The 57,391-nt window shown below is 71.1% G+C and carries 51 protein-coding genes and 1 pseudogene (1 of these 52 cut by a window edge); 27 read left to right on the forward strand and 25 right to left on the reverse strand.

The window, feature by feature from the left end; translation table 11 throughout:
• A partial coding sequence (locus N4G66_RS06370; RefSeq protein WP_261702972.1) for an MFS transporter occupies positions 1–1,327 on the forward strand: 1,327 nt, incomplete at its 5' end.
• Between the two features lie 54 nt (positions 1,328–1,381).
• Here N4G66_RS06370 and N4G66_RS06375 read toward each other — a convergent pair.
• The 4 genes from N4G66_RS06375 to lnt form a co-directional block, all read right to left on the reverse strand.
• Positions 1,382–3,307, reverse strand: coding sequence for a helix-turn-helix domain-containing protein (locus N4G66_RS06375; protein WP_261702973.1), 1,926 nt, complete (start codon positions 3,305–3,307; stop codon positions 1,382–1,384).
• A 331-nt stretch (positions 3,308–3,638) separates the two neighbouring features.
• Complete coding sequence (locus tag N4G66_RS06380) at positions 3,639–4,439, reverse strand: 3-hydroxybutyrate dehydrogenase (protein ID WP_261702974.1); 801 nt, start codon at positions 4,437–4,439, stop codon at positions 3,639–3,641.
• Positions 4,440–4,499: 60 nt separating this feature from the next.
• Positions 4,500–4,973, reverse strand: a complete 474-nt coding sequence (locus N4G66_RS06385) for an NUDIX hydrolase (protein WP_261702975.1) — start codon at positions 4,971–4,973, stop codon at positions 4,500–4,502.
• A 56-nt stretch (positions 4,974–5,029) separates the two neighbouring features.
• On the reverse strand, positions 5,030–6,643 hold the full coding sequence (gene lnt / locus N4G66_RS06390) for an apolipoprotein N-acyltransferase (RefSeq protein WP_261702976.1): 1,614 nt from the start codon (positions 6,641–6,643) through the stop codon (positions 5,030–5,032).
• Positions 6,644–6,883: 240 nt separating this feature from the next.
• Here lnt and N4G66_RS06395 point away from each other — a divergent pair, with 240 nt between their 5' ends.
• On the forward strand, positions 6,884–7,939 hold the full coding sequence (locus N4G66_RS06395; RefSeq protein WP_261702977.1) for an O-antigen ligase family protein: 1,056 nt from the start codon (positions 6,884–6,886) through the stop codon (positions 7,937–7,939).
• A gap of 19 nt (positions 7,940–7,958) precedes the next feature.
• Here N4G66_RS06395 and N4G66_RS06400 read toward each other — a convergent pair whose 3' ends face one another.
• Together N4G66_RS06400 and N4G66_RS06405 are read right to left on the reverse strand one after the other, a co-directional pair.
• Positions 7,959–8,504: a hypothetical protein gene (locus N4G66_RS06400; protein WP_261702978.1), complete on the reverse strand. Its 546-nt coding sequence runs from the start codon at positions 8,502–8,504 to the stop codon at positions 7,959–7,961.
• Between the two features lie 208 nt (positions 8,505–8,712).
• A complete protein-coding gene (locus tag N4G66_RS06405) occupies positions 8,713–9,498 on the reverse strand; it encodes a glutamate racemase (protein ID WP_261702979.1) in 786 nt (261 codons plus the stop codon).
• A gap of 58 nt (positions 9,499–9,556) precedes the next feature.
• Here N4G66_RS06405 and N4G66_RS06410 point away from each other — a divergent pair, with 58 nt between their 5' ends.
• On the forward strand, positions 9,557–10,732 hold the full coding sequence (locus N4G66_RS06410; RefSeq protein ID WP_261702980.1) for a glycosyltransferase: 1,176 nt from the start codon (positions 9,557–9,559) through the stop codon (positions 10,730–10,732).
• Between the two features lie 18 nt (positions 10,733–10,750).
• Here N4G66_RS06410 and N4G66_RS06415 read toward each other — a convergent pair whose 3' ends face one another.
• Entirely contained in the window at positions 10,751–12,097 is a 1,347-nt protein-coding gene (locus N4G66_RS06415) for a TerD family protein (RefSeq protein ID WP_261702981.1), read from the reverse strand.
• Positions 12,098–12,376: 279 nt separating this feature from the next.
• On the opposite strand from N4G66_RS06415, the gene N4G66_RS06420 reads away from it, so the two are divergent.
• From N4G66_RS06420 to N4G66_RS06435, 4 genes are all read left to right on the forward strand, one after another.
• Positions 12,377–12,796, forward strand: coding sequence for a DUF6643 family protein (locus N4G66_RS06420; protein ID WP_261702982.1), 420 nt, complete (start codon positions 12,377–12,379; stop codon positions 12,794–12,796).
• Positions 12,797–12,841: 45 nt separating this feature from the next.
• Entirely contained in the window at positions 12,842–13,666 is an 825-nt protein-coding gene (locus tag N4G66_RS06425; protein ID WP_261702983.1) for an MOSC domain-containing protein, read from the forward strand.
• A gap of 184 nt (positions 13,667–13,850) precedes the next feature.
• Positions 13,851–14,456 carry an Rv1733c family protein gene (locus N4G66_RS06430; protein ID WP_261702984.1) on the forward strand — a complete coding sequence of 202 codons (606 nt, stop codon included), beginning with the start codon at positions 13,851–13,853 and terminating at the stop codon, positions 14,454–14,456.
• Positions 14,457–14,627: 171 nt separating this feature from the next.
• On the forward strand, positions 14,628–17,057 hold the full coding sequence (locus N4G66_RS06435; protein ID WP_261702985.1) for a right-handed parallel beta-helix repeat-containing protein: 2,430 nt from the start codon (positions 14,628–14,630) through the stop codon (positions 17,055–17,057).
• A 22-nt stretch (positions 17,058–17,079) separates the two neighbouring features.
• Here the strand turns inward: N4G66_RS06435 and N4G66_RS06440 are convergent, their stop codons facing one another.
• On the reverse strand, positions 17,080–19,461 hold the full coding sequence (locus N4G66_RS06440) for a hypothetical protein (RefSeq protein ID WP_261702986.1): 2,382 nt from the start codon (positions 19,459–19,461) through the stop codon (positions 17,080–17,082).
• A gap of 280 nt (positions 19,462–19,741) precedes the next feature.
• Between N4G66_RS06440 and N4G66_RS06445 the strand changes: the two genes are divergently transcribed.
• Both N4G66_RS06445 and N4G66_RS06450 read left to right on the forward strand, forming a co-directional pair.
• The gene (locus tag N4G66_RS06445) at positions 19,742–20,572 is read left to right on the forward strand and encodes a DeoR/GlpR family DNA-binding transcription regulator (RefSeq protein WP_261702987.1); all 831 of its coding nucleotides are present in this window, start codon (positions 19,742–19,744) and stop codon (positions 20,570–20,572) included.
• 349 nt (positions 20,573–20,921) lie between these two features.
• Positions 20,922–21,401 (forward strand): SRPBCC family protein, encoded by a 480-nt coding sequence (locus N4G66_RS06450; RefSeq protein WP_261702988.1) that lies wholly within the window; start codon positions 20,922–20,924, stop codon positions 21,399–21,401.
• Between the two features lie 270 nt (positions 21,402–21,671).
• Here the strand turns inward: N4G66_RS06450 and N4G66_RS06455 are convergent, their stop codons facing one another.
• Positions 21,672–22,796, reverse strand: coding sequence for a PLP-dependent cysteine synthase family protein (locus N4G66_RS06455; protein ID WP_261702989.1), 1,125 nt, complete (start codon positions 22,794–22,796; stop codon positions 21,672–21,674).
• A gap of 317 nt (positions 22,797–23,113) precedes the next feature.
• Between N4G66_RS06455 and N4G66_RS06460 the strand changes: the two genes are divergently transcribed.
• Positions 23,114–23,437: a hypothetical protein gene (locus N4G66_RS06460; protein ID WP_261703200.1), complete on the forward strand. Its 324-nt coding sequence runs from the start codon at positions 23,114–23,116 to the stop codon at positions 23,435–23,437.
• A gap of 217 nt (positions 23,438–23,654) precedes the next feature.
• The gene (locus tag N4G66_RS06465) at positions 23,655–24,170 is read left to right on the forward strand and encodes an ATP-binding protein (protein WP_261702990.1); all 516 of its coding nucleotides are present in this window, start codon (positions 23,655–23,657) and stop codon (positions 24,168–24,170) included.
• A gap of 62 nt (positions 24,171–24,232) precedes the next feature.
• On the opposite strand, the gene N4G66_RS06470 is transcribed toward N4G66_RS06465, so the two are convergent.
• From N4G66_RS06470 to N4G66_RS06480, 3 genes are read right to left on the reverse strand one after another with little or no spacing between them, the layout of a single operon-like run.
• Positions 24,233–26,794 carry an ABC transporter permease gene (locus tag N4G66_RS06470; RefSeq protein ID WP_261702991.1) on the reverse strand — a complete coding sequence of 854 codons (2,562 nt, stop codon included), beginning with the start codon at positions 26,792–26,794 and terminating at the stop codon, positions 24,233–24,235.
• The gene (locus N4G66_RS06475; RefSeq protein WP_261702992.1) at positions 26,791–27,549 is read right to left on the reverse strand and encodes an ABC transporter ATP-binding protein; all 759 of its coding nucleotides are present in this window, start codon (positions 27,547–27,549) and stop codon (positions 26,791–26,793) included. Before N4G66_RS06475 ends, N4G66_RS06470 begins: the two co-directional genes overlap by 4 nt.
• On the reverse strand, positions 27,546–27,851 hold the full coding sequence (locus tag N4G66_RS06480; protein WP_261702993.1) for an SHOCT domain-containing protein: 306 nt from the start codon (positions 27,849–27,851) through the stop codon (positions 27,546–27,548). Before N4G66_RS06480 ends, N4G66_RS06475 begins: the two co-directional genes overlap by 4 nt.
• 205 nt (positions 27,852–28,056) lie before the next feature.
• Here N4G66_RS06480 and N4G66_RS06485 point away from each other — a divergent pair, with 205 nt between their 5' ends.
• The 3 genes from N4G66_RS06485 to N4G66_RS06495 all read left to right on the forward strand — a co-directional run bounded on the left by N4G66_RS06485 (position 28,057) and on the right by N4G66_RS06495 (position 30,223).
• A complete protein-coding gene (locus N4G66_RS06485) occupies positions 28,057–28,632 on the forward strand; it encodes a TetR/AcrR family transcriptional regulator (RefSeq protein ID WP_261702994.1) in 576 nt (191 codons plus the stop codon).
• Positions 28,633–28,721: 89 nt separating this feature from the next.
• Positions 28,722–29,306 (forward strand): DUF4865 family protein, encoded by a 585-nt coding sequence (locus N4G66_RS06490; RefSeq protein WP_261702995.1) that lies wholly within the window; start codon positions 28,722–28,724, stop codon positions 29,304–29,306.
• Positions 29,307–29,311: 5 nt separating this feature from the next.
• The gene (locus N4G66_RS06495; RefSeq protein ID WP_261702996.1) at positions 29,312–30,223 is read left to right on the forward strand and encodes a phosphotriesterase family protein; all 912 of its coding nucleotides are present in this window, start codon (positions 29,312–29,314) and stop codon (positions 30,221–30,223) included.
• A 3-nt stretch (positions 30,224–30,226) separates the two neighbouring features.
• Here N4G66_RS06495 and N4G66_RS06500 read toward each other — a convergent pair whose 3' ends face one another.
• Entirely contained in the window at positions 30,227–31,465 is a 1,239-nt protein-coding gene (locus N4G66_RS06500) for an ROK family protein (protein ID WP_261702997.1), read from the reverse strand.
• Between the two features lie 156 nt (positions 31,466–31,621).
• Positions 31,622–32,299 (reverse strand): alpha-ketoglutarate-dependent dioxygenase AlkB family protein, encoded by a 678-nt coding sequence (locus N4G66_RS06505; protein WP_261703201.1) that lies wholly within the window; start codon positions 32,297–32,299, stop codon positions 31,622–31,624.
• Positions 32,300–32,358: 59 nt separating this feature from the next.
• Between N4G66_RS06505 and N4G66_RS06510 the strand changes: the two genes are divergently transcribed.
• Both N4G66_RS06510 and N4G66_RS06515 read left to right on the forward strand, forming a co-directional pair.
• Positions 32,359–33,513: a methyltransferase gene (locus N4G66_RS06510; protein WP_261702998.1), complete on the forward strand. Its 1,155-nt coding sequence runs from the start codon at positions 32,359–32,361 to the stop codon at positions 33,511–33,513.
• Positions 33,514–33,802: 289 nt separating this feature from the next.
• A complete protein-coding gene (locus N4G66_RS06515) occupies positions 33,803–35,200 on the forward strand; it encodes an FAD-dependent oxidoreductase (RefSeq protein ID WP_261702999.1) in 1,398 nt (465 codons plus the stop codon).
• A 149-nt stretch (positions 35,201–35,349) separates the two neighbouring features.
• Here N4G66_RS06515 and N4G66_RS06520 read toward each other — a convergent pair whose 3' ends face one another.
• The 3 genes from N4G66_RS06520 to N4G66_RS06530 all read right to left on the reverse strand — a co-directional run bounded on the left by N4G66_RS06520 (position 35,350) and on the right by N4G66_RS06530 (position 38,792).
• A complete protein-coding gene (locus N4G66_RS06520) occupies positions 35,350–36,582 on the reverse strand; it encodes an MAB_1171c family putative transporter (RefSeq protein WP_261703000.1) in 1,233 nt (410 codons plus the stop codon).
• Between the two features lie 443 nt (positions 36,583–37,025).
• Entirely contained in the window at positions 37,026–37,877 is an 852-nt protein-coding gene (locus tag N4G66_RS06525) for a class II fructose-bisphosphate aldolase (RefSeq protein WP_261703001.1), read from the reverse strand.
• A gap of 33 nt (positions 37,878–37,910) precedes the next feature.
• A complete protein-coding gene (locus N4G66_RS06530) occupies positions 37,911–38,792 on the reverse strand; it encodes an SIS domain-containing protein (protein WP_261703002.1) in 882 nt (293 codons plus the stop codon).
• Positions 38,793–38,914: 122 nt separating this feature from the next.
• Here N4G66_RS06530 and N4G66_RS06535 point away from each other — a divergent pair, with 122 nt between their 5' ends.
• From N4G66_RS06535 to N4G66_RS06560, 5 genes and pseudogenes are all read left to right on the forward strand, one after another.
• A complete protein-coding gene (locus tag N4G66_RS06535) occupies positions 38,915–39,694 on the forward strand; it encodes a DeoR/GlpR family DNA-binding transcription regulator (protein ID WP_261703003.1) in 780 nt (259 codons plus the stop codon).
• Between the two features lie 236 nt (positions 39,695–39,930).
• Positions 39,931–40,218 (forward strand): annotated as a pseudogene (locus tag N4G66_RS06540) (MFS transporter); the annotation flags it as partial.
• Positions 40,219–40,774: 556 nt separating this feature from the next.
• Entirely contained in the window at positions 40,775–42,220 is a 1,446-nt protein-coding gene (locus tag N4G66_RS06550; RefSeq protein WP_261703004.1) for a glyceraldehyde-3-phosphate dehydrogenase, read from the forward strand.
• A 596-nt stretch (positions 42,221–42,816) separates the two neighbouring features.
• Positions 42,817–43,983, forward strand: coding sequence for an MFS transporter (locus N4G66_RS06555; protein WP_261703005.1), 1,167 nt, complete (start codon positions 42,817–42,819; stop codon positions 43,981–43,983).
• A 225-nt stretch (positions 43,984–44,208) separates the two neighbouring features.
• Entirely contained in the window at positions 44,209–44,979 is a 771-nt protein-coding gene (locus N4G66_RS06560) for a maleylpyruvate isomerase family mycothiol-dependent enzyme (protein ID WP_261703006.1), read from the forward strand.
• A gap of 186 nt (positions 44,980–45,165) precedes the next feature.
• Here N4G66_RS06560 and N4G66_RS06565 read toward each other — a convergent pair whose 3' ends face one another.
• Positions 45,166–45,579, reverse strand: coding sequence for a MarR family winged helix-turn-helix transcriptional regulator (locus tag N4G66_RS06565; protein ID WP_261703007.1), 414 nt, complete (start codon positions 45,577–45,579; stop codon positions 45,166–45,168).
• 85 nt (positions 45,580–45,664) lie between these two features.
• Between N4G66_RS06565 and N4G66_RS06570 the strand changes: the two genes are divergently transcribed.
• Positions 45,665–47,161: an MFS transporter gene (locus N4G66_RS06570; protein WP_261703008.1), complete on the forward strand. Its 1,497-nt coding sequence runs from the start codon at positions 45,665–45,667 to the stop codon at positions 47,159–47,161.
• A gap of 68 nt (positions 47,162–47,229) precedes the next feature.
• Positions 47,230–47,562: a DUF6332 family protein gene (locus N4G66_RS06575; protein ID WP_261703009.1), complete on the forward strand. Its 333-nt coding sequence runs from the start codon at positions 47,230–47,232 to the stop codon at positions 47,560–47,562.
• Here N4G66_RS06575 and N4G66_RS06580 read toward each other — a convergent pair.
• From N4G66_RS06580 to N4G66_RS06590, 3 genes are all read right to left on the reverse strand, one after another.
• Positions 47,523–48,188, reverse strand: coding sequence for a response regulator transcription factor (locus tag N4G66_RS06580; RefSeq protein WP_261703010.1), 666 nt, complete (start codon positions 48,186–48,188; stop codon positions 47,523–47,525). The two genes, N4G66_RS06575 and N4G66_RS06580, sit on opposite strands and share 40 nt — an antisense overlap.
• On the reverse strand, positions 48,185–49,420 hold the full coding sequence (locus N4G66_RS06585) for a sensor histidine kinase (protein WP_261703011.1): 1,236 nt from the start codon (positions 49,418–49,420) through the stop codon (positions 48,185–48,187). The genes N4G66_RS06580 and N4G66_RS06585 overlap by 4 nt, the downstream gene beginning before the upstream one ends.
• Positions 49,421–49,587: 167 nt before the next feature.
• On the reverse strand, positions 49,588–50,316 hold the full coding sequence (locus tag N4G66_RS06590; protein WP_261703012.1) for a TetR/AcrR family transcriptional regulator: 729 nt from the start codon (positions 50,314–50,316) through the stop codon (positions 49,588–49,590).
• 230 nt (positions 50,317–50,546) lie between these two features.
• On the opposite strand from N4G66_RS06590, the gene N4G66_RS06595 reads away from it, so the two are divergent.
• Complete coding sequence (locus N4G66_RS06595; RefSeq protein WP_261703013.1) at positions 50,547–50,996, forward strand: nitroreductase family deazaflavin-dependent oxidoreductase; 450 nt, start codon at positions 50,547–50,549, stop codon at positions 50,994–50,996.
• Between the two features lie 91 nt (positions 50,997–51,087).
• On the opposite strand, the gene N4G66_RS06600 is transcribed toward N4G66_RS06595, so the two are convergent.
• Positions 51,088–52,350, reverse strand: coding sequence for a geranylgeranyl reductase family protein (locus tag N4G66_RS06600; protein ID WP_261703014.1), 1,263 nt, complete (start codon positions 52,348–52,350; stop codon positions 51,088–51,090).
• Positions 52,351–52,526: 176 nt separating this feature from the next.
• On the opposite strand from N4G66_RS06600, the gene N4G66_RS06605 reads away from it, so the two are divergent.
• Positions 52,527–53,882, forward strand: coding sequence for a dipeptidase (locus N4G66_RS06605; protein ID WP_261703015.1), 1,356 nt, complete (start codon positions 52,527–52,529; stop codon positions 53,880–53,882).
• A 207-nt stretch (positions 53,883–54,089) separates the two neighbouring features.
• Here the strand turns inward: N4G66_RS06605 and N4G66_RS06610 are convergent, their stop codons facing one another.
• Both N4G66_RS06610 and N4G66_RS06615 read right to left on the reverse strand, forming a co-directional pair.
• A complete protein-coding gene (locus tag N4G66_RS06610; protein ID WP_261703016.1) occupies positions 54,090–55,127 on the reverse strand; it encodes an NUDIX hydrolase in 1,038 nt (345 codons plus the stop codon).
• The gene (locus tag N4G66_RS06615; protein WP_261703017.1) at positions 55,124–55,282 is read right to left on the reverse strand and encodes a hypothetical protein; all 159 of its coding nucleotides are present in this window, start codon (positions 55,280–55,282) and stop codon (positions 55,124–55,126) included. The genes N4G66_RS06610 and N4G66_RS06615 overlap by 4 nt, the downstream gene beginning before the upstream one ends.
• Positions 55,283–55,508: 226 nt before the next feature.
• Between N4G66_RS06615 and N4G66_RS06620 the strand changes: the two genes are divergently transcribed.
• Positions 55,509–56,117 (forward strand): helix-turn-helix domain-containing protein, encoded by a 609-nt coding sequence (locus tag N4G66_RS06620; RefSeq protein WP_261703018.1) that lies wholly within the window; start codon positions 55,509–55,511, stop codon positions 56,115–56,117.
• A 27-nt stretch (positions 56,118–56,144) separates the two neighbouring features.
• Entirely contained in the window at positions 56,145–56,615 is a 471-nt protein-coding gene (locus N4G66_RS06625; RefSeq protein WP_261703202.1) for an IS30 family transposase, read from the forward strand.
• A gap of 29 nt (positions 56,616–56,644) precedes the next feature.
• Here N4G66_RS06625 and N4G66_RS06630 read toward each other — a convergent pair.
• Positions 56,645–57,391 (reverse strand): IS5 family transposase gene (locus N4G66_RS06630; protein WP_391858764.1). Its coding sequence is split into 2 segments (ribosomal slippage): positions 56,645–57,241 and positions 57,244–57,391, totalling 930 coding nucleotides; it runs 185 nt beyond the window's last position; the frame shifts between segments, so codons are not numbered across the junction.

A 57,391-nucleotide genomic window follows, 5' to 3' on the forward strand; every position in this document is an offset into this window, starting at 1 on the left:
CAGTCTCATCGGCACCACCATCGAGTGGTACGACTTCTTCCTCTACGGCTCGGCCGCCGCCCTGGTCTTCAACAAGCTGTTCTTCCCCGGCTCCGACCCGCTCGTCGGCACGCTGCTGTCCTTCCTGACGTACGCCGTCGGGTTCGCGGCCCGGCCGCTGGGCGCGCTCGTCTTCGGGCACTACGGAGACCGGCTCGGCCGCAAGAAGCTGCTGGTGCTGAGCCTGCTGCTGATGGGCGGGGCCACGTTCGCGATCGGTCTGCTGCCCACGCACGCGACCGTCGGCGCGGCGGCCCCGGTCCTGCTGACCACGCTGCGCCTGGTGCAGGGTTTCGCGCTGGGCGGCGAATGGGGCGGCGCCGTCCTGCTGGTTTCCGAGCACGGCGATGCGAAGCGGCGAGGATTCTGGGCCTCTTGGCCGCAGACCGGAGCACCCGCGGGCCAACTCCTGGCGACCGGCGTCCTTTCCCTGCTCACCGCCACCCAGTCGGACGACGCCTTCCTCTCCTGGGGCTGGCGCATCCCGTTCCTCCTCTCCGGAGTGCTGGTCGTCATCGGTTTGTGGATACGTCTGTCTGTCGATGAATCGCCCGTGTTCAAGCAGGCGTTGGCGCGGGCGGAGGCCCGCAGGACGGCCGGGACGGACAAGCCGGAGAAGCTTCCGCTGGTCTCCGTACTGCGCCACCACTGGCGTGACGTGCTCGTCGCGATGGGCGCCCGCATGGCCGAGAACATCAGCTACTACGTGATCACCGCCTTCATCCTCGTGTACGCCACCACCTCCGCCGGCGTCTCCAAGCAGACCGCGCTCAACGCCGTCCTCATCGCCTCAGCCGTGCACTTCGCCGTCATCCCTGCCTGGGGCGCGCTCTCCGACCGCATCGGCCGCCGCCCCGTCTACCTGCTCGGCGCTGCGGGCATCGGCCTCTGGATGTTCCCGTTCTTCTCCCTGATCGACACCGGCGGCTTCGCGAACCTGGTCCTGGCCGTCACCGTCGGCCTGGTCCTGCACGGTGCCATGTACGCGCCCCAAGCCGCCTTCTTCTCCGAGATGTTCGCGACCCGGATGCGCTACTCGGGTGCCTCCATCGGCGCCCAGTTCGCCTCCGTCGCGGCGGGCGCGCCCGCACCGCTCATCGCGACGGCGCTGCTCTCCTCGTACGGCAGTTCAACTCCCATCTCCCTCTATGTGATCGGGGCGGTCGTCCTGACCCTGATCGCCGTGGGCTTCGCGAAGGAGACCCGCCACCGCGACCTGTCCGACGTCGAGGCCACGGCCGACGAGCAGCCCGCTCCCGTCACGCCGGCGGACGCCCGTACCGTCTGACCGCGCGAATCCGCGCTCCCTCATCCCCGCACGCAGTGATATCGCGTGCGGGGATCAGTGCGGCCCGTCCGATGACAACCGGTGCAGTCTCAGGGCGAGTTGGATCTCCAGGATGCGGGCCGGGCTCTGCCAGTCGTCACCGAGCAGGCGCCCCACCCGCTCCAGCCGCTGCGCCACGGTGTTCACATGCACATGCAGGGCGTCCTTCGTGCGCGCGGGGCTCATACCGCTCGCGAAGTACGCGTCGAGGGTTCGCAGCAGGTCGGTTCCGCGCCGTTCGTCGTAGGCGACGACTCCGCCGATCGTGCGGCCGACGAACCCTGAGATGTCCCGGTCCCCGGCGAGCAGCAGCCCCAGGAACCCGAAGTCCTCGGCGGCCGCGCCGTCCCCGGCCCGGCCGAGCAGGCGCAGCGCTTCCAGACAACGCTGCCCCTCCGTGTACGCCGAGGTCACCGCTTCGGGGTGCGCCGCAAGCCGGTCGACGGGCGCGGAGGCGCCGACCGTGACCGCCTCGTGAACGGCGGTGCCTAGTTCCTTGGCCGTGCGGCGGGCCAGTGTCGTCGCTGTGTCGCCGGGCCCGAGCGGGAGCAGCAGGACGGTGCCACCGTCGCGGGCGGCGGCCAGCCCGTGGCGGGTGGTGGCGAGATGGGACGCGGCCGACCACAGCCGTCTGCGCGCGCCCGCCTCCTGGTCGGCGTCGGAGGTCGTGACCTCGAGCCGGGCTGCCAGCACCACATGACGGCCGTCGAGATCGGCGTGCAGCCGCGCCGCCCGTTCCCGCAGCAGCCTCGGATCGCGGTCCCGGGCGTCCAGTAGGTCGTCCAACAGCTCGCCGCGTACGCGCTGTTCGGCCTCGGATGCCGAGCGTCTGGCGAGCAGGAGCAACGAGGTGACCATCGCGGCGCGCTCCAGGGTGCGCTGGTCGACGGGGTCGAGGCCCGGATGCCCGTGCAGCACCAGCGCGCCGAGCAGCTCGCCTCCCGCCGCCACCGCGGCGACCCAGTCGTCGCCGTGCCGAACGGCGTGGGCGTCGGCGCGGGCCGCCTCCACGGCCATGGCCGGTGTGCCGCCCGGTTCCGCGAACTCGACCGTGCCGTCCAGGACTTCGGACACCGCTGCGGCCACGTCGTGGACTCCCCCGCCGCGCAGCACGAGTTCGGCCAGCCGGTCGTGGACGTCCGAGGCGCGCTCGATCACTCCGCTGCGGTCTTGGATGATCTCGTTGGCCCGGCCCAGGCGGTCGAGGGCGGAGCGGGTCTCCGCCAGCGAGTTCGCCGTGTCGATGGCGGCCGCGGCGAGGGCCGCGAAGGAGCCGAGCAGTGCGATCTGTTCCCGCTCGAAGACCCGCGCTCTGCGGTCCGCCGCGAACAGCACGCCGATGACCTGGGGCCCGATCATCAACGGCACGCCGAGAATCGCGACGAGCCCCTCGTCCTGCACGCCCGCGTCGATGGTCCGGGTGTGCTGGAAGCGTTCGTCCTTGAAGTAGTCGTCGGTGACATACGGACGGGCTGTCTGTGCGACGAGTCCGCCCAGGCCCTCCCCCATGCCGAGCCGCAACTGCTGGAAGCGTGCCGCCACCGAGCCCTCGGTGACGCGCATATAGGTGTCGCCCCTGGCCGCGTCGTTCAGGCTGAGGTACGCGATGTCGGTGCCCAGCAGTGACCGGGCCCGCTGCACGATCGCCTGGAGCACGGCGTCGAGGTCACGCAGGCCCGCGAGGTCGTGCGCGGTCTCGAAGAGCGCGGAGAGTTCGGCCTCGCGGCGACGGCGTCCTTCTATCTCCGTGCGCACGCGCAGGGCGAGCAGCTTGGCCTGTTCGAGCGCGGCGACGCGCTCGGCGGGGCGGCCCTCGGCGCGGGCGAGCAGCACCGGCTGCTCGTAGGCGTCGGCGGTCGCTCCTCTGGCCAGGAGTTCCAGGAACGGCGCTTCCACGCTGTCTGCGGAGCGCTCGGCTGATGGCAGGTGGTCGCTGGACATGGCAACAGGATCGCGCATCCTCGGGGCGGCGCCCCGGCCCTGTGGATAACTCACGACCTGCTCCGCTACGGCTCGGGGGTGGGGCCGGTCCGGTGCCGCTCGATGTCGGTCCGGTACGGCTCGGGAGGGGACCGGCCCGAGCCGGCTCATGAAGGGGTCTGCTCCGGCGAGCGAGGGGCGAGGGCAGGTTCCGTTGTGGCTGGTGAAGCAGGTCGACCCGACTCCGACAGGGCTCGCGGCAAGGACACGCGCCGATGCGGCTCGGGGCGAGGCGGGTGAGGCGGGCTCGGCTCCGGCCTTAGCTCCGGCCCGGCCTCAGCGCCGGCTCCGGCTAGTGCGCGGTCCAGCCTCCGTCCAGGGCCAGCGACGTTCCGGTCATGAAGGCCGCCTGCGGACCGCAGAGATAGGCCACCGCCTCGGCGACCTCTTCCGGCTCGATGAGCCGCTTGACCGCGCTGTCCCTCAGCAGGACCTCGGTCAGAACGCGCTCGCGCGGAATCCCGTGCGTCCTCGCCTGATCCGCCAGTTGTTTCTCGACCAGTGGGGTGCGCACATAGGCGGGGTTCACACAGTTCGAGGTGACTCCGTGGGGCGCGCCTTCAAGGGCTGCGGTCTTCGAGAGGCCCTCGAGTCCGTGCTTCGCGGCGACGTACGCCGACTTGAACGCCGAGGCTCGCAGCCCGTGCACGGAGGAGACATTGACAATGCGGCCCCAATTCTGGCCGTACATATGAGGCAAAGCCCCGCGAATGAGCCGGAAAGGTGCCTCCAGCATCACGGTCAGCACCCTGTGGAACACGTCGGGCGGGAATTCCTCGATGGGGCGGACCATCTGCAGCCCCGCGTTGTTCACGAGGACATCGGTGCCGGCCGCGACCTGCTCCGCCGCGTCGAGGTCGGTGAGGTCGAGGACGTGCGGTTCGACGGTCCCGGCCAGACCGTGCATCTCCTCGGCCAGGGTTTCCAGGCCCTCGGCATCCCGGTCGACCGCTCTCACCTTCGCTCCGGCGGCGGCGAGCCGCAGCGCGCAGGCTCGGCCGATGCCGCTCGCGGCGCCGGTGACGAGGGCGGTGCGGCCGCCGAGGTCGAGTGCGGAAGCGTGGAGGCCCGGGAGGGCGCTGGGCGCGGTCATGCCTCGACCCTAGGCAGCCCCCGTTCCCCAACCGATGTGGTCAGCACACATACTTCGCACTCAGGTCATAGGCTCGAACCATGTGGGTGCGTCAACCAGCGCCTGCTTGATCCGGGTAAGGGCGTGCTCGTTCAGCTCCGGCAGGGCGTCCACGTCGAACCAGCCGACCTGGAGCGACTCGTCGTCATTGACGCGGGCCTCACCACCGACGGCATGGCACCGGAACGTGGTGTCCATGAACTGGCAGACGTCGCCGTTGCCGAAGGTCATCTGCTCCCCGGCCCGGACCATGACGACCCGCTCGACCTCGATGTGCACGGCCGTCTCCTCGTACACCTCGCGCACCGCGCAGGCCGCGGGTTGCTCCCCCGGATCCGGAATGCCGGAGATGAGCGCCCACTGGTGGTTGTCCGAACGCTGCCCGAGCAGAATCCTGCCCTCGTCGTCGAGGACCACGGCGGTCACCCCGGGAAGCCAGAGGAGCTGGTGGCCCGCGGAAGCCCGGATCGCGCGGATGAAGTCGGGAATAGCCATGACCCCGACTTTATCGGCCCGACTCCGCCACCCCGCGCGGACCAGGGAACCCTGCCTTAGGCGCCGGTGTTCCGCCGCGAGCGGACCGCGGTCGCCGCCGCCCAGCCGAGGCCACCCGCCGCGACCAGCACCAGGATCATCTCCGGGATGATGCCGAGCTTCGTCGCAGGGGTCTCGGAGGAGCGCAGCGGCACCTTCTGGACCAGCGAGTCGGCGACGAACATCCCGGTCTTCTGGGTGATCTTCCCGTCCGGCATGATCACGGCGCTGACACCGCTCGTCACGGGGACCGTGACGGTGCGGCTGTGCTCGACGGCGCGGATGCGGGACATCGCGAGCTGCTGGTAGGTCATCTCGCTGCGGTCGAAGGTCGCGTTGTTGCTGGGCACCGAGATGATCTGGGCGCCATCGGTGACGGTGCTGCGCACGGCCCAGTCGAACGCCGCCTCGTAGCAGGTGACGAGGCCGACCCCGGTGCCGTTCATGGTGAACACACCCGGCTCGGTGCCGCGGCTGAAGTCCTGGCGCACCATGCTCGTCCAGTTCTTGTTGATGGCCCCGAGCAGCGGGCGGAGCGGCAGGTACTCGCCGAACGGCTGGACCTGGCGCTTGTCGTAGGTGTCCACCGGGCCCTTGTCCGGGTCCCACAGGATCTGCTCGTTGTAGAGCTTGCCGTGCCGCTCGACGACCGCGCCGACGGAGACGGGGGCACCGATCGCCTTCGCGGCCTCGTCGATCACGAAGCGTGCGTCGGCGTTGGCGAACGGGTCGATGTCGGAAGAGTTCTCCGGCCACAGCACCAGGTCGGGCTTGGCTGCCTTGCCCGCCCTGACCTCGGCGGCCAGTCGCTCGGTTTCCCTCACATGGTGATCGAGGACGGCGCGCCGCTGGGAGTTGAAGTCGAGTCCCGCGCGCGGGACGTTGCCCTGGATGAGCGCGACGGTCGCCGTGCCGTTCTCGGCCTTGTCGCTGACGAGCATCCGCGCGGCGAGCGCCCCGACGACGGGGACGGCGACACTGAGCAGCGCCACCACGGCCGCGCCGCGGCTCAGGACGCCCGTACCGCGCCGCTCGACGGCCAGGCGGACGATCTCGTACAGCCCGAAGCCGCCCAGCACGACCGCGAAGCCGAGCACTGGTGTGCCACCGACCGCGGCGAGCGGCAGGAAGACGCCGTCGGCCTGTCCGAACGCGATCTTCCCCCAGGGGAAGCCACCGAAGGGCGCACGCGCGCGTGCCGCCTCTCCGGCAATCCAGAGTGCCGCCGCCCACAGCGGCCACCCTGGGAGCCGGCAGACGAACGTGATCCCCGCGCCGACGAGCGCGACGTAGATCGCCTCCACCGCGACGAGCGCGAGCCAGGGACCGGAGCCGACTTCGACGCCGGTCCACACCAGCAGCGGCAGCAGGAATCCGAGGCCGAACAGATAGCCGAGGCCGAGACCGTCCTTCCAGGAGCGACCGCGCAGGGTCCAGCCGAAGACCGCGAAGGCCGGCAGGGCGAGCCACCACAGGGTCCGTGGCGGGAAACTGACGTACAGCAGCACTCCGGAGAGCGCCGCGGCGGCGGCCGGAACGAGGCGACGCACCAGAGCGGCCCCGCGCGGGGCGGGCACGGCCTGGGGTTCGAGCTGTTCCGGCTCGTCTACGGTGGTTGCGGTGGCGGTCACTTGGGGAGTGTACGGCGCTTGACCTGGGCGCCGACAGCTCGGCCTCCTCGGTCCCGATGGGCGGAACACCGCAGGGCAGGCTCCTTCGCACGGATCTGCCGCAACGTTCCTGCACAACAGGTCCCCAAACCGGCGCATCACCCGTTACGGTGTGGCCGAACCTCTGACGTGCGGCCTGATGCGGTGACGGCGCCCGGGGTCCGGCAGAGTCGGGGGGCGACGGGGGTGGGTTCCACGGGGATGGCGTCCACGGCTGATTCGACGGCCACGGGCGAAAGACGCAGCGCTTCCGATGTCGCCGGCATGGTCGTGCTCGCGGCCTGTGCCGCCTGGTCGCTGATCACGGCTGCCGCGCACGACGGCCGGCCCGAGGGCATGCTGCTGGCGGTGCTCGCGGTTGCGGCGGGTTACGCCTCGGGGCGGATCCTCGGAGCGCTTCTGCCGGTGGCCGCCCTCTGCGCCGGAGCATTGGCCGGACTCGGTCTCGCGATCGCCACGCCCGGACCGCAGATCAGCCTGCAACTCGGCCACACCGGTGCCACGACCGCCCTGCTGACCCTCTCCTGCGGCGCCGCGTGCTGCGCGGCGTGGGCCGCGCGCCCGCCCACCCTGCGGCTCGCGCTGCGGCTGCTGGCCGCCGGGACCGCGGTGACGGCGGCGCTCCTCGGGTCCACCACCGGATTCGTCACCTGCACCGGGGTTCTGCTGTGTTCGCTCGCCGCCGCCCGTGTGCGGCGCCGGGCCCTCGGCCTGACGGGGCTCGCGGCGGCAGCGGCGCTGGTGACCGGGGCGACCTGGGCGATCGGCGAGGACGCGCTGCCGGGCGGACTGACCGCGTCCCTGGAGGGCCAGCTGACCGAGCACCGCGTCCTGCTCTGGCACGACGCCCTGCGCATGGCCCGTGGGAATCCCCTGCTGGGGGTCGGGCCGGGACGTTACGGAGAGCTCAGTCCCACGGTCGCCCAGTCACCGCTGCCCGACGGCAAACCCCACTCCGCGCTCCTGCAGCAGGCCGCCGAGCAGGGTCTGACCGGCGTGGTCCTGCTCGCGGCGGCGTTCTGCTGGGTCCTGTACGCGCTGTTGCGCTCGCCGCGCACCACGCCGATCGCGCTGACGACGGGCGCGGCCCTGACGGCTGTGGCCGTCATCGCGTCGATCGGCAACGCACTGAGCTTCATGACGGTGACCGCGGGTGCGGGACTGCTCGCCGGGCTCGCGACCGCACGCCCCCTGACCACGGGGGAGCCGGACGACGTGCAGGCCGCCAGGCGTTCCGACGGCCGTCCGGAGTCGTGAGCGGCGCCCTCGTCGGTTGTCAGCGCACCACGCCTGTGGTGTCCGGGCGCAGATGACCGCGGATGATCCGTACCGCCGCCTCGGCGTTGTCCACGGTGATCGTGAACGTGTGGCCGTCGCCCAGGCGCAGCACCACACCCTCGCCCCGCCGGACGATGACGGCAGTCCCCTGCTCGGGCCGCCAGCGATACCCCCAGCCGCCCCACTGGCGCGGGGTGACCTGGGGCGCGAAGTCGGCACCGACGACCGTCGAGAGAGGGATGCGGCGGCGCGGCAGTCCTATGTGGCCGCAGCGCACCTCGAGGAAGTCCTCGTCCACCCTCACCGCGACATGCACGAACGCGAGCGTGCCGAAGAGGATGAGCAGTCCCGCCGCGATGCATCCGACGACGGACATGACCAGCGGCGCCGTTCCCGACGTCCAGCCGGAGGAGACGGCCAGCTCGATCCCGAGAGCCAGACAGGCCACGCCGCCTATGGCCGGCAGCCACTGAACACGATTCCTCGCATGTCCGGTCCAGATCTCCGGATGCGGGGAGGTTTCGCCGTGGGGATGGTCCCTCATGCCAATGAGACTACTCAGGTTCCGCTGCGCGGGCACCGGGTCGCACAGCGTCACTCGGCCGTGTGGACGAGCGCCCCACCGACGGCGTCCGAACGGTGACCGACCGTGCCCGCAGGGCGCCGGGTTTCCGTAAGTTCACCGACATCCGTCCCTGGCCGGAAGTCTCCAGCGGCAGGCACGGCGTTACGAGGGCGAGGACTCTCGCCGGTCAGCGAACGGGGCTGACCGCCGAGAGGATCCGGCCTTCCTCATAGGTGAGCGCGGTCGCGGGCAGCGCGCCCTCGCGTCCGCTCAGAAGGACCGTGACCGTGGAATCGGCGGGGGCCTCGGGGTCCGGGAGCTCGCCGATCCGGCGCAGCGCCTGGGCGGCGACCGCCCCGGCGGAACCGTGCAGGACGAGCGGCGGGCGGCCGGGGCGCTGCACGGCCGCGCGGATGCGCTCGGCGACCAGCTCGTAATGGGTGCAGCCCAGGACGACGGCCCTTACGTCCTCGGGGGTGCGCGCGGCGGCCGCGGCGATCGCGGCGTCGATGGCCGTCTGGTCGGCGTACTCCACGGCGTCCGCGAGTCCGGGGCAGGCCACCTCGGTGACGTCCGCTCCGTCGGCGAACTCCTCGATCAGCCCGCGCTGGTACGGGCTGCCGGTGGTGGCGGGTGTGGCCCAGATCGCGACGGGTCCGCCGCCCGCGGCGGCCGGCTTGATCGCCGGGACGGTGCCGATGACGGGCACCCCCGGTTCCAGGCGGGCACGCAGGGCGGGCAGGGCACGTACGGAAGCGGTGTTGCAGGCGACGATCAGGGCGTCGGGCCGGTGCAGCGCGGCGGCCTCGGCGACCGCGAGGGCAAGCGCGGTGACGTCTTCCGGTGTGCGGGGTCCCCAGGGCATGCTGCCGGGGTCGGAGGACAGGACGAGATCGGCGTCGGGCCGCAGTCGACGTACCGCGGCGGCAGCAGCGAGCAGTCCGATTCCGGAGTCCATGAGCGCGATCTTCACCCGGTCACCATAGACGATCGGTCTTTACGGGCGACTGTGGTGGGGCAGACTGCGGCAGGTGAGCGCCCTCGTGTGGATCGCTGTCGGATCACTGGCCGCGTGGCTGTGGCTGCTCCTCGGCCAGGGCTTCTTCTGGCGTACGGACGTCCGGTTGCCCGCCTGCCGCGAACCGTCGGACTGGCCTTTTGTCTGTGTCGTGGTGCCGGCCCGGGACGAGGCCGCCGTCCTGCCCGAGAGCCTGCCGTCGCTGCTCGCCCAGGACTATCCGGGGCGGGCCGAGATCTTCCTCGTCGACGACGGCAGTTCGGACGGCACGGGAGAGCTGGCCCGCGAGCTGGCGTGCCGGCACGGCGGACTGCCGCTCACCGTCGGCTCACCGGGAGAACCGCCTGCGGACTGGACGGGCAAGCTGTGGGCCGTACGGCACGGCATCGGCCTCGCCCGCGCGCGGGGACCCGAATATCTGCTGCTGACCGACGCGGACATCGCGCACGCCCCGGACAGTCTGCGGCTCTTGGTGGCGGCGGCCCGCACGGGTGGCTTCGACCTCGTCTCGCAGATGGCCCGGCTGCGGGTTGAGAGCCTGTGGGAACGACTCGTCGTACCCGCCTTCGTCTACTTCTTCGCGCAGCTCTACCCCTTCCGCCGGATTGCCGTGAAGGGCTCGCGGACGGCGGCCGCGGCAGGGGGATGCGTCCTGTTGCGCGCGGACACCGCCGAGCGGGCGCGGATCCCGGACGCGATCCGGCATGCCGTCATCGACGACGTGGCGCTCGCCCGTGCCGTCAAGCGGGGCGGCGGCCACATCTGGCTGGGCCTGGCCGAGCGGGTCGACAGCGTGCGCCCGTATCCGCGGCTGCACGATCTGTGGCGCATGGTCTCGCGCAGCGCTTACGCCCAGCTGCGACACAGCCCGCTGCTGCTCGCCGGAACCGTGGCCGGGCTCGCCGTGGTGTATCTGGTGCCGCCGGTCGCCCTCCTGGTGAGCCTCGTCGCGGGGAACGCGTGGGCGGCGACGGCCGGGGGGCTCGCCTGGCTGGTGATGACGGCGACGTACATGCCTATGCTCCGTTACTACCGGCAGCCCCTGTCGCTCGCTCCCCTGCTGCCGGTCACCGCGTTCCTCTATCTCCTCATGACGGTCGACTCCGCGGTGCAGCACTACAGGGGGCGCGGCGCGGCTTGGAAGGGCCGCACCTACGCCCGCCCCGACACCGCCCTCGACGAGAACTGAAGGGCGGGGGCCGGGAGATCATTTCCTGCCGGGCGTCCAGTTCATGCCCCAGCCGTAGGCGTGGTCGACGGTGCGCTGCGGACTCACCCCGCGCGCGGGGATCAGGTACCGGGCCTCGCGCTGGACGACCAGGTCGGCGCCGCTGCTGGTGATGAGGGCGAGCGCGCAGACCGTGGAGGGGACCGTGCACTCGTCGAGCGAGAAGTCGATCGGCGCGCCGTTCAGCGGCTGGAGGGTGACCGTGGCATGCAGATCGGCGAAGGATCGCGCGCCTTCGTAGATGGTCACGAAGATGAGGATGCGCCGGAAGCTCTGCTTGTGATCGAGGTTGATGGAGAGGTTCTCGCCACTGGCCACGGCCCCGGTGCGGTCGTCCCCGTCGAGATGTATGTACGGCGGCTGGTGCAGCGCTCCGAAGGCGTTGCCGAGTGCCTGCACGACTCCCTTGCGGCCGTCGGACAGCTCGTACAGCGCGCACAGGTCGAGGTCGAGGTCGGCATGCATGGCGACGGCCCTGCCGCGTTTGCTGCCCCAACCCGAGAACTGCTTGCGCACCTCCCAGTTGAGGTTCACGCGCAGGGCACCGGCCGTGCCCCCCTGTTTGCTGAGCGAGACGGAGGGGGCCTCCTTGGTGAGCGTCACTTTGGACAGGCGGACCGGCGCCGGAGGGGCCGCGGGCGGTCGCGGAGTCATGGGCGGGGCCATCGGCGGCGGCATGGTCACGGGCGGCGCGACCGGCGGCGGCATGGTGACCGGCGGAGCCACGGGGGGCAGCGGCCCTTGTACGAGGGTGGCGGGCGACGGGGGCGCGGGGGGTACCGCGCGTTGCGGCTCGTCCACCGTGATCCCGTAGTCGGTGGCCAGCCCTTCCAGTCCGCTTCCGTAGCCCTGTCCGACGGCACGGAACTTCCAGGCACCCTGGCGCCGGTAGAACTCGCCCAGCACGAAGGCGGTCTCGACGGTCGCGTCGGTGCTGTCGAAGCGGGCGACCTCCGTGCCGTGCTGTGTGTCGAGCACCCGGATGTACAGGCCGGGAACGCGTCCGAAGGAGCCGCCGTCCGCCGAGGCGGCCAGGACCACGGTCTCGACGACGGGTTCCGCGCGCGTGAGATCGACGAGCAGTGCGTCGGTCACCTGGCCGCCGTCGTTCCGCTTCCCCTCGTGGCGCACGGCGCCCGAGGAGTGCGCCGGTTGGTTGTAGAAGACGAAGTCGCCGTCCGAACGAACCTTTCCGGCCACCAGCAGCAGGGCGGAGGCATCGACGTCGGGCACCCCCGGTCCTGATCGCCACCCCAATTCCACCCGGAGTGCCGTCGTCGGGACAGGAACATTCGATCCCTTAGGCATTGACATGTACGCCCCCATCACGTGTCTCCACGCCGGTACGAGTCCCGAACGGACCGCCGGCTCCGTTCTCGCCAAACCTAATCCCCAGGCCCGCCGACTCCCATGGCTCACACCAGAAGATCCTGGTCAACCGCCGGTAACCCGTCCGAAGCTCGGCCTTTACACGATCTCAACCATCTTTGACGTCCTTTTTTGCCGAGTTCGCTCGCATTGGGGATCCCGCGTCACCGCCGACACGGAAAACAACCCTCTTATCGGTCTCCCCAACCAGCACATCGTGGGCTTAACTTATGTGCCATGACCTCCCCCCGCTCCACCTATGGCGGCGGTTACTACTCCGCCTTCCAGGACACCCCGATCTACGACTCCCTCGTCGCTGAGCGGGGTACCCCTCAGATCGCCCCGATCCGGGTCCCTTCCGCCTACGACCCGGGCAGCAACAACCTCCCGGCGCTGCCGTCCGCGCTCCCCGCGCTGCCGGCCGGCCCCTCCTCCTACGGCTACCAGCAGGCCCAGCAGCCCTCGCCGCTGCAGCAGGCTCCCTCGCCGTACATCCCGCAGCAGGCCGGCGCTCCTCGGGGCTATCCCAGCCCCCAGCCGCAGCAGCCCCGTCCGATGGCGGGTACGGGCTACGAGGCGATGCGCCCCGCAGCTCCCCGACCCGCCCCGGCTCCCTACCAGGACCCCTACAACGGTCAGCAGTACCGCGGGTACTGAGACGTCCGAACCCGATTGTCGGTGCTTCCTGGCACCATGGCGGTCATGGGGAACGCGGTACTGCACTCGATTCACGTCCATCCGGTCAAGGCGTTCCGGGGCCAGTCGCTCCGGGAGGCCGAGGTGGAGCCCTGGGGGCTGGCCGGAGACCGACGCTGGGTCCTGATCGACGACGGGGGAAAGGTCGTCACGCAACGCGAGCAGCCGCGTCTGGCGCTGGCCGCCGCCGAGACACTTTCCGGCGGCGGCCTTCGTCTGTCCGCCGAGAACCGCGATCCGGTGAATGTTCCCGTGCCCGAGCCCATCGGCACGACCCCGGTGGAGATCTTCGGCGACAAGGTGGAAGCGGTCCTCGCCGCCCCGGAGGCACACGATTGGTGCAGCGGATACCTGGGCGCGGATGTGCGCCTCGTCCACATGGACGATCCGGCCTTCCGCCGGCCCGTCGACCCGGACTTCGCGCTGCCGGGTGAGACCGTCAGTTTCGCCGACGGCTATCCGCTGCTCGTCACCACACTCGGATCGCTGGACGCTCTCAACTCCTTGATCGCGCAGGGCGACCACGCCGAGGAGGGCCCGTTGCCGATGAACCGCTTCCGGCCGAACGTCGTCGTATCCGGCACCGACGCCTGGGCCGAGGACGACTGGTCGCGGATCGCGATCGGCGAGGTCACCTTCCGGGTCACCAAGATGTGCGGCCGCTGCGTCGTCACCACGACCGACCAGGGCACCGCCCGGCGCGGCAAGGAGCCCCTGCGCACGCTCGCCCGGCACCGTCGCTTCGCCGGCAAGCTGACCTTCGGGCAGAACCTGGTGCCCGAGTCCGGCGGCACGCTGCGAGTCGGCGACCCGGTCACGGTCCTCGGATAGCCCGCGATCACCTTCCGCCAGAGGCCTGGCACGGGGAACCCCGCCGCGGGGCGGAAGCGTTGAGTCGGCGTGAGACGTTTCGTGAAGGGCCCTGGAGGAGGGTGACGTCGCTCTCTCTTCCCCGGCCTCACGCGTGAACGGCTCCGCTGCGGGTTATCACGTACGCGGAAGGGGGTGCGGGACGGTGCGCGCGATCATCGGTCTCTGGCGCTGGCGGCACAATCCGCTGCGCCGTACGACAGATCTCGTGGAGGCCTGGCTGGCCCTGGCCGCCCTCCTGCTCGTCCTCGTCGCAGCGCCCCTCGTCGGAGCGGCCGTGGGGGCCTCGGTCCAGGGCACGCTGCAAAAGGCCGTGCGGGACCAGCGCAGGGACCGTCACCAGGTGACGGCCGTCGTCGTCAGGAAGCTTTCCCGGGGCCCGCTGGCGCCCGACCCCGAGACGCCGTCGGGACGGGACGCGCACAGCCGCGTCCTGGCCGACTGGACGGCGCCGGACAGCACCGCGCAGCGCGGCACGGTGGTGGCCACCCTCAAGTCCCCGCGCCCGGGGGATCATTTCTCGATCTGGACCGACCGGCACGGCCGAATAATGGGCCGCCCGCTGGACGGTGCCACCGCGACCACGCACGCCGTTCTGGCCGGTTTCGGCGCGGCCGTGCTGTCGGCGGGACTCCTGGAGGGCGGCAGGCGCTTGATCCTGTGGCACATGATCCGTCGGCGTTACACCCGATGGGACCGGGCATGGGACAAGGCAGGTCCCGACTGGGGCAAGGCAGACACCGGCAGCTGACGGCGTTCCCGCTCCGGTCAACCGGTCGTCCCCGCGCACGCTACGGTGGACCGGCCGAACTGTTCGGCACCGTCGTGAGAGGCTGTCCGCAGGGACCGGGATCCCGACCGACGGGGCATCAGCACGACCTCGCAGGACCCGCGTACGACGAGGTGGGGGCACAACAGCGCCATGGCACAGGGCACGGTCCAGGTGACGCACACCGGAACCTCGCGGTGGCGGCGCCGCACGGGTGAGTACGCATCGCTGGCCGCCGCCCTGGAGGTCGCGGCCGACGGCGACGTGCTGACCATCGCTCCCGGCACCTACCGGGAGAACCTGGTGGTGGAGCGCGCGGTGACACTGCGCGGCCCCGAAGGGTCCCCCGGCTCCGTGCGCATCGCACCGATCGACGGCGTGGCGTTGACGGTGCGCGCCTCCGCCGTGGTCCAGGACCTGCATGTGGAGGGCCAGGACTCGGCCTCGCCCGCGCTGCTCGTCGAAGAGGGCACACCGGAACTGCTGGACATACGGATCGTCACGCGCTCCGCCGCCGGGATCGAGGTGCGCGGTGGCGCCCGCCCGACCGTGCGCCGTTGCACGGTCGACAACCCCGGGGGCGTCGGCATCGCCGTACTGGACGGCGGCGGCGGGGTGTTCGAGGAGTGCGAGGTCGTCGCGGCCGGTCAGTCGGGGGTCGTGGTCCGCGGGGGCGCGCATCCGCGCCTCGAGCGCTGCCGGGTGCACCACACTTCCGGTGCGGGCCTGTCGGCGACCGGCGAGAACTCGTCGCTGGAGGCGGTGGGTTGCGAGGTGTACGAGGTCAAGGGTTCCGGGGTGCAGATCACCGGCCGGGCCACGGCTCATCTCACCGACTGCGATGTGCACCGTACGACCGCGGACGGCATCACCCTCGACACGGACGCGGTGCTCACGCTCGCCGACTGCCGCATCCACGACATCCCGGAGAACGCGGTCGATCTGCGCTCGCGCTCGGTGCTCACCCTGACCCGTACGACCGTGCGGCAGTTCGGACGCAACGGCCTTTCGGTCTGGGACCCGGGCACCCGCGTGGACGCCAACCAGTGCGAGATCTTCGACAGCACGGGCGACTACCCCGCAGTGTGGGTGAGCGACGGCGCGACCGCGGTACTGGACTCGTGCCGGGTGCACGACGTGCCGGACGCGCTGTTCGTCCTCGACCGGGGTTCGCGCGCCGACGTCGTCGACTGTGACATCTCGCAGGTGCGCAACACCGCGGTGTCGGTGAGCGACGGTGCCACCGCACAGCTCGACGACTGCCGCATCCGGGACGCCGCGACGGGTGCCTGGTTCCGCGACCACGGCAGCGGCGGCAACCTGTCCGGCTGCATCGTGGACGGCACACAGACCGGCGTGATCGTCACCAAGGGCGCTGATCCGACCATCGAGCGCTGCACGGTCACCTCGCCCGCCGAGGCGGGCTTCTATGTCTCGGCGGACGGCCGGGGCAGCTTCCTGAACTGCCGGGTGGTGGACAGCGGGGGCTACGGCTTCCATGTGATCGACGGCTGCCGGGCGACCCTGCGCAAGTGCCGGACGGAGCGGTGTGCGCGCGGGGGTTACGAGTTCGCCGACGCGGGCTCGGCGACCGGCGGAGGTCCCGTCGTCGAGGACTGCGCAAGCGACGAGAGCACCGGACTGCGCACCCCGGCGCACGAGACGGCGGTCGAGACGTCGGCTTCGTCCGCGAGTCTGCTGGGGGCGATCCCCGGTCAGCGCAGCACCGAGCGGGAACCGCTCGTCGCCGGCGTGGAGCCCGCGGAGCCGACCCGCGGATCGAAGATCGTCCTCGGTGAACTCGACACACTGGTGGGCCTGGAGAACGTCAAACGCGAGGTGCGTGCCCTCACCGACATGATCGAGGTGGGCCGGCGCCGGCAGGAAGCGGGCCTCAAGGCGGCATCCGCCAGGCGCCATCTCGTCTTCACCGGCTCCCCCGGCACCGGCAAGACGACCGTCGCCCGGCTGTACGGCGAGATCCTTGCCTCGCTGGGTGTGTTGGACAAGGGGCATCTCGTCGAGGTGTCCCGCGTCGACCTGGTCGGTGAGCACATCGGGTCGACCGCGATCCGCACCCAGGAGGCGTTCGACCGGGCGCGCGGCGGTGTGCTGTTCATCGACGAGGCGTACGCACTGTCGCCGGAGGACTCGGGCCGCGACTTCGGGCGCGAGGCCATCGACACGCTGGTGAAGCTGATGGAGGACCATCGCGAGGCGGTGGTGGTGATCGTCGCCGGGTACACCGCGGAGATGGAGCGGTTCCTGTCGGTCAACCCCGGGGTGGCGTCCCGCTTCTCACGGACCATCACCTTCAACGACTACCTTCCCGACGAGCTGCTGCGGATCGTGGAGCAGCAGGCGGAGGAGCACGAGTACCGGCTGGGTCCGGGTGCGGCCGAGGCGCTGCTGAAGTACTTCACGGCGATTCCGAAGGGGCCCGCGTTCGGCAACGGACGTACGGCGCGGCAGACGTTCGAGGCGATGGTGGAGCGGCACGCGGGCCGGGTCGCCCAGCTGGACGAGCCGAACACGGACGACCTGACCCTGCTCTACTCGCAGGATCTGCCGGAGCTGCCCTGATCTTCCGCCGCCTTGAGCCCGCTCAGCCGCCCTGGGCCTCCTCGCGGGGACGCTGGCCCGGCACCTCGGGCAGCAGCCGGGCAAGCAGCAGTTCCCGTTCGCCGGCGAAGACAGGGTCCGCCTGGTAGTCGGAGTGGCCGAGAACCGGCGCGGGCAGCGGCTGCCGTTCGGTGCGGCCGTAGGCGAGCGGGTCCTTCAAGGGTTCGTGGTCGACTTCGGGACCGCAGTCGCCGGGCAGCCGGACGGGTCCGCCGATCGGGTCGGTGCGGCGGTACAGATTGCGCCAGCAGGCGACCTCGCGGTGCAGCGAGGCCAGGGCGGAGGGGCCGAAGTGGGCCGGGAACCAGCGTCCGTACAGGCGCTCCAGCGGTGAGCCGTAGGTGAGCAGCGCGACCCTCTTGCGTACCGAGGGCTTGAGCTGCCAGGCCGCGGCCGCCGCCAGCACACTGCCCTGGGAGTGTCCGGAGAGTACGAGCCGTCCGCCGGTCGCACGGGTCCAGGTGGCCATGCGCCAGGTCAGGTCGGGCACGGCGCGCTCGGCGTAGCAGGGCGGCGCGAAGGGGTGGGCGGCACGCGGCCAGAAGGTGCCGACGTCCCAGAGGATGCCGATGGTGCGACGGGCGGCGGGGTCCTTGTAGGCGCGCCGCCCCCAGGTGACGAACAGGATGAAGCCCAGGCCGATCAGCCAGGAGCCGAGTGCCTGCGCGGTCTCGGCCGCGCCGTGGACAAAGCCGTTCGCCCCGCGCGCGGCCTCGCTCGGGGCGTCCCCGGTGGCGAAGGCCCCGGCCAGGGCGCAGGCCCCGAGCAGCAGGGTCACGGACGAGATGACGCCGACCATGAGCGGCGCCCGGTCGGTGAGAGCGGCCATCGCGCGCGTGCTCGCGATACGCCGGGTGCGGGCGGAGTCCTTGGCCTCGCCCGGGTACTCGCGTTCGACGGCGATCGTCTCGCGGCGGCGCAGCTGCCAGGTGCGCCGGGCGAGCCAGCCGGTGAGGGCGAGCAGGACGAGGAGCAGCGGCGGGATCGCGGAGGCCTGCCAGGTCAGCAGGACGGGCGGGCCGGGGATCGAGTGCCGGGTGCCGTCGAGCCAGTCGGCGACCCGCTGGGACACTCCTCCGGACATCACGCCGCCGAGTGCGCAGGCGAGCATGGCGACGGCGGGCCCCGCGAAACCGCGCATCGCGGTGCGGGTGTCGGGGGCGCTGCCCGCTGTTCGGCCCGAGCCCGGGATCTGGGTGTCCGTGCGGTACAGGGCTCGGGCGACGACGCCGAGCGCGATCACGAGCAGGCCCTGTACGAGGGTGAGACCGCCGAACGTGGCATCGCCCGGCAGGCGCCCCGTCGAATGCCAGTGAGGCCGTGACCAGCCGGCGTACACCAGGGTGAGAGCGAGCAGGGCCATCGAGCCCAGCGGCAGCCGGCGCACGAGCGTCCGGTCGCGTCCGTGGTCGATCCGGTTCTCGCTGCGGCCGCGACGGCTGACCACCCACAGCACAACGGTCCCGCCCACCACGAGTGTTGCGTTCAGGAGCCCGCCCAGCGCCTCCAGTACGGCGGGCCCGCCCCGGGCACGGTCGTAGCGGGCGGCCGAGGAGCCCACGGCCGCGGCGACGGTCAGGAACCCCGCGGCGGTGTGCGCGGCGCGCAGCCGGGCCACCAGGCGGCGCCCGTACCAGAAGCCGGGGCGGCCGAGTCCGGTGCCGTCGGTCTCGTCGTCGTGCTCGGCCGCGCGGGCCATCGGCTGCTGCGACTCGTACGCGCTCCAGGTGCGGTGCGACAGGTACCACAGGAGAGTGGTGAGCGCCGTGGGCACCAGGCAGGCCAGGGCGAGGCGGCGGCCCGGCTGGCTCCACCAGCCGGCGTCGGACCGGTCCGGGGAGAGGAATCCGAGCCAGGAGTGGTTGCGCACGCACGCACGGGTACCCGCGCACTGCCAGGCGGCCAGATCGAGGGCGACCTCGCAGGCGGCGGCGACCAGCAGCACCGTGAGGGTGAGCCCGGCGAGGCGGACGAGCAGCCCGTACAGGCGCACCACCCGCCCTCGGCCGTGCGCGGCGGGGCGCATCCAGTGCGCGAGGTTGACCACCATGAAGGGCAGTAACAGGAGCCACAGGGCGCGCGCGCCGTTGCCGGACGTGAGGTTGCACCATACGTACGCCTCGCGCACCGGCCCGCCGAGGTGGTCGCCCGGACGCTCCTCGGCATCGGTGTCGTCGGCGCGACGGAAGACGGCCGCCGTCGCGTCGCCGGTGACCCGGACCGTCCGCGGATCGTTCAGCATCTCCTCCGGCGTGGTGCCGCCGACCCCGTGAACCAGGAGTTCCAGGGCGGTACCGGCCGCTTCGGGTCGCTGTACGGGGCTGCCGGGCTCCCCGTCGATGGCATGTTCCCGTGCACGTTCCACTGTTCCGCACTTCCCCCGTGCCCCGCGTCTCTCATGTGTCATGTGCAGGCACAAGGATCGCGCGCTACGGAGGGCGTGCGCACCCGAACTCACGGAATCTCCCCGATACGTGTGAACGTGACGGCACAGGAGGGGCACGGCGGGCGTGCGGGCAGTGGCGCGACCGGCGGTGTGCCGTGCGAGGATGGGTCGTCCTCCAGACCTCGGGCAAGGAGAATGTCCACGTGGGAGCGGGTTCGGGCGGAGTCGGGCAGGCAGCGACGAAAGGACCGGAGCGGTCGTGAGTGAGAATCAGAACCTCCTCGCCGAGCAGCGTCGCGCTCTGATCCTCGACGAGGTGCGACGCCGCGGCGGCGTCCGCGTGAACGAGCTGACGCGAAGACTCGGTGTCTCCGACATGACGGTCCGCCGTGACCTCGACGCGCTGGCCCGTCAGGGTGTCGTCGAGAAGGTGCACGGCGGCGCGGTGCCGGTGGTCGAGGCGAGCACGCACGAACCGGGTTTCGAGGCCAAGTCGGGTCTGGAGCTCACCGCCAAGGAGGACATCGCGCGGGCCGCCGCCGAGTTGGTCGCGCCGGGCTCGGCGATCGCCCTCTCCGGTGGTACGACGACGTACGCGCTGGCCCATCACCTCGTGGACGTCCCGGACCTGACCGTGGTCACCAACTCGGTACGCGTGGCTGACGTGTTCCACTCGGCGCAGCGCACCTCCGGTCAGCGCCAGGGCGCCGCGACCGTCGTGCTCACGGGTGGGGTGCGCACGCCGTCCGACTCGCTCGTCGGGCCCGTGGCCGATCAGGCCATCGCGGCACTGCACTTCGATGTCCTCTTCCTCGGTGTGCACGGCATATCGGCCGAGGCGGGGCTGTCGACACCGAATCTCGCGGAGGCGGAGACCAATCGGCGGCTCGTGCAGTCCGCGCGACGCGTCATCGTGATCGCGGACCACACCAAGTGGGGCACGGTGGGCCTCAGTTCGTTCGCCGCGCTGGAGCAGGTCGACACACTGGTGACCGACGGCGGGATGCCCGCCGGGGCTCGCGCGGAGATCGCGGAGCACCTGCGGCGCCTGGTGGTGGCCGGTGAACCCGAGGACGATACAGACAACTGACGGTCCGCCAGCTAAGGTGACGCTGCCCGCGCCGCCGGTCACGCCTTCGGCGTCGTCCGTGGCGCGGGTGCGCCCAGGCCGTCGCTCGTGGCCGACCGGGGCCGGTTCCCTGAGGCGGTCGAGCGGGATCGGCTCCACGAGGTCGCGGAGCGGGTTCGGTTGAGGTCGTGGAGCGGGTTCAGCTCCACGAGGCACTCCGCCGGTTTCGGCTCCGTACGACGCTCCACCGGTTTCGGCTCCGTACGACGCTCCACCGGTTTCGGCTCCGTACGACGCTCCACCGGGCCCGTCACGGGGCGTTTCCGCACACTCGGCGACCGGAACCCGGTTCCGGCAAGGGGGTTCACTCATGGCACGTCGACTGCGTCCGGAGGGACCCGGCTTCGTCGAGGCCGCTCCGCTGCGTCTCGTGTTCGCGCGGGAGGTGGCCGCCTTTCCCGAGGCGGTGTTCTCCGCGCTCGCCGAGGACGTGTCCGGCTGGAGCGAGTGGTTCTCCGCGGTGACGCTCGCCCGGCCCACCGCGGACGGCACCGGGCGCGAGGTGCGGCTCCGCGGCGGAACACGTTTCGAGGAGACCGTCCTCGTCGCCCGGGCTCCGGAGATGTACGCGTACCGGGTGGATGCCACGAACGCGCCGGGGCTCCGCGCCCTGGTCGAGGAGTGGCGGCTGACGCCCGCGGGCAAGGGGACGCGCGTGCAGTGGACCTTCGCCGCCGACGGAACGGCCTTCTTCCGGGCGGCACTCACCGTGGGGCGGGGCGGTCTGGGCCGTGCCTTCCGCGGTGCTGTGACGGCGCTGGACCGGCGACTGGCGTCGGCATCCGCCTGAATCGCCGGCGCGCAGATCCGGCGCCGACGGACCGACAGACCGATGTCCCGGCCCCCGGAACCGAATTCACGGGCGCCGGGCGCCGGTTGACGGGTGCCCGACCCCAAGGACCGTAGGATCGGCGGGTCGGGGCGCGCCGCGAGGCGGAGGGGCCCGACCGCCTGATCACGATGACGCGGGAACACGGGGCGGCCGAGCTGCCCGCGCAACCGGGCGCCCCGGGGCGTGGGTTGGACCGCCCGGCCATGAAGCCCGTTCTGCCGTCAGGGGTCAGGCCGGCCAGACGCCCGTCTCCAGCAGGGAGTTGATCGCCGTCCCGTACGGCGCGATGTCCAGGCCCTGTTCGGCCAGCCACGCGTCCGAGTAGTACTTGTCCAGATAACGGTCCCCGGGGTCGCACAGCAGCGTCACCACGCTTCCCCTGCGCCCCTCGGCCACCATCTCGGCGACGATCTTCAGGGCGCTCCACAGGCCGGTGCCGGTCGAGCCGCCCGCCTTGCGGCCGATGGCCTGTTCCAGGGCGCGTACGGCGGCGACGCTCGCCGCGTCCGGCACCTTCATCATGCGGTCGATGGCCCCGGGTACGAAGCTCGGTTCCATGCGCGGTCTGCCGATGCCCTCGATGCGTGAGCCGCTGGCGCAGGTGACGTCCGGATCGCCGGTGGTCCAGCCCTCGAAGAAACAGGAGTTCTCCGGGTCGGCGACGCAGATACGGGTGTCCGCCTGCATGTAGTGGACGTAGCGCGCGAGAGTCGCCGACGTACCGCCGGTGCCTGCCGTGGTGACGATCCACGCGGGTTCCGGGAATCGCTCCAACGCCAGTTGGCGGAAGATGGATTCGGCGATGTTGTTGTTCCCGCGCCAGTCCGTGGCCCTTTCCGCATAGGTGAATTGGTCCATGTAGTGACCGCCGGTCTCGACCGCGAGAGCGGCGGACTCCTCATAGATCTTGCGGGAGTCGTCCACGAAGTGGCACTGCCCGCCGTGGAATTCGATCAGGCGGCATTTCTCGGCGCTCGTGGTGCGGGGCATGACCGCGATGAAAGGCACTCCGACGAGCCCCGCGAAATAGGCCTCGGACACGGCCGTCGAACCGCTGGACGCCTCGATCACCGGGCGGCCGGGCCTGATCCAGCCATTGCACAGGCCGTACAGGAAGAGGGAGCGGGCGAGGCGGTGCTTGAGGCTGCCGGTGGGGTGGGTCGACTCGTCCTTCAGGTACAGGTCGATGCCCCACTGCTCGGGCAGCGGGAAGCGGAGCAGATGCGTGTCCGCCGAGCGATTCGCATCCGCTTGGACTTTGCGCACGGCTTCTTTGAGCCAGCTCCGGTACTCCGCGTCACTACGGTCGACATCGAGGGTCTCACCTGTCCGGATCGGCTGGGGAGTGCTCACGGGAAGGCTCCTAACGCATGGTGCCGACACCGCTTCAGCTGGTCGGACGTCTCCGATCATAAGCACCTTCCGCACGCTTCTCACCTGCATAAACACACCTTTGGGCAGCCCAAAGGCACCCCTGGGGGGACGGCGGGAATCCGCATTCGGGGGGCGCATCCCGGCCTTTGCTCCCGTCACCGCCACCACCTCGCCATCCGCACTGGTGCTCGACGCCGCCTGCGGGCAGACTGCACCGAACGGGGCGATCGCCCCCGACGCGGATGCACACTGGGTCACGACAGGGCACAGCCGGAGCGCACAAGGGGGCGGGCATGATGGCGGAGCCGGAGTTCACGGCCACGGGCGTGCGGATCGGGAAGAGGCTGCGTTCGCTCACCCGGGCCGGACAGGTCCGGATCAGCGACGGCAGGCTGGAACTGCTCACCAGCTACGGCAGCGAGATCGACAGCGCGCCGGTGCAGGCGGTGCGCGCCTCGAAACCCTGGTTCGCGCACGAGGACCGGGCGTTGGCGGACGTCAACGGCACGCGTTACTCGCTCACGCTCGGCGAGCACGATCCGGCACCCGGCAGGCCGGGGCCACCGTCGGCCCGCCGCTTCATCGAGGCGGTCCGCAGGGCTGCGGGACGCAGCGGCTGAGCTGCCCCCACGCACCCGCTACGAGTCCTGAAGCGCCGCGAGTTGCGGGACCGTGCCCCCTGAGTCACTCTGATGTCACATCACTACTCTGGGTTTACCGGCGATAACGCTGCGAACCAGCCCGCCGGCCACCACAGCAGGCGGTCGTTCCACTCAGCCGCCTCTGCTGGATCCGATCTCCGTCTTCTTCCGGACCTCAATTCGGGGAGTCGCAGCCGTGATCAGCCAGCCAAGCAGGCATTGCACGGTGGAGCTCCAAGCCCTGCCGTCGCGGATCGGCCAGGTCCGCAGAATCGTCTCTGCGCAGTTGCGCTACTGGCATCTGGACCCCTTGATAGACCGGGCCGCACTCGGAGTGACCGAGCTGCTGACCAACGTTCACCGGCACGCCCAGCCGGACAAGATCTGCACCGTGGAGATCGAGCTGCTGCTCGACCGGCTCACGGTCTCGGTGCACGACCACGACCCCCGGCTTCCCGTGGTACGGGAAGCCGATCCCGGCTCCACCTGCGGACGCGGCCTCGCCATGGTCGCGGCGGTGAGCGAGAGCTGGGGTGTGCGGCCCGACGGCGAGTCGGGCAAGGTCGTGTGGTTCACGCTTCCGGCCTCGACACCCGTGGCGGCGGCTTCCCTTCGTTCGCCCTACGAGACCGCGGGCGAGGCCACTCTGCGGCACACCGTCGACGTACTGAGGCCGGAACACGCTCCCGCCCGGTCGGCCGTTGCCGGCTGACCGGGCGGTGACCCCCCTCTCGTACGCCGCTCGTTCGCGGGCGTCGTACGGCACCGGGTGGCTCACTCCGTGGCGATGGCCCGCAGCACGTCCAGGCGTGCCGCCCGCCGCGCCGGACGCAGTCCCGCGAGGGCCCCGGCAGCGAGACCCACCAGCGCCACCACCACGAGCCGCAGCGGCGGGATCGCGAAGGCGAAGGCACTGTCCGACGCTCCGCCGGAGGCCTCGACGAGCACCCAGCCGAGGAAGGCACCGAGGGCGAGTCCGCCCGCCGTGCCGAAGGCGGCGACGAGGACCGACTCCCAGCGGACCATGGCGCGAAGCTGCGCCCGGGTCTGTCCGACGGCCCGCAGCAGACCGAGTTCGCGTGTCCGCTCGTGGATCGCGAGCGTGAGGGTGTTGGCGATGCCGAGCAGCGCGATGAGCACCGCGAGGGCGAGCAGGGCGTAGACCAGGGTCAGCATCATGTCGATGCCGCCCGCCGAGGACTGCGCGTACTCGTCCCGGGTCTGCACCTCGGGACTGCCGTACCGCTCGGCGACCTTCTCCACCGCGGCCTTGCCCTGCGCCGTGCTCACGCCGTCCTTGAACGAGACGGCGACGACCGTGTCGGAGTCCTGGGTGCGGTGCGGGGCCCAGGCGGCGCGGGTGATGACGTAGTCGCCCGCGAGTTCCGACTGGCCGTAGACGGCGCGGACGGTGAAGTTCGTCTTCCGCCCGTCGGTGAAGGTGAGCCGGGCCGTGTCGCCGGTCGCCAGGTGCTGCTTGGCGGCCTCCGTGCGGGTGATGGCGATACCGTCGCTGCCGAGGCCGCTCAGCGAGCCCTGTACGTCGCCGAGGTCGAAGACCTTGCCGAGCGTGACCGGGTCGGTGACCGTCAACGCGCGGCCCTTGCCGTTGACTTCGGCGACGCCCTTGCCCAGCCCGACGGCGTACTCGACCGTCGGCTGACCCGCGATGGCGGGGGCCAGTTTCGGGCTGAGTCCGCTGCCGCCCGCGCCGAACGACGGGGTGCTGACGGCGACGTCACCCGCGAACGAGCGGGAGACCGTCTGGTCCATGGTGGCCTTGAGCGAGGCGCCGAAGACCGTGAACAGCGAGACGACGGTGACGCCGATCATCAGTGCGCCCGCGGTGGCGGCGGTCCGCTTGGGGCTGCGCAGCGCGTTGCGCCGGGCGAGTCCGCCGGTGACGCCGCGGAGCTTGCCGAGCGGCGCGCCGAGGACTCGTACGACGGTCGTGGAAGCGACCGGACCGAGGACCACGAAGGCGGCGAGGGCCAGCACGGCGCCGAGTCCGGCGAGCCACAGCGACGGGGTCAGCAGGACACCGGTCAGGGTGACGCCCAGCGCCAGGGCGGCCAGTCCCCCGCCGACCACCGCCCGTCCGCGCGAGGCGCCGGACTCGTCGACCGCCGTCTCCCGCAGCGCCGCGAGCGGCGCGGTGCGTCCCGCCCGGGCGGCGGGCAGCAGGGCGGAGCCGAGACAGACCACGATGCCGACGCCGAGCGGCAGCAGCAGGGACAGAGCGCTGATCACCAAGTCGCCCTCGGGGAAAGGGAATCCGATGGCCGGGAACAGCGCCTGGAGTCCGGCCGCGATACCGATGCCGCCGGCGAGGCCCACGGCCGAGGCGGTCACGGCGACGACGCTCGCTTCGGCCAGGGTCGACGCGGTGACCTGCCGGCGCGAGGCGCCCAGGGCGCGCAACAGCGCGTTCTCCCGGGTGCGTTGGGCGACGACGATCGCGAAGGTGTTGTGGATGGAGAAGGTCGCGACGAGCAGCGCGATGCCGGAGAAGACGAGCAGGAGCGTGGTGAAAATGGTGAGGAACTGGCTGGAGACCATGTCGGTGTTCTCCTGCGCGGACTCCTGTCCGGTGATGGCCTCGACTCCCTCGGGGAGTACGGGAGTCAGGTCGGAGACCAGCTCCTGCTGACCGACTCCCGGGCCCGCGCGCACCCGGATGCTCGCGGCCTCGCCGGGCTTCGCGGTGAGGTACTTCTCCGCGTCGGCCTGTGTCATGCCGGTGAACGTCACCTGGGCCATGCCGTCCTCGCCGCCGAAGGTCGCGAGGCCCACGATCGTCACCCGGACGGGGTCGGGGGTGCGCAGGACCGTCGTGTCGCCGATCTTCAGGTGGCCCTTCTCGGCGGTGCCCCTGTTGACGACGACCTCGCCGGACTTCACCGGAGCGCGGCCTTCGGCGAGCCGGTACGCGTTGAGCAACGGGTCGTCGATCCAGTTGCCCGCGAGGGTGGGCGGGCCCTGGCCGCCGATGGGCTTGCCGTCGGAGCCGATGAGCTGGCCCGCACCCTGGATGTCCGGCGCGGCGGCTGCGACGCCGGGGGTCCGCTCGATCGTCCTCACCAGATCGGTGCCGACGGGCGCGCGTACACCCTGGCTCTGCCCCGGCGTGGTGATGGTGTCGGCGCTGCGGACGACGGCGTCGGTGCCCTTGGTCGCGTTGCCGAACATCGTGTCGAACCCGGCGCGCAGGGTGTCGCCCATGACGAGGGTGCCGGCCAGGAAGGCGACGCCGAGCAGCACGGCGAAGAACGTCCCCGCGAAGCGGCGTTTGTGGGAGCGCAGCGACGAGACGCTGAGGCGCAGTGCGGCGTTCATACCGGTGCCCCCTTGCCGTCGAAGGCCTTCATACGGTCGAGGACCTTGTCGGCCGTCGGGTTCTCCATCCGGTCCACGAGGCGTCCGTCGGCGAGGAAGACCACCTCGTCGGCGTGCGCGGCGGCGACCGGATCGTGCGTGACCATGACGACCGTACGGTCCATCTGGCGCACCGCCCTGCCGAGCAGGTTCAGGACCTCCTCGCCGGAGCGGGAGTCGAGGTTGCCGGTGGGTTCGTCGGCGAAGACGACGTCGGGCTGTCCGGCGAACGCCCTTGCCACGGCGACGCGTTGCTGCTGTCCGCCGGACAGCTCGCTGGGCCGGTGGTGGAGCCGGTCGCGCAGACCGACGACGTCGACGAGGGCGTCGGTCCATTCGCGGGAGCCCTTGGTTCCGGCGAGGTCCATGGGCAGGGCGATGTTCTCGGCGACGGTGAGCGTCGGAATCAGGTTGAACGCCTGGAAGACGAATCCGATCCGGTCGCGGCGCAGCAGGGTCAGGCGGCGGTCGTCGAGGGTGCCGAGCTCGGTGTCGCCGATGTAGGCGGTTCCCGAGGTGAGGGTGTCCAGGCCCGCCGCACAGTGCATGAGTGTGGACTTGCCGGAGCCCGAGGGCCCCATGATCGCGGTGAAGCGGCCGGCCGGGAAGCCGACGCTCACCCCGTCCAGGGCCCGCACGGCGGTGTCACCGCTGCCGTACACCTTCACGGCCCCGGCGACGCGGGCCGCGTCCTTGCGGGCGGTCGTGGCCGTCATGCCGCACCGCCCTTGCCCGTGCGCCCGAACTGCTCGTCGAGGACGGACAGGCGGCGCCAGTACTCGTCCTCGTCGATCTCTCCGGAGGCGAAGCGGCGGCCGAGCACGGCGATCGGCGAGTCGCCGGCCGTCAGGGAAGAACCGGGGCCGAAGCCGCCCGTCGCACGCCACGGGCCACGGCCGCCGCGCCAGGCGGTGCGCCGCAGGACGGTCACGACGCCGATCACGACGGCCGCCCAGATCAGCGGAAGGAACAGGATCCACGGGCCGGGGCCGCCGTCCCAGTTCGCCAGGGTCTGCATCTCGAGTCATCTCCTCGATGGAATCGCGCGTCTCCGCGGGATCTTTCGGTGATGCTTCGAGACTCGCCCCGGCAGGGGGTCCGAGTCGTCGTACCGCCAGCGGCCGTACGCGTACCTCAGGGGGAGTACGCAGGGCGCCCCGGGCTGCTCCGCGCGGCACCCACCCCTCAGGCGGCAGGGAATCCCAACCTCTGTACCTACTAGTATGTACAGTAGACGCATGAGCACTCCGGACCGACTGATCGAGTCCACGCGCGAGCTGCTCTGGGAGCGCGGCTACGTGGGCACCAGCCCCAAGGCGATCCTGGAGCACGCGGGCGCGGGGCAGGGCAGCATGTACCACCACTTCCGGGGCAAGCCCGGTCTGGCACTCGCCGCGATCCGCCGTACCGCCGAAGAGATGCGGGCCACCGCCGAGGGCGTCCTCGGCTCGCCCGGATCGCCGTACGAGCGGATCGAGGCCTATCTGCGCCGCGAGCGCGACGTCCTGCGCGGCTGCCCGATCGGGCGGCTCACGATGGACCCGGACGTGATCGCGAGCGACGAACTGCGCGCACCGGTCGACGAGACGCTGGAATGGCTGCGCAGGCGGCTGGCCGCCATCGTCGAAGAGGGCCGGGAGCAGGGGCAGTTCGCGCCCACGCTCGACGGCGAGGAGATCGCCGCGACGATCCTCGCGACCGTCCAGGGCGGCTACGTCCTGGCGCGCGCCTCCGGTTCACCGGCCGCGTTCGACGCGGGAGTCCGGGGACTGCTCGCTCTGCTGGCACCCACCCGCTGACCCCGCCGCGCCGAAGACCACCGGGCCGGCGTCCGCCCTCCCCGCGAAACCGCGAACCGCCGACCGCGAACTCCAGGAAGGACCTTCCCATGCACGCCATGCAGTACGAGATCACGTTTCCCGCGGACTACGACATGACCGTCGTCCGGGACCGGGTCGATCGCATCGGCCATCGGCTCGACGCGTGGGACGGCCTCGGTATCAAGGCGTATCTGATGCGCGAGCGCGGGGTGGACGGTTCCCCGGTCAACCAGTACGCGCCCTTCTACCTGTGGAACACGACCGAGGGAATGAACTCCTTTCTCTGGGGCGGGGCGTTCCAGGGCCTGGTGAACGACTTCGGGCGCCCGGTGGTGCAGCACTGGACCGGTCTCGCGTACGAGGAGGGCGGGGCCGCGGGATCGCCGGCCAAGGTCGCGGTCCGCCGGCGCCGGGCCGTCGACGAGGGCCTGGAGCTGTCCGAGGCGATAGAGGGGGCGGTGCGCGAGGCCGGGCGGCTGGCCGCGCTGGACGGGGCGGTCTGCGTCGGCGCCGCCGTCGATCCGCGGCACTGGGAGGTCGTGCACTTCTCGCTCTGGGAGCACGACTCCCCCAAGGCGCCGGGCGAGGTCTTCCAGGTGCTGCACGTGTCCGAACCCGAGCGCGACCGGCTGCCGCGGGGCCGGCGGTGGTGAGCCCGGTGAACACGGTCCGTACGGTTCTGGGTGACGTGCTCCCCGAACACCTCGGGGTGTGCGACGCGCACGACCATCTGTTCTTCGGCAGTCCGCAACTCCCGGGCCAGGAGCTGTGCGACGCGTCCGCCGCGCGGGCCGAGCTGGCCGCGTTCCGCGCGCAGGGCGGTGGCAGCGTGGTCCAGTGGACGCCGTACGGTCTGGGCAGGCGGGCCGCGGATCTGCCGCTGATCTCCCGCGACGCCGGGGTCCATGTCGTCGCGGCGACCGGGCTGCACCAAGCGGCGCACTACACACCGGAGTTGCTGGGCGAACTGCGCGCAACGCTGGCCGACGTCCTCGTCACCGAGCTCACGGCGGGCATCGGGACGACCGGAATCCGGGCCGGTCTGATCAAGGTCGCGGGCGGCTTCCACGCCTTGGACGCGCATGCCCGCTGGACGATGACCGCCGCGGCCGAGGCCCACCACACCACCGGTGCGCCGATCGCCGTGCACCTGGAGCTGGGCACCGGGGCACTGGACGTACTCGACCTGCTGTGCGGCGAGTTGGGTGTTCCGCCGCACCGGGTGATCCTGGGGCACCTCAACCGTTCCCCGGACCTCGTGGTGCAGCGCGAGGCCGCCGGGTCGGGCGCCTACCTCGCCTTCGACGGTCCCTCCCGCGCCAACCACGCAACGGACTGGCGCATGCCCGACGCCGTACGCGCCCTCGCCGACGCCGGTTTCGGCCACCGGCTGCTCCTCGGCGGTGACACGACGACCGCGGCGGCGCGCTCGGTCGACGGCGGCCCGGGGATGCCGTATCTGCTGCGCCGGGTCCGCCCGAGGCTCGAACTCGCCCTGGGCAAGGACCTGGTGGACCGGATCCTCACCGAGAACGCCGGGCGGGCCTTCGCCGTCGCCTGGCGCCCATGAGGGTCAGACGGGCAGCGCCTTCAGCGGATCGTCCAACACCGGCTGCCACGCCAACTCGGCTGCCCCGACCAGGCTGTTGTGGTCCAGGGTGCAGGCGAGGATCGGTACTCCGCCGCTCTGCCCCCACAGACTGCGGTCGGCGACGACGGCGCGCAGCCGGTCCGGGTCGGCGTCCAGCAGGGCGCGGTGCAGTCCGCCGAGGATGATGCGGTCCGGATTGAGGATGTTGACGAGGCCCGCGAGGCCGAGGCCCAGGCGGTCGATCAGCGCCTCGATGGCCCTGCGGACGGACGGATCGGCGTACTCGTCGCGGATCAGCTCGTTGGACTGCTGGAGCAGCGACACCTCGGGGCCGGGGGCGCGGCCGGCCGCGGTGAGGAAGGCCAGCGGGTCGGCCTCGACGTCGAGACAGCCGCGGCTGCCGCAGTGGCAGGGGCGCCCCTCGGGATTGACGGTGAGATGGCCGACTTCGAGGGCGAGCCCCGAACTGCCCGTGTGCAGGCGCCCGTCGAGCACCAGGGCACCGCCGACGCCACGGTGTCCGGTGGCCACGCAGAACAGATCGCGGGCGCCGCGGCCCGCTCCGTGCCGGTGCTCGGCGAGGGCGGCGAGGTTGACGTCGTTGGCGGCGAACGCCGGTCCCTCGATTCCGGCCGCGCGCACCCGCTCGGCGAAGATCTGCCGGACGGGGGCGCCCGCGGGCCAGGCCAGGTGCAGCGGGTTGAGGGCGAGCCCCTCGGGTTCGGCGACGGCGGACGGTACGGCGAGCCCGGCGCCCACACAGCGGCGCCCGGTCTCGCGGAGCAGTTCGGCGCCGGCGTCGACGACCGAGCCGAGCACCTTCGCCGGATCGGCGTCGACGGTCTCGCAGCCGGGCGCGGTCGCGACGATCCGGCCGCCGAGGCCGACCAGCGCGGCGCGGAACCCGTCCGCGTGCACCTGCGCGGCCAGCGCCACGGGCCCGTCCTCGGCGACCTCCAGCCGGTGCGAGGGCCGCCCCTGCGAACCGGCGGCGGCACCGGGCCGCGCGTCGACCCGGATCAGCCCCAGCGCCTCCAGTTCCGCGGCCACGGCGCCCGCGGTCGCCCGGGTGACTCCCAGTTCGGCGGTGAGCACGGCACGCGTCGGCGCGCGCCCGGTGTGCACGAGTTCCAGCGCCGGTCCGAGTGCCCCGCGCCCCCGGTCGAGCCGTGTCCGCGTGCTGCCATCCCCCGCCGTCCGGGGGCCCGCCTTGCCGTTCATGAAGGCGAGTCTCCCATGATCCGCTCCCGCGGGGCCCGTCCGGTCACGGCGACCGCCGGGAGGAGACACTCCGGCGCCGGGCTGCCGTTCGGATCGCACGTCGGCCACCCGGTCCGAGAGCCCGCGCCTCGGCGTCGGCCGTGAGCCGGTCCGCCGCTACCGCGCGGGCCCCGGCGGGAAGCCGCCGGCCCTGAGCGTGAGGTTGAGCCGCCCGGTCAGTCCCAACTCGGGGGGCGCCGTACCCGCGTGCACCCTCGGTACTCCGTGATACGCGAGCCGTGACGGGCCGCCGAACACGAAGAGGTCGCCGCTGCGGAGCTCGACGTCGGTGTACGGCCGTGACCGGGACTCCGTGTTGCCGAACCGGAAGACGCAGGTGTCGCCCAGGCTCAGCGACACGACCGGGGCGTCGGACGATTCGTCGCTGTCGCGGTGCATGCCCATACGTGCTTCGGCGTCGTAGAAGTTGATCAGCGCGATGTCGTACGCGGCGGACGGATCCGCACCGAGGGCGTCGGCGCCCAGGGTGTCCGTGACCGCCTCGCGGGCCAGTTCGCCGAGCCGGTCGGGGAAGGGTTTCACCGGCGAACCGTCACCGTCGGCCACCGTCCGCGCGTAGCCGTACGGGTACCAGTGCCAGCCAAGACAGACCTGCCGGGAGCTCATCGTGCCGCCGCCGGGGGTGCGGACGGTGCGCAGGCCCGCCGGCGGGCGTGCCCAGCCCCGGCAGGCCTCGAGGAGCTGCCGCTGCTGTTCTCCGTCCAGCCAGTCCGGGAGGTGCACGGCGCCGGGCGCGATCTCCGTCCGGTCGCGCGGGAACAACTCCGCGTCCATCGACATGCCCCCATCCTCGCGCACCTCAGGCGCCCCGGGTCGCTTAGCCTTGACCCACGATGAACGACCGGATGACGACACCCTGGGGCGATTACGAACTCGCCCGTTTCCCCGAGGACCCTCGCGATCGACTCCGCGCCTGGGACGCTGCCGACACCTATCTGCTGGGACACCTCGCGGAGAGCGGCACCCCGTTGACGGGCTCGGTCGTGATCGTCGGCGACCGGTGGGGTGCTCTCACCACGGCGTTGTCGGCGCGGCGGCCGACACAGATCACCGACTCCCACCTGGCGCAGGAGGCGACCCGCGCGAATCTGGCGCGGGCCGGTGCCGAGGAGTCCGGGGTCCGGCTCCTCACGACCCAGGAGCCGCCTCCCGAGCGGGTCGACGTGCTGCTCGTGCGGGTGCCGAAGAGCCTCGCTCTCCTGGAGGACCAGCTGCACAGGCTGGCGCCCGGCGTGCACGAGGGAACCGTGGTCATCGGCACCGGCATGGTCAAGGAGATCCACACCTCGACGCTGCACCTCTTCGAGCGGATCCTCGGTCCGACCCGCACCTCGCTGGCCGAGAAGAAGGCCCGACTGATCTTCTGCACCCCGCTCCAGGGAATCGCCCGGAAGGCCAACCCCTGGCCGTACAGTTACGTGCTCCCCGACGACATCGGCCTGGTCTCCGGCCGCACGGTCGTCAATCACGCGGGCGTCTTCTGCGCCGACCGCCTCGACATCGGCACCCGCTTCTTCCTTCGGCATCTGCCGCGCAGCCGGGGCGTCGAGCGGGTGGTGGACCTGGGATGCGGCAACGGCGTGGTCGGTACGGCGATCGCGCTGGCCAATCCCGACGCCGAGGTGCTGTTCGCCGACGAGTCGTACCAGGCGGTGGCCTCGGCGGAGGCGACCTACCGGGCGAACGCCGACGGGAGCGCCGAATTCCGTGTCGCCGACGGGCTGGAGGGCGTCCCTTCCGAGAGCGTCGACCTCGTCCTGAACAATCCCCCGTTCCACTCCCACCAGGCGATGACGGACACGACCGCCTGGCGGATGTTCTCGGACGCCCGGCGCGCACTGCGGCCGGGCGGTGAGCTGTGGGTGATCGGCAATCGCCATCTGGGCTACCACCTGAAGCTGCGCCGGCTCTTCGGCAACAGTGAACTGGTCGCGGGCGACGCCAAGTTCGTGATCCTGCGGGCCGTGAAGAAGGACGCCGACCGGTAACCCCGCGAGCCTCGGGCAGCACGCGGGGCGGGGCGCCGGAACGGAGAGAGCCGAAGTGCGGAGCGGTCGGCAGTACGTTCCGGCCCGGTCGACCGGCCGGTTCCTCGGACCGGATCGTCGGGCCGTTTCTCGGACCGGGCCCTCGGGTCGGTCCCCCGCCGGAGACCTGCGACAAGAGGCACCTGGCGCGTCACCAAAAGACAGAATCGGCACAGTTTTTGATCTCCCCTGTACACCTACGCGTCCGACCGTAGAGTGATGTCGCTCACCAATGACAACTGGGGGAATCATGTCGCGCCGTGCTGTCGTCATCGGTGGGAGTGTGGCCGGCATGCTCGCCGCCGCGGCCCTGTCCCGGTCGGTGGGCGACGTGATCGTCCTGGAGCGCGACGAACTGCGCGACGGACCACACCCGCGCAAGCGGATCCCGCAGGCACGGCACGCCCACATCCTGCTGCCCAGCGGACGCGACGCGATACATGAGCTGCTGCCCGGAGCGGACGTACGCCGGCGCCTGCTCGCGTCGGGAGCTCACGAGCAGTCCTTCACCGACATGCTGGGCTTCGGTGCGCAGGGCTGGTTCCGGCGCTGGCCGACCGTGACCGACGATCTGCTGCTGACCCTCTGCAGCCGCGACCTGCTCGAGTCGGTTCTCCGCGACGCCGTCCTCGGGACGACCCGGGTCACGGTCCGCCGTGCCGAGGCGCTGGCGCTGCTGGGAACCGCCGAGCGCGTCACGGGTGTACGCGTCCTCGCCGACGGGGCCGAGGAGGACCTGAGCGCCGATCTCGTCGTCGACGCGAGCGGACGGGGATCACGCGTCGAGCACTGGCTCGAAACGCTCGGCGTGACGGACATACCGACCGACGAGGTCGACTCGGGTCTCGTCTACGCCAGCCGGATCTTCCGCGTCCCGAAGGGCGCGGAGCACTTCCCGCTGACCCAGGTCGAGGCGGACCCCGCCGCCTCCCGGCCGGGGCGTTCCGCGAATCTGGTGCCGATCGAGGACGGTCGCTGGCTGGTCAGCCTCGCGGGCACCCGCGGCGGCGAACCCACCGCCGATCCCGAGGAGTTCACCGAATTCGCCCTCGGCCTGCGCCACCCGCTCATCGGGCAGCTGATCTCCGGTGCCGAACCGCTCAGCGAGGTGTTCCTCAGCCGCAGCACCCGCAACAGGCGCCGCGAGTTCGAGAAGGCGGCCATGCCCGAGGGCCTGGTGGTGCTCGGTGACGCCGTCGCCACCTACAACCCCGTCTACGGCCAGGGCATGTCCGTCGCGGCCCTCGGTGCCCAGGCCCTGAGCCTGCAGTCGCTGCAGGCCGACGTCGCCGCTCCGGGGTTCGCCGGCGGCGTCCAGCGGGCGGCCGCCAGATCCGTCTCCGCCGCTTACACGATGAGCACCTCCCAGGACCAGTGGTTCCCGGAGGTCGTCGGCAAGGCTCCGACGCTCGTGGACCGGCTCCTCAGCCGCTACATGGGCCGGATGGCCCGCGTGGCCACCACCTCGTACGACGTGTCGGCGGCCATGTGCAGGGTCATCACGCTCCAGGCCGACGCGAGCCGTCTCGTGGACCCCAAGCTGCTTCTCGCCACTTTGAAGGGGCCCGTCATGGAGCCCCTGACCGGCCCGCCGCTGACCCCCGAGGAGAGCGCCTTCCTCGACTCAGTGGGCCCACTCGCCGTATGACGGTGTCCGCGGCACGGGCGTGGGCCCGACGGTCCACGCTCCCGGCGCCTGTCCGACGGTTCGCACGCTGTGAGCCGTCTGTCCGACGGGCTGGCGGGCTGGCGGGCTGGCGACCCAGACAGCCGAGGCCCAGGTTGCGCGGGGCACGGTCAGGACAGCTGTCGTACCGCGGTTCTCCGTGACTGGACCGCGGCGTCGACGATGGGGGTGCGCACCGCCTTGGACAGGCTCAGCAAGGACGGCTGGCCCGTGTCCAACCGCCGCGAACCAGAGTCCGGCCGACTCGCACGCGCGCTGACCGAGACCACCACATCGACGTCACCGACCGAGATGCCGATGGTGCCGGTCTCCGCGACGGGGGTCGGAGTCTCGGCGAGCGCGGCTACGGCGACCATCGCGGCCATTCCGATCGCCTCGGCCTCCGCCGCACAGGACCCGGCGGCCAGGGCGTCCCGATAGGCGCGGTACCGCACCTGATCGTCGAGCTGTCCGGCAAGCCGTTTGAGGCCGTCGCGGATGGCCGTCTCCCGCGTGGTGAGCCGCAGTTCGACGTCACCGATCGTCCGCCACGGCAGCGCCGCGACCCAGCGCCGACGGCTGGTCGGCCCCGCCAGCAGACGGAACAGCGGACGCAGGCGTACGAACGTGACGGCGGAGTCGATGCGCGGACCGACGAGGGGAAGGATGTAGCCGGCCGAGGCCAGGCAGGAGCCGACGGCCACCAGCGGTGCGACGCTGGTACTGAGACCGTCCCAGTGGTGCCCGAGCCAGTGAGCGGTCAGCGCGACGGACTTGACGATGCTGTAGGCACTGGTGAACAGCCAGCCCAGCACGAGCAGGGCCAGCGAACCGCGGGTCCAGCGCCTGACCTTCCGTGTCCAGCGCCAGCACAACAGGGTCGTCGTCACCGCGGCCACCATGTGCGCCATCAGATACAGCACGATCATCTCTCGGATGAACGGCGTCGAGGCGTAGTAGGTGTCGAAGTCGGCCCGGCGCTCGACCGGCGCGTTGCCCAGCGCGAACAGGACGCCCTCGGCGGCGATCACTCCCAGGTAGCTGAACAGCCAGGCCCGGGACGTGCGCCGCACCCGGGCAGGATCGCTGCCCCGCCAGTGCACGATGAGAATGAGGGAAGCCGCGCCGAAGGCGGTCACCGCGCCGTAGGTCAGCGGCGCCGCCACATTCGGTATGCCCGTAAGGCTGTTGACCAGGGCGACGGTGGGTGGCGCGCCGAGCACGAAGCAGAGTCCCGACAGCAGGATGACGGCACAGAACGACCGCTTGAGCGGGTCTCTCCAGTGGCGGCGCAGGTCGGGCAGTTGGGCCGCGAGTCCCATCCAGAGGACGGCCGCGGCCAGGTAGTAGATCAGTCCGTTCACATCGGGCCCAAAGACAGGCGTAGGCGGACTTCTCGATGCGCGCCGGGGCGCGGACCGGTTGCGGACATCGCACTGTTCACCGGGGTGCACTCGTCCTCGTCGCGCACCGACATGCGAATACAAGCCAGAAGTTGACCGCTCAAGGCCTTCTCCGTCCTGCGCCCGGTCCAGCGCCGGCTCCACCCCGAAAACACCGCAAACCCCTGCTCCCCGTGTTCATGGGGCATACGGACGCTTGCCCGAGTGGCCTCCGGGGCGATGTTTCACCCTCGAGCCTGCCGTGCCCTTTCGGCCTTCTCATACTTGTTCACCCTAGCCACCTTGTCACCCACTCGAACTGTCGTCGGTGCAAAAGCGCATGCGTCAGGAGTGGCTTCGACCGGACCGGGCACCGGCGAAGCGGCTTTGGGCCGCATTTCAGGCTGTACAGGCATCCGGACGGCTCAGCCCCGCAGCACGCCGATGAGTCCCGCCACCGTCCGTGCCATCGCCTCCCGTCCCACGCCGAGGTACTTCCGTGAGTCCACGGCGTCGGGGCTGGCCGCGAGGAACTCCCGTATGGCGCCCGTCATCGCGATGTTCAGCGCGGTGCCGACGTTGACCTTGGCGATACCGCCTTCGACGGCCGCCCGGAGCTCGCCGTCGGGCACCCCGGAGGAGCCGTGCAGGACGAGGGGGACGCCGAGCGAGGCGGCCAGGCGCTTGAGCAGGCCGTGGTCGAGGGCGGCGGTCCGGGTGGTCATCGCGTGCGAGCTGCCGATCGCCACGGCCAGCGCGTCCACACCGGAGTCGGCCACGAAGGCGCGGGCCTCCATCGGGTCGGTACGGGCGCCGGGCGCGTGTGCGTCCCGCCGCGGCTCCCCCTTCTTGCCGCCGATCTCACCCAACTCGGCCTCGATCCAAAGGGCATGGGCGTGCGCCCAGTCGGCGGCGGCCCGGGTCGCGGCCAGATTCTCCTCGTACGGCAGACGCGACGCGTCGTACATGACGGAGCTGAACCCGGCACCGGGCGCCTGTCGCAGCAGGTCGTCGCTCTGCACATGGTCGAGGTGCAACGCGACGGGCACCGAGGCCCGTTCGGCGGCGGCGGCCGCGGCACGGGCCAGCGGGAGCAGCCGACCGTAACGGAACTTGACCACGTTCTCGCTGACTTGGAGCACGACAGGCGCGCCGGCGGACTCCGCGCCCGCGATGACGGCCTCGATGTGCTCCAGGGTGATGACGTTGAACGCGGCGACGGCGGTCCGCGATTCGGCGGCCTCGGCGACCAGCTCACCGGTTGCTACGAGCGGCACAACTCCTCCTTCTGCGTGGACGATCGAGCCGGATCAGTGGCTGAGGATCACCGAGCGGGTGAGGTGGCGCGGCCGGTCGGGGTCCAGGCCGCGCGCCGCGGCGACGGCGACGGCGAGGCGCTGGGCGCGGACCAGTTCGGCGAGCGGGTCGAGGCCGCCGTCCACCCACAACCCGCCGGTCCCCCGGACCTGTTCGGCCAGTCCCTCGGGTGCCTCGCCGAACATCCAGGTGGCGGTGCCGTGGGTGGTGATGCTGATGGGACCGTGCCGGTACTCCATCGCCGGATAGGCCTCGGTCCAGGCCAGGGACGCCTCCCGCATCTTGAGCCCGGCCTCGTTGGCGAGGCCGACGGTCCACCCGCGGCCGAGGAAGGTGAACTGCGCACAGTCGACGAGCCCTTCGGGCAGCGGCGTGTCCAGCGCGGTGCGCGCGTCGCCGACCACGGCGTCACTGTGCAGACCGAGGTGGGCCCTGAGCAGGGTGAGCGCGGTGGTCGCGAACCGGGTCTGCACGACGGACCGCTCGTCGGCGAAGCCGAGCACGACGACGTCGTCCGCGGACCCCATCACCGGCGTGTGCTGATCGGCGGTGACGGCGGTCGTACGGGTGTGTCCGCGCAGCCGTCGGAGAAGTTCGAGCACTTCGGTGGTCGTCCCGGAGCGCGTCAGGGCGACCACGCGATCGTAGGAGCGGCCCGCGGGGAACTCGGAGGCGGCGAAGGCGTCCGTCTCGCCCTGCCCCGACTGTTCGCGCAGTGCGGCAGCGGCCTGCGCCATGAAGAACGAGGTGCCGCACCCCACGATCGCGACGCGTTCCCCCGCCGTCGGCAGCGCGGCTTCGTGAACGGCCGCCTGATCGGCGGCGCGTGTCCAGCACTCGGGCTGGCTGTTCAGCTCGTCCTCGACATGGGTCATGCCGTACCCCTCCCACGGATGCTTGTTCTTGCAAGATATAGCGAGTTTTCGAGCACAATCAAGCATTTGAACGCAGGCGGAGTGCGTTAGGGTCGCGGAGGATCGAGGAACGGAGGGTGCGGATGTCGCGCGACGCCCGATGGAAGGCGCTGCTGGAACTGCTCGTGGAGCGGGGCCGCCTGGATGTCGAGGAGGCCGCGACGCGGCTGGAGGTCTCGGCGGCGACGATCCGGCGCGACTTCGACCAGCTCGCCGAGCAGCAGATGCTCGTGCGGACCCGGGGCGGCGCCGTCGTGCACGGGGTCTCCTACGAACTGCCCCTGCGCTACAAGACCGCCCGCCACGCCTCGGAGAAGCAGCGCATCGCGAAGGCGGTGGCCGGCCTCATCGCCCCCGGCGAGGCGGTGGGCCTGACGGGCGGCACCACGACGACCGAAGTGGCCCGCGCCCTGGCCGTACGTCCTGACCTGGCGTCGGGCTCCCCCGCGCTGACCGTCGTCACGAACGCACTGAACATCGCGAACGAGCTGGCCGTGCGTCCCCAGTTCAAGATCGTGGTGACCGGCGGGGTCGCCCGGCCGCAGTCCTACGAGCTCATCGGGCCGCTCGCGGGCGGCGTGCTGGGGCAGATCACCCTCGATGTCGCGGTCCTCGGCGTGGTCGCCTTCGACGCCGAACACGGCGCCGCGGCCCACGACGAGGCGGAGGCCGCGATCAACCGCCTCCTGTGCGAGCGGGCCGAGCGTGTGATCGTCGCCGCCGACTCCAGCAAACTGGGGCAGCGCGCGTTCGCCCGTATCTGCGCGGCCGAGTCGGTGGGAACACTCGTGACGGACGCGGCGGTGGGGCCCGAGACGATCGGACGGTTCGAGGAGGCGGGGGTCGAGGTCATGGCCGTATGACCTCGACCCCGTCACCCGAATCCGAGGCCATGGCCGCCTGACCCCGGTCCCGTCACCCGAATCCGAGGTCGTCGGCGTACGACGTGACACCTCGGGTGAAGGACGAGCCGCACGAGGCCCCGACCGGTTTGAGCCGCTGGGGTCCGCTCGCTTGGATGCTCCGGTCGACGTGAGCGCGATCGGATGCTCCGGTCGGCGTGAGGGCGATCGGGCGAAGAGCTGGGAGGCACACCGGAATGCGGGTCAGGCGTTCGCTCGGGCGACGGTTCGGGTGGCTGTGGACGGCCTACGCGGTCAGCACACTGGGCACCTGGCTCGCGTTCGACGCGTTTCCCCTGATCGCGATTCTCGTACTGCACGCCGGTCCGACCGAGGTGTCGGCGCTGGCCGCCGCGGGGCTGGCGGTGGGGGCCGCCGTCGCCGTACCTCTCGGGCCGTGGATGGAGTTCCGTCGCAAACGGCCCGTGATGGTGACGATGGACCTGGTCCGGTTCGCGGCGCTGCTGAGCGTGCCCGCCGCATTCCGCCCGCTTGCCCGCGCCGTCACACGTGAACCGTCGCCTGGGCCCCGTTTCAGGTGACTTCACCGGAAAGGGCCCGCGCCCGAGCGACGAGGTCCGGCAGGCGCCGCCCCGTTCGGCGCAACCGCACGGGGCGGCGAGGGGCATGTCCGAGGGCCTCCTCGCCCGAACCGCTCGGCCTCGGAGACTCCCCGCGGGCTGCCGGGCGCCCCGGTCAGCGTGCCCGCGGTTCCGCTCCGCCGGATTCGGCGCGGCCCGAAGCACACAGCGTGTCCACGGTCTTGAGCAGCCGGTCGGCCGGATCACGGAGCACGGGCCGGGCGAGGGCCGTGCTCCGCAGACCGGACGGTGACTCTGCCGTAGGTGACTTAGTCGTAGGTGACTTTGCCGTACTGGTGGACGACATCTGCCAGTCGGACGGCGAGCCCTGCGGAGGGCCGGATTCCGGCGCCCGCGGGCCGCCGCGGACGCCGTCTTCCCCGTGAGTGGACACCGCATGAACGGTCAGAAAGACGGTCCGGTTAGCATATGAGCGCCACCTAGCTCGAAAGATGATTCTGTGACTGTCAACGACGACGCGTTCACCAACTGGAAGACCCGCGAAGAGATCGCGGAGTCGATGATCCCGATCATCGGGAGGCTGCACCGGGAGCAGGACATCACGATCCTCCTGCACAGCCGCTCCCTGGTGAACAAGTCAGTGGTAAGCATCCTCAAGACCCACCGCTTCGCCCGGCAGATCGCCGGCGAGGAGCTCTCGGTCACCGACACCCTGCCGTTCCTGCGGACGCTCACCACGCTCGATCTCGGCCCGTCCCAGATCGACATCGGCATGCTCGCCGCGACGTATCGGGCCGACGACCGCGGCCTGTCCGTCGAGGAGTTCACCGCCGAGGCGGTCGCCGGCGCCATCGGCGAGAACAAGATCGAGCGCCGCGAGGGACGTGACGTCGTCCTCTACGGGTTCGGCCGCATCGGCCGTCTCCTCGCCCGTCTGCTGATCGAGAAGACCGGCTCCGGCAACGGTCTGCGGCTGCGCGCCATCGTCGTACGCCAGGGCGGCGAGCAGGACATCGTCAAGCGCGCCTCGCTGCTGCGCCGCGACTCGATCCACGGCCAGTTCCAGGGCACGATCACCGTCGACGAGGCGAACAGCACGATCATCGCCAACGGCAACGAGATCAAGGTCATCTACGCCAACGACCCGTCCGAGGTCGACTACACGACGTACGGCATCAAGGACGCCATCCTCGTCGACAACACCGGCAAGTGGCGCGACCGCGAGGGTCTCTCGAACCACCTGCGGCCCGGCATCGACAAGGTCGTCCTGACGGCGCCCGGCAAGGGCGACGTCCCCAACATCGTGCACGGCGTCAACCACGACATGATCAAGCCGGACGAGCAGATCCTGTCCTGCGCCTCCTGCACCACCAACGCGATCGTGCCGCCGCTGAAGGCGATGGCGGAGGAGTACGGCGTCCTGCGGGGCCATGTGGAGACCGTCCACTCGTTCACCAACGACCAGAACCTGCTGGACAATTACCACAGCTCCGACCGCCGGGGCCGCTCCGCGCCGCTGAACATGGTCATCACCGAGACGGGTGCCGCCTCCGCGGTCGCCAAGGCGCTGCCCGACCTCAAGGCGCCGATCACCGGCAGTTCGATCCGGGTCCCGGTGCCGGACGTCTCGATCGCGATCCTCAGCCTGCGCCTGGGCCGCGCGACCACCCGCGAGGAGGTCCTCGACTACCTCCGCAACGTTTCGCTGACCTCGCCGCTCAAGCGCCAGATCGACTTCATCAGCGCCCCCGACGCGGTGTCCAGCGACTTCATCGGTTCGCGCCACGCCTCGATCGTCGACGCCGGCGCCACCAAGGTCGAGGACGACAACGCGATCCTCTACCTCTGGTACGACAACGAGTTCGGCTACTCCTGCCAGGTCATCCGTGTCGTCCAGCACGTCTCCGGGGTGGAGTACCCGACCTTCCCGGCTCCGGCGGTCTGAGCGAGGAGCGACGCACGGTTCGCCGTCCGGGCACACGGGACGGCGAACCGCTGAGCTGCGGGGGCGACAGTGAATCCCGTCCCATCGGGGTCCCGGTCGCCCCTTCTTTCGCGGGGCCTCGCCCCGACGGCCGCCGGTTCGTCCGCGAAACCTCGCCCTGGCACCCGCCGGTCAGGACATGAGACCTTGCCCCGGCACCCGCCGGTTCGTCCGCGAGGCCGCGCTCCGGCCACACCTGTTGACTCCCGGGGCCTCGCCCGGCCGACGCCGTTCCCGCACGGGGTCTCGCCCTGCCTACACCGGTTCGTATATTCGTATATGGGCCTGCCCCCCGCCCCGCCGACGCCGGTTCCCGCCTCGGGCCTCGCGCGGCCCGCGCAGGTTCACTCAGGGGTCCCGTCCGGCCCACACTTGCTCGCTCAACAGGGCTCGCCGACCAAGACCTGAGCATTCGTCTGACTTTGTCCGGCCCGCACCAGCGCATCCGTGGGGCCACGCCCGACGCATGCCGACCCACCACTTCCCTTGCTCCGAGCGGGGCAGCCGTCTAACGTGAATTTGTGCCGCTAATAAACAAAACAAGTCCGCACAACGTTGTGCCGGCCCGATCCCTCACCCGACTCCGCGTCACCCTCACCGCCTTCTTCGCCCTCGACGGCTTCGTCTTCGCCGGCTGGGTCGTCCGTATCCCCGCGATCAAGCACCAGACCGGCGCCTCCGCCGGCGACCTCGGTCTGGCCCTCCTGGGTGTCTCCGCCGGCGCCGTGATCACCATGATGCTGACGGGACGGCTCTGCCGACGGTTCGGCAGCCATCCGGTGACCGTGGCCTGCGGGGCGTTGCTCTCCCTGAGCATCATCCTGCCCCCGCTCACCCACTCGGTTCCGGTTCTGGGCCTCGTCCTGCTGATCTTCGGCGCGGCCTACGGCGGAATCAACGTCGCCATGAACAGCGCGGCAGTCGATCTCGTGGCCGCACTCCAGCGCCCCGTGATGCCCAGTTTCCACGCGGCGTACAGCCTGGGCGGCATGCTCGGAGCGGGGCTCGGCGGGCTGGTCGCCGGGCAGCTGTCACCGACACGCCATCTGCTCGGGATCGCCGTCATCGGTCTGCTCGTGACCGGAGTCGCGGGACGCGCGCTGCTCCACCAGAACGTCCCGCCGCCGCCGGATCGCCCGCGGGGTGACGCCCCCTCGGGGCAACCGCATGTCGGCATCCGCACCCACGGCCTGGTGGTCGTCTTCGGGCTGATCGCCCTGTGCACGACGTACGGCGAAGGCGCACTCGCGGACTGGGGCGCACTCCATATGGAGCAAGACCTGGACGCGCACCCGGGGATCGCCGCCGCCGGGTACTCGTGCTTCGCCCTCGCCATGACGATCGGCCGCCTGAGCGGGACGGCGCTGCTCGAACGGCTGGGCCGGACACGGACGTTGGTCGCGGGCGGCACGACGGCCGCGCTCGGCATGCTGGTCGCCTCACTCGCGCCCGCCGTATGGGTGGCGCTGCTCGGATTCGCCGTCACCGGACTCGGCCTCGCCAACATCTTCCCCGTCGCGGTCGAACGAGCCGGCGCGCTGGCCGGAGCGAGCGGGGTCGCCGTCGCCTCCACCCTCGGGTACGGGGGCATGCTGCTCGGGCCACCCGCGATCGGATTCATGGCCGAGTGGTACTCCTTGCCGACGGCGCTCACGAGCGTGGCGGCGCTGGCGGCCGTGGCCGCACTGATCGGCTTCGCCACGCGCCGCGCCGCTGTGGGGTGAGAGCTTGCACGCGGCGCCCCGCGCGAGCGACGCGGGGCGCGCCCAGGGCTTGCACGCGGGCGTGCGACAACAGTAGGAGCGGGCGAGCTTGGGTGCGGCGCACGCAAGGGCGCACAGACGTCGGCGCGTGGCCATGTGCGCCCCGAGTTCACCGAAGCCGGCTCCCCTCCCCCGCACTTCACCCCGCGCCGCCCGGTTCCGCCCCGCATCGGGCACACTCTCGGCATGGAGATTCGGGAGTTCGTGGAAACCCTGGACCGGGAGGGGCGGTCGCTGGTCGCGGCCGCCGAGAAGGCGGGTGTAGACGCCAAGGTCGCGACCTGTGCCGGCTGGCAGGTCAAGGATCTGGTGCGGCACACGGGCATGGTCCACCGCTGGGCCACCGCGTTCGTCGCCGAGGGGCACACCTCGTACCACCCCGATGGTGGACTGCCGGATCTGGACGGCGACGAACTGCTGACCTGGTTCCGCGAGGGGCACCGTCTGCTCGTGGACACCCTGGCCGGCGCCTCGCCGGACGTGCGGTGCTGGAGTTTCCTTCCGGCGCCCTCGCCGCTCACCTTCTGGGCGCGCCGGCAGGCGCACGAGACCACCGTGCACCGGGTCGACGCGGAGTCGGCGCTCGGCGGTGAGCCGGCCGCCGTCCCGCCGGACTTCGCGGTCGACGGGATCGACGAGTTGCTGCGCGGATTCCACGCGCGCGAGAAGAGCAGGGTGCGCACCGAGGAACCCCGCGTGCTGCGGGTGCGTGCCACCGACCGCCCGGACGCCGTGTGGACCGTACGGCTCTCCTCCGAGCCGCCGCAGAGCGAACGCGGCGTGCACGCGACTGCGGACACGGACGAGGACACGGATGAGAACGTGGACTGCGAGTTGGCGGGACCGGCCGCGCGGCTCTACCTGGCGCTGTGGAACCGCGTGCCGTTTCCGAGCGTGACGGGCGCCGCCTCGCTCGCCACCCTGTGGCGGGAGAAGTCCGGCATCACCTGGAGCTGACACGCGGATCCGGAGTCCCGGCCGCTCGGAAACGGGCGGCCGATGTCCGTGTCGCCCGGGGCGGAGGACCGTGGCCCGACGTCCGTCGCGCCCGGGGCGGAGGACCGTGGCCGGACGGCCAGGTCGAGCAATCCGAGCACGCCGGGGAGCATCAGCAACGTCGCCGGCGCGAAGCCGGCGGCCCCGTCAGCCGCCGGAGGCCGCCGAACCGTCCGCCAGCATCCGGGCGAGGACCGCACGCTGCAACGGCAGGACCTCGCCGTGCAGTTCGCGTCCCTTCGGGGTGATGCACACGTGCACACCCCGGCGGTCCTCGGCGCACATCCCGCGGGTCACCAGGCCGTCCTTCTCCAGGCGCCCGATCAGCCGGGACAGGGCGCTCTGACTGAGATGGACCCGCTCGGAGATCTCCTGGACGCGGAAGGAGGTGCCGCCGTCCGCCGCGGCGCCCATCGCCAGTACGTCGAGCACCTCGAAGTCACTGGCGCCCAGGCCGTGTCGATGCAGCTCACGGTCGAGCTCGCAGACGGTGCGGGCATGCACCGCCAGGATGTCGCGCCACTGGTCCACGAGCCCTCGCTCGGCATTCTCCGCCGCCATGCGCGCACCGTAGCAAAAAAACAACTTTGTTGCATCGGAATTAAATGCACTTGCATTGAATGCGTATGCATGTACTGTCTCTGGCATGACCTCTCCGCTCACCCACCCCGCGCCCCAGGGACGCTGGACCCCTCGGCTGTGGGGCACTCTGCTGGTGCTCTGCGCCGCGATGTTCCTGGACGCGCTGGACGTGTCGATGGTCGGCGTCGCGCTGCCGTCCATCGGCTCCGAACTCGACCTCTCCACCTCTACGCTCCAATGGATCGTCAGCGGCTACATCCTGGGATACGGCGGGCTGCTGCTCCTCGGCGGACGCACCGCCGACCTGCTGGGCCGCCGCCAGGTCTTCCTGGTGGCCCTCGGGGTGTTCGCGCTCGCCTCGCTGCTCGGCGGACTCGTCGACTCGGGCCCCCTGCTGATCGCCAGCCGGTTCATCAAGGGTCTGAGCGCCGCGTTCACCGCCCCTGCGGGCCTGTCGATCATCACCACGACGTTCGCCGAGGGCCCGCTGCGCAACCGCGCGCTCTCCATCTACACCACCTGCGCGGCCACCGGTTTCTCGATGGGCCTGGTCCTGTCCGGTCTGCTCACCGAGGCGAGCTGGCGGCTGACCATGCTGCTGCCCGCACCCATCGCCGTCGTCGCCCTGCTCGTGGGCCTCAAGCTCATCCCGCGCAGTGAGCGCGAGAAGGACCACCGCGGTTACGACATCCCGGGCGCGATCATCGGCACCGCCTCGATGCTGCTGCTCGTCTTCACCGTCGTCCAGGCACCCCAGGCCGGCTGGGGATCGGCGCGGACTCTGCTGTCCTTCCTCGCCGTCGCCGTACTGCTCACCGTTTTCGTCGGCATCGAGCGACGCAGCCCAAGCCCTCTGATCCGGCTCGGCGTCCTGCGCTCCGGCAGCCAGATCCGGGCCCAGCTGGGCGCGATGGCGTTCTTCGGCTCGTACGTCGGCTTCCAGTTCCTGGTCACGCTGTACATGCAGTCCCTGCTGGGCTGGTCGGCGCTGCACACCGCGCTCGCCTTCCTGCCGGCCGGGGCGCTGGTGGCACTGTCCTCCACGAAGGTGGGGGCCGTCGTCGACCGGTTCGGCACACCCCGGCTCATCGCGGCGGGCTTCGCCCTGATGGTCGTCGGGTACGCGCTCTTCCTGCGCGTCGACCTCGACCCGGTCTACGCGGCGGTCATCCTGCCGACCATGCTGCTGATCGGTGCCGCGTGCGCCCTGGTCTTCCCGTCCCTCAACATCCAGGCGACCAACGGCGTCGACGACCACGAGCAGGGCATGGTCTCGGGCCTGCTCAACACCTCCGTGCAGGTCGGAGGCGCGATCTTCCTCGCGGTCGTGACGGCCGTCGTCACCGCGAACTCCTCGGAGGGCTCATCGCCCCAGGACGTTCTCGACAGCTACCGGCCCGGCTTGATGGTGGTGACCGGCATCGCCCTCGCGGGTCTGCTGATCACGCTGCCAGGACTGCGGACACGGCGTCCGCAGGGGTCCGTCGTCGTCGCCCAGTCCGGCAAGTCCGCCCAAGAGCCGGCGGAGTCGGGGCCGGAGCGGGTCGCCGTCCGTGACTAGGGACGCCTTCGACACACGCGCCCGGCCGGGTTCTTGCCCCGCCGGGCGCGTGCCTGTTGACTCGGCTGATGAGCAACAACGGGGAGAGTTTGGACAGTTGCCGCGCGTCAGCGGACGGGACGCACGCACAGCATGCCCAGGCGCGGCGGGACGCGGTCACCGTCGAGATCGGATACGCCCTGGCCAGTGCGGTGTTCGTGGCGGCGGTCGCCTTCGGGGTCGTCACCGGACCCGCTCTCTTCCTGGACCTGTCGTCCGGCGCGGTACGGGCTCTGGAAACCTCGGGCGGCGCCTTGGCCGCCCTCCTCTTCGCGCTGCGGGTGGCCACCGTACTGTTCCGGTTCCGCCACGAGACCGCGCCTCAGCCCAGCCAGCCCGGCCGCACCAACCCCGACTCATAGGCGAGTACGACCAGTTGGGCCCGGTCGCGAGCCCCGAGCTTCACCATCGTCCGGCTCACATGGGTCTTGGCCGTGAGCGGGCTGACGACCAGACGGCGGGCGATCTCGTCGTTCGAGAGGCCGATGCCGACCAGCGCCATCACCTCCCTTTCCCGCTCGGTGAGTTCGGCGAGGGACGCGACGGACTCGGGCTCCTTGGAACGGGCCGCGAACTCGGAGATCAGCCGACGCGTCACCCCGGGCGAGAGCAGGGCATCACCCTCGACCACCGCCCGTACCGCACGCAGCAGTTCCTCGGGCTCGGTGTCCTTGACCAGAAAGCCGGAAGCACCGGAGCGGATGGCCTCGAACACGTACTCGTCGAGTTCGAAGGTGGTGAGCATGACCACCTTGACGTCCCCGAGGTCCGGATCGCCGGTGATGCGGCGCGTTGCGGCGAGGCCGTCCAGCACGGGCATCCGGATGTCCATCAGGACGACATCGGGGCGCAGTTCACGGACGCTCCGCACCGCCTCCTCGCCGTCCGCCGCCTCGCCTGCCACCTCGATGTCCGGCTGCGCGTCGAGCAGCGCCTTGAAGCCTGCCCTGACCAGTGACTGGTCGTCGGCCAGCAGTACGCGGATCACCGGTCCTCCTTGACCTTCCACGGCAGTACGGCCAGCACCCGGAACCCTCCGTCGTCGCGCGGACCCGCCTCGATCGTGCCACCCAGGGCGGCCGCCCGCTCCCGCATGCCCGCGAGCCCGTTGCCGCTCCCGCCCGCGTCCGCGCCGGTGGCCGGCCCGTCGTCGTCGATCCGCAGGCGCAGCGCGCCCTCCGCGTGATCGAGCCGCACCCGCGCGCGGCGCGACCCCGAATGCCGTACGACGTTGGTGAGCGCCTCCTGGATGATGCGGAACGCGGCGAGATCGGTACCGGGTGCCGGTGTCGGGACCTCGCCCTCGATCTCGACCGACAGACCGGCGCTCGCCGCCTGCTCGACCAGTTCGGGGAGCCGGTCCAGCCCGGGGGCGGGCGCGCGAGGGGCCTCGCCCGGCGCGCGCAGGGTGTCGAGCACCTGGCGGACCTCGCCGAGCGCCTCCTTGCTGGCCGCCTTGATGGTGGTGAGCGCGGTGCGCGCCTGTTCGGGGTCGGAGTCGAGGAGCGCGAGCCCGACGCCCGCCTGGACATTGATCACCGAGATGCTGTGGGCCAGTACGTCGTGCAGTTCGCGGGCGATCCGCAGCCGTTCCTCGTCCGCGCGGCGCCGGGCCGCCTGCGCGCGCTCGGTCCTGTCACGGCTCCACTGCTCGCGGCGCACGCGCACCAGCTCGGACAGGGCCACCACCGCCACCACCCAGGTGGCGATGCCGATCTCCTGCATCCAGGAAGGGGGATGGTCGCCTGTCGGAGGCAGCCAGCGGTACAGCCAGCGGGAGACCACGAGATGTCCTGCCCACAGCAGGCCGACTGCCGTCCAGGCGGCCCTGCGGTGCCCGGCGACGACGGCGCTGAAGCAGCCCACCGCGACCGGGAGGAAGACCGGCCCGTACGGATATCCGGCGGCCACATAGACCAGGGCGACCGCGGCGGTGCCGAACACGACGAACACCGGGTACCGCTGCCGCCAGAGCAGCAGACCCGAGCCCACCAGAAGGAGCGCTCGGGCGAAGAAGTCCAGGGCGAGCCGGTCGCCGTGCTGGGCGTGGGCGGCGAAGTTGGAGCCGAGGAGCACGAAGGCGGTCAGCAGCAGTGTGGAACGCCACGGCCATCGCGCGCGGCGTTCCTCGTCGTTCCAGCGGTTCCACCCGGGCGGCCCGTGCCGCCACCACGGTGGACCTCCCCACGTCGGGGCCGTGGGTGTGTGCTGCTCTTCCATGACCGTCACGCTAGACGGCCGACCACGACGACGGCGTCCGCCGGGCGAGGTGATCACTCGTACTCCCCGCGGAGTACGGGGCGGAGTCCGGCGGGAGCACTTCGGGGAGCACGACGGTGAGCGCTTCAGGGAGTACGGCGGGGAGTACGGCGCTGTTGAGACCGGGCCTACGGCGAAGGCGGCCCACCGGCGGTCGCGGCCTGCTCCGGATACACGAGCCCCACGTCGTGCGCGAGCCTCCCCACGGCATGCCGGAAGAACGGCTCGCGGTCCTCCACGACCCGGTTGAACTGCCCGAACAGTTCGAACCCGATCAGCCCGTAGAGCTGCGCCCACGAGGCCACCAGCGCCACGATCACCTCGGGCGGCAGATCGGGCGCGAGCTCGGCGGACATCCGCTGCGCCTCGGTCTTCATTTCGGCGGGCAGGGGTGTGCGGGCCACGCCCTTGCCCCCATACGCGTCCCGGACGACACCGATCAGGAGCACACCGACCCGGGAGGCGGCCGGAACGGTCTCCTGCGGGGCGGTGTACCCGGGAACGGGAGAGCCGTAGATGAGCGCGTACTCGTGCGGATGCGCCAGAGCCCAGCGCCGTGCCGCCACGCACACGGTGATCCACCGCTCTCGGGGGCCGGCGGCGGCGACCTCGGCGTGCGCGGACTCGGCCTCCTCGCCGAGGGAGTCGTAGGCGTCGATGATGAGCGCGGTCAGCAGGTCGTCCCGGCTGGGGAAGTACCGGTAGAGCGCGGAGGAGACCATGCCCAGCTCACGGGCCACAGCCCGCAGCGAGAGCTTGGCGGCGCCCTCGGCGGCGAGCTGTCTGCGCGCCTCGTCCTTGATGGCCGCGGTGACCTCGATCCTGGCTCGGGCACGTGCCCCTTGCGCGGTACTCATACAGAGCAGTGTCCCACGTTCAGAGCAGTGCACACATAGGAGAGCAGTGATCTGAAAGTGGATCAGCGCTCCAGTTCGCCATCAGCGACCCGAATCCGAGCGAGAGCGGCGCACAAAAACGAGAGCGCTGCTCTTGCGCTGGATCACCGATCCGATGCAGACTCTTCTCAAGCGAGAGCAGTGCTCACAAAAAAGATCGGCGCTCTCATCACATGCCACAAGGGGTCACCGTGTCCACACACGTCCAGAAGCCTGGTTGGTTCACCGTCAACGTCTTCAACCGCGCCGTGGCCTGGATCACCAGGCGCGGCCTCAGCGTCTGGGGATCGCGCGTCCTGGCCGTCCGGGGCCGCAAGAGCGGCGAGTGGCGGACGACCCCGGTCAATCTGCTCACCGTGGACGGCGAGCAGTACCTCGTCGCCCCCCGCGGCCATGTCCAGTGGACACACAACATGCGGGCGGCCGGCGGGGGCGAGCTGCGCCTCGGCAAGAAGGTCGACACCTTCACCGCCGTAGAGGTCGCCGACGACGACAAGGTCTCGCTGCTGCGCGCCTACCTCAAGCGCTGGAAGGCCGAGGTAGGTGTGTTCTTCGGCGGCGTCGGTCCCGACTCGTCCGACGAGGAGCTGCGGCGCATCGCTCCCGACCACCCGGTCTTCCGGATCACGGTCAAGAGCTGACGGCGGCCACAGCCGTCAGCTCTTCTCCTCCCGCCCCCAGGGCCGAATTCAGGGCTGACGACAGGATGCGGCCGACGGCGACCCCCGTCCGCTACCGCTCCCCCTCGGCCGCCTCCGCACCCTCCGGACGGCGATCGAGGGTGGTCAGGGCGCGTCCGACCATCGGGTGGGACCGGATGATCTCGCCGAGTGTGGTGGAGCCGCGGGTGATCCCGGCGAAGGCCTTCCACACCGGGCGCAGGCCGGTGAGTCCCGCGTGGAACATGCCGGGGCGACGCTCGAAGGCGCCGAGCAGGCGCTTGCCGACACTCATCTCGACCCCGAGCCCCGCCTTGATCGCGAAGGCGTAGTTCAGGGCCTGCCGTCGGGCGTCCACCGCGTCGTGCGCCTCGGCGATCCGCACCGCCCACTCGCCCGCGAGCCGCCCGGAGCGCAGCGCGAACGAGATGCCCTCCCGGGTCCAGGGTTCGAGCAGCCCCGCCGCGTCGCCGCAGACGAGCACCCTGCCGCGCGACAGCGGTGAGTCTTCGGCACGGCAGCGCGTCAAGTGGCCCGAGGAGATCGCCGGTTCGAAGCCCGCGAGGCCGAGCCGGGCGATGAAGTCCTCCAAGTACCGCTTGGTGGCGGCGCCTTCGCCGCGTGCGGAGATCACGCCCACGGTGAGCGTGTCGCCCTTCGGGAAGACCCACCCGTAACTGCCGGGCATGGGGCCCCAGTCGATCAGGACGCGCCCCTGCCAGTCCTCGGCGACCGTCTCCGGCACCGGGATCTCGGCCTCCAGACCGAGATCGACCTGGTCGAGCTTGACCCCGACGTGTGCTCCTATCCGGCTGGCGCTGCCGTCGGCGCCGACCACCGCCCTCGCCAGGACGGTCTCGCCGCCCTGCAGGACCACGGCGACGGTGCGCCGGTCGGGCACCGCGGACCCGTGCTGCTCGACGCGCGAGACCGTGGCACCCGTACGCAGTTCGGCGCCCGCCTTCTGCGCGAACTCGACGAGCTGCTGGTCGAACTCCGGACGGTTGATCAGCCCGAACAGCATGTTCCGGGACCGCCGGGTGCGGGCGAACTTGCCGTCCATCGAGAAGGTGACCGCGTGCACCCGGTCTCTGAACGGCAGCTCGAAACCGGGGGGCAGGGCGTCGCGCGAGGGGCCGATGATGCCGCCGCCGCACGTCTTGTAGCGGGGCAGTTCGGCTTTCTCCAGCAGCAGGACACTGCGTCCCGCGACCGCTGCCGCATAGGCGGCCGAGGCACCCGCCGGCCCTCCACCGACGACTACGACGTCCCACACCCGCTGCCCGTCGTCCGCCGTACGCCGCTCGTCGTCCGCCGAAGAGTTCTCGCTGCTCACGTTGGTCTACTGCTCCCAGTCCAGCCGTCTGCCGCACCTGTCCCCCGCATCCTACGGCGGGCGTCGCCGCAGGCCGCTGTGGGAGGATCGGCAACGGATGCGCCCTGTACACCAGTACGCATCACTCGATCATCTGTACATAGAAGTACAACGTCGCACCCACAAGGAGCGTGCCCATGTCGTCGAATCCGGTCGCCGAGACCGTCGCCTCGCTCATGCCCCGGGCGAAGGCGGAGCTCACCGAGCTGGTGGCCTTCAAGTCGGTGGCGGACTTCGACCAGTATCCGAGGAGCGAGAGCGAGGGCGCCGCGAACTGGATCGCCGACGCGCTGCGCTCCGAGGGCTTCCAGGACATCGCTCTCCTCGACACCCCGGACGGCACCCAGTCGGTGTACGGCTTCCTGCCGGGACCCGAGGGCGCCAAGACGGTCCTGCTGTACGCGCACTACGACGTGCAGCCGCCATTGGACGAAGCCGCCTGGACGACACCCCCGTTCGAGCTGGTGGAGCGTGACGGACGCTGGTACGGGCGGGGCAGCGCCGACTGCAAGGGCGGCGTCGTCATGCACCTGCTGGCGCTGCGTGCCCTGAAGGCGAACGGCGGCGTTCCGGTGCACGTCAAGGTCATCGTCGAGGGTTCGGAGGAGCAGGGCACCGGCGGTCTGGAGCGGTACGCCGAGGAGCATCCGGAGCTGCTGACCGCCGACACCATCGTCATCGGCGACGCCGGCAACTTCCGGGCGGGCCTGCCGACGGTCACCGCGACCCTGCGCGGCATGACCCTCGTACGGGTGCAGGTGGACACCCTCGAAGGGAACCTGCACTCCGGGCAGTTCGGCGGCGCGGCACCCGACGCGCTGGCGGCGCTGATCCGCGTACTGGACTCGCTGCGCGCGAAGGACGGTTCGACGACCGTCGACGGCCTGGCGGGCGACTTGGCGTGGGACGGCCTGCAGTACGAGGACCAGGCGTTCCGTGAGGACGCCAAGGTGCTCGACGGGGTGGAGCTCATCGGCTCCGGCACGGTCGCCGACCGGGTCTGGGCGCGTCCGGCCGTCACGGTGCTCGGGATCGACTGCCCGCCGGTCGTCGGAGCGACACCGTCGGTGCAGGCCGGTGCCCGTGCGCTGATCAGCCTGCGGGTGCCGCCGGGCGTCGACGCGGTCGAGGCGACGAAGCTGCTGGAGGCGCACATCGAGGCGCACACGCCGTGGGGCGCGCGGGTGAGCACCGAGCGGATCGGGCAGGGCCAGGCGTTCCGCGCCGACACGTCCAGCCCCGCGTACGCGTCGATGGCCCAGGCCATGGCGGTCGCCTACTCGGGCCAGGAGATGCAGTCGGCGGGCATGGGCGGCTCGATCCCGCTGTGCAACACGCTGGCCTCGCTGTACCCGCAGACGGAGATCCTGCTCATCGGCCTGAGCGAGCCGGAGGCGCAGATCCACGCGGTGAACGAGAGCGTCTCGCCGGACGAGCTGGAGCGTCTGTCGGTCGCGGAGGCGCTGTTCCTGCGGAACTACGCGGCGAGCTGATCGTCCGCGGACATGGCGAGGGCCCACGCCTGGTGGCGTGGGCCCTCGCCATGTCCGGTCCTTCATCGCGACGCCAAGGCCCGCCCGAGGTGTCGCCGGGACGCGAGGGCGTCGCGGCGCGGACGGTGCCGTCGCCGAGTCAGCCGGCACCGCAGTCCGTACGCGTCCGCCGTACGGGGCCGGGGCCGTGTGGAGGAGACCTCGGGGTCAGCCGAGCGGCACTCCGGCCTCCAGGTACAGCGCCGCGCCGCGCTCTCGGGCCCGCAGGGCCCAGCGGAGCCGTTCGTAGCGCACGGGCGGGAGCAGGTCGGCCGCCTCCTGTTCGGTGGCGAAGCGCCAGCCGCGCAGTTCGGGTCCGGGGAGCAGGAGTCCCCGGACGGCCTGTTCGTCCAGGTGTCCGCCGTCGAACAGGAGCCGAAGACCGCCGTAGCCGGGGGGTGCGGGCGATTCCCAGTCGACGACGAGGAGCGTGGGCACCTCGTCGAGGGTGATGCCGGTCTCCTCGGTGACCTCGCGCATACCGGCACGGGCGGGGGCCTCGCCGGCCTCGACGACCCCGCCGGGGAACTCCCAGCCGGCCTTGTACGTCGGGTCGACGAGCAGGACGCGGTCGTTCTCGTCGAAGAGGAGCACTCCGGCCGCGACTGTCTCGGCGGTGGGTTCGGGAGTCTGCACGATGGCGCACACGGGTGCCTCCCCGGTGCGTACGGCTTCGGCAACGCGCAGGGCGGTGTCGTACGGGGTGAGCGCGCTGGTGTCCACGGGGTGGGCGTCGGCGGTGAGCCAGGCGAGCGCGGCCCGGTAGGGCTCGATGTGGTCGTAGGACCACTGGCGCACGCGCATCTCGCCGTCGGGCAGGTCCGGGGGCACCTCGCGCCCGGCTATTCGCTCACGCAGGATCGTTTCCGCCGGAGCGAGGAGTACATGCCGTACGGGAATCCGGCGGGCGGCGAGACCGCCGAAGATCTCGTCGCGGTACTCCTGGCGCAACAGGGTCATGGGGACGACGAGGACGCCGCCGAGCTCGGCGAGCATGGCGGCGGCGGTGTCGACCACGAGCCGGCGCCAGATCGGCAGGTCCTGGAAGTCGCCGACCTCGGCGAGGTGCTTGGCCGGGAGCAGCTGCGCGAGTGTGCCCCCGACGACCTCGGGGTCGAAGAGCGTGCTGTTCGGGATCAGCTCGATCAGTTCCCGTGCGGTGGTGGTCTTCCCCGCACCGAACGCACCGTTGATCCAGAGGATCATTCGTACTCCAAGACTTCAAGGCCGCTGAACAGCGGCGGAGCCGCTTTCACAAGGTCATCTGAGAGCGGCGCGGGAAAAGAAGGAGTCCACAGGCCCGCGCCCACTACTTCCTTCTCCCACACCCGCTGGAGGTACACCACGATCCGCTCCTCCATCGTGACCGTTACCTCACTGAGCGACTCTGTCGGGAATCTTCAACCGTCGGCTTACTTACCTTGTCGCCACCAGCATTCCCAGCTGAGGTTGCGGGAGTCGAGGTAGGTCTGGAAGGCCGTGGGTAGCCTCAGGACTGATTCAAAGCCCTGGAGACTTAGATTCAACCGGTCAGAGCAACAGTGCTGGTTGAGGACGGTTTACGTGGCGAGAATGGGTCGGCCGGGCATGCCGGACGAGATGAAGGCCGATTTGTGGCGGCGGTGGAGAGCCGGGGAGTCGACCAGCGTCATCTCGAGGCAGATCGGCAAGCCGCCCGGCTCGGTGTTCACTGTCCTCAAGCATCACGAAGGGATCGCTCCCGGACCCCGCAAAGCGCGCGTCGGAAGCTTGACCGTGGGCGAGCGGGAGGAGATCTCGCGCGGGCTGTGTGCCGGAGAGTCCTACCGGGCCATCGCCCGCCTCCTGGGGCGTGCGGTGTCGACGATCAGCCGTGAAGTCAGCAACAACGGCGGACGCGATATCTACCGGGCGATCGCCGCGCAGGAACGGGCACTTGACCGCGCCCGGCGCCCGAAGCAGTGCCTGCTCGCCCGCAGGCCCGCACTGAGGCAGACGGTGCTGACCCTGATGAAGGAGGAGTGGTCGCCGGAACAGATCGCCGGCCACCTGCGTCTGCATCACGGTGACGACCCGGCGATGGAGATCAGCCACGAGACGATCTACCGATCGGTCTGCACTACCCGATGGAAGGTGATCCCCCGCGAGCTGTGCAAGCGCCTGCGAACCGGCCGCCCGATCCGGAAGAACAAGCACCACACAGTGAAAGGGCAGTAGCGCTCGCAGATCACCGATGCCCGACCGATCGAGGAGCGGCCCCAGGCGGCGGAGGACCGCAGCGAGTCCGGGCACCTGGAAGGCGATCTGGTGATCGGCTCGAACAACAGCCAGATCGCCACGCTGGTCGACCGGAAATCGCGGTTCCTCACGGTCGTGAAACTCGCCAGCCGCCACACCACCGTGGTCGTTCCCGCTCTGGCCGAGACCTACGAACGCATGGATCCCCGACTACGCAGCACGCTGACCTGGGATCGCGGCATGGAACTGGCAGCTCACAAACGGCTCACCGCCGACACCGGTGTCGACGTGTTCTTCGCAGCCCCTGGCAACGTGGCACCAACGAGAACACCAACAAGCTGCTCCGGCAGTACCTGCCCAAAGGCACGAACCTGTCGACGTTCAGCCAGGACGATCTTGACGCCATCGCGGCGAAGCTCAACAACCGTCCGCGCAAGTGCCTGGGATTCCGCACACCAGCCGAGAGCGTTGCCTTGACCGGTTGAATCTAGGACTTGTCCGGCCGATCATGTGCGGAGCCAGATGGTGAGGGCTGCGGCGGTGGCGGTGCCCAGGTAGACGTAGCCGCGCTTGTCGTATCTGGTGGCCACGGCCCGATGCTGCTTGAGCCTGTTGATGGCGCGCTCGATTGTGTTGCGCTTCTTGTATCGCTCTTCGTCAAAACCGGGCGGCCGCCCGCCGCGTGAGCCCTTGCGCAGGCGGGCGGCCTGGCTATCGAGCTTCTCCGGGATCGTGTGCCGGATGCCCCGGCGCCGCAGGTAGTTCCGGACGGGCCCGTTGCTGTATGCCTTATCGGCGGCGACGCTGTCGGGCTTCTTGCGGGGCCTGCCCGACCCCAGTTTCGGGACGTGGATCTTCTCCAGGACCGGCTTGAACTGGGTGCAGTCCGCCCGCTGACCTGGTGTGACGATCAGAGACAGCGGGCGGCAGCGGCCATCCGCGCTCAGGTGGAGCTTGGTGGTGAACCCGCCCCGCGAGCGGCCCAGGCCCTCACTTCCCGCACCACCTCCACCAGGCGGGCGTGCAGGCTCTGCCACGGCGTTTCGTCCTGATGTTCTGGCCCTTCGGCCCCCTTTGAGCCGGGCGCCGGCGGCGGGTCGGTGCGGGCACCCGCCGCATGCTGATGCGCACGAACGATGGTTGAGTCGACCGAGACGTCCCAGTCGATCTCGCCTGCGGCGTCGGCCGCGGCCTGAACCTGCTGGAGCAGACGCTCCCACGTTCCGTCGGCCGACCACAGCCGGTGCCGTTCG

The sequence above is a fragment of the Streptomyces rhizosphaerihabitans genome, from assembly GCF_025399795.1.
Taxonomy (GTDB): Bacteria; Actinomycetota; Actinomycetes; order Streptomycetales; family Streptomycetaceae; genus Streptomyces; species Streptomyces rhizosphaerihabitans.

Bases quoted from the DNA above. Each gene is read 5' to 3' on its own strand.
- N4G66_RS06565 (WP_261703007.1), bottom strand. From the start codon at position 45,579: ATGGCGGCGGAGAATGCCGAGCGAGGGCTCGTGGACCAGTGGCGCGAC.
- N4G66_RS06505 (WP_261703201.1), bottom strand. From the start codon at position 32,299: ATGGACGCGGAGTTGTTCCCGCGCGACCGGACGGAGATCGCGCCCGGC.
- N4G66_RS06415 (WP_261702981.1), bottom strand. From the start codon at position 12,097: ATGGGGGCGTACATGTCAATGCCTAAGGGATCGAATGTTCCTGTCCCG.
- N4G66_RS06400 (WP_261702978.1), bottom strand. From the start codon at position 8,504: ATGAGGGACCATCCCCACGGCGAAACCTCCCCGCATCCGGAGATCTGG.
- N4G66_RS06560 (WP_261703006.1), top strand. From the start codon at position 44,209: ATGGAGATTCGGGAGTTCGTGGAAACCCTGGACCGGGAGGGGCGGTCG.
- N4G66_RS06480 (WP_261702993.1), bottom strand. From the start codon at position 27,851: ATGCAGACCCTGGCGAACTGGGACGGCGGCCCCGGCCCGTGGATCCTG.
- N4G66_RS06395 (WP_261702977.1), top strand. From the start codon at position 6,884: ATGGCGTCCACGGCTGATTCGACGGCCACGGGCGAAAGACGCAGCGCT.
- N4G66_RS06425 (WP_261702983.1), top strand. From the start codon at position 12,842: ATGGGGAACGCGGTACTGCACTCGATTCACGTCCATCCGGTCAAGGCG.
- N4G66_RS06385 (WP_261702975.1), bottom strand. From the start codon at position 4,973: ATGGCTATTCCCGACTTCATCCGCGCGATCCGGGCTTCCGCGGGCCAC.
- N4G66_RS06535 (WP_261703003.1), top strand. From the start codon at position 38,915: ATGTCGCGCGACGCCCGATGGAAGGCGCTGCTGGAACTGCTCGTGGAG.
- N4G66_RS06575 (WP_261703009.1), top strand. From the start codon at position 47,230: ATGAGCAACAACGGGGAGAGTTTGGACAGTTGCCGCGCGTCAGCGGAC.
- N4G66_RS06450 (WP_261702988.1), top strand. From the start codon at position 20,922: ATGGCACGTCGACTGCGTCCGGAGGGACCCGGCTTCGTCGAGGCCGCT.
- N4G66_RS06420 (WP_261702982.1), top strand. From the start codon at position 12,377: ATGACCTCCCCCCGCTCCACCTATGGCGGCGGTTACTACTCCGCCTTC.
- N4G66_RS06530 (WP_261703002.1), bottom strand. From the start codon at position 38,792: ATGACCCATGTCGAGGACGAGCTGAACAGCCAGCCCGAGTGCTGGACA.
- N4G66_RS06475 (WP_261702992.1), bottom strand. From the start codon at position 27,549: ATGACGGCCACGACCGCCCGCAAGGACGCGGCCCGCGTCGCCGGGGCC.
- N4G66_RS06375 (WP_261702973.1), bottom strand. From the start codon at position 3,307: ATGTCCAGCGACCACCTGCCATCAGCCGAGCGCTCCGCAGACAGCGTG.
- N4G66_RS06590 (WP_261703012.1), bottom strand. From the start codon at position 50,316: ATGAGTACCGCGCAAGGGGCACGTGCCCGAGCCAGGATCGAGGTCACC.
- N4G66_RS06620 (WP_261703018.1), top strand. From the start codon at position 55,509: ATGCCGGACGAGATGAAGGCCGATTTGTGGCGGCGGTGGAGAGCCGGG.
- N4G66_RS06470 (WP_261702991.1), bottom strand. From the start codon at position 26,794: ATGAACGCCGCACTGCGCCTCAGCGTCTCGTCGCTGCGCTCCCACAAA.
- N4G66_RS06500 (WP_261702997.1), bottom strand. From the start codon at position 31,465: ATGAACGGCAAGGCGGGCCCCCGGACGGCGGGGGATGGCAGCACGCGG.
- N4G66_RS06435 (WP_261702985.1), top strand. From the start codon at position 14,628: ATGGCACAGGGCACGGTCCAGGTGACGCACACCGGAACCTCGCGGTGG.
- N4G66_RS06490 (WP_261702995.1), top strand. From the start codon at position 28,722: ATGCACGCCATGCAGTACGAGATCACGTTTCCCGCGGACTACGACATG.
- N4G66_RS06380 (WP_261702974.1), bottom strand. From the start codon at position 4,439: ATGACCGCGCCCAGCGCCCTCCCGGGCCTCCACGCTTCCGCACTCGAC.
- N4G66_RS06460 (WP_261703200.1), top strand. From the start codon at position 23,114: ATGGCGGAGCCGGAGTTCACGGCCACGGGCGTGCGGATCGGGAAGAGG.
- N4G66_RS06570 (WP_261703008.1), top strand. From the start codon at position 45,665: ATGACCTCTCCGCTCACCCACCCCGCGCCCCAGGGACGCTGGACCCCT.
- N4G66_RS06610 (WP_261703016.1), bottom strand. From the start codon at position 55,127: ATGATCCTCTGGATCAACGGTGCGTTCGGTGCGGGGAAGACCACCACC.
- N4G66_RS06515 (WP_261702999.1), top strand. From the start codon at position 33,803: ATGTCGCGCCGTGCTGTCGTCATCGGTGGGAGTGTGGCCGGCATGCTC.
- N4G66_RS06605 (WP_261703015.1), top strand. From the start codon at position 52,527: ATGTCGTCGAATCCGGTCGCCGAGACCGTCGCCTCGCTCATGCCCCGG.
- N4G66_RS06510 (WP_261702998.1), top strand. From the start codon at position 32,359: ATGAACGACCGGATGACGACACCCTGGGGCGATTACGAACTCGCCCGT.
- N4G66_RS06615 (WP_261703017.1), bottom strand. From the start codon at position 55,282: ATGGAGGAGCGGATCGTGGTGTACCTCCAGCGGGTGTGGGAGAAGGAA.
- N4G66_RS06585 (WP_261703011.1), bottom strand. From the start codon at position 49,420: ATGGAAGAGCAGCACACACCCACGGCCCCGACGTGGGGAGGTCCACCG.
- N4G66_RS06485 (WP_261702994.1), top strand. From the start codon at position 28,057: ATGTACAGTAGACGCATGAGCACTCCGGACCGACTGATCGAGTCCACG.